Genomic DNA, 47295 nt, shown 5'->3' on the forward strand with positions numbered 1-47295 from the left:
GTCCAGGGGCCACGATCGGCAGTTCTGCTTGGGTCCGAGTCCCCCGCCTTTGCGGGGGAACATGACGATGCGCGTTCCGGTTTGGCGTTCCCTCGTTCGCCCGGCTGATCTACGAGACGGGGATGCGCTGGAAAATCTTATGATCCGCCTCGCCGTGTTCGATTGCGACGGGACGCTCGTCGACAGTCAGGCGAATATCTGCGTCGCGTGCGAGCGGGCGTTCGAGACGGCCGGGCTCGTCCCGCCGCCGCGCGCCGCGATTCGCCGGATCGTCGGGCTCAGCCTGGTCGAGGCGATGCAGATCCTGGTGCCGCAGGGCGACGAGGCGCTGCACCGCACGCTCGCGACGGACTACAAGGCCGCGTTCCATGCGATGCGAACGAGCGGCGAACTGATCGAGGAGCCGCTGTTCGAGGGGATCGCCGACGTGCTGGCGACGCTCGCCGACGATGGCTGGATGCTGGGCGTCGCGACGGGCAAGTCGGACCGCGGGCTTGCGCATGTCCTCGCCGCGCACGGCATCGCCGACCGGTTCGTGACGTTGCAGACCGCAGACCGGCATCCGTCAAAGCCCGATCCGGCGATGCTGTTCGCGGCGATCAAGGAGGCGGGGGCGAGCCCGGCGACAACCGCGATGATCGGCGATACGAGCTATGACATGGCGATGGCACGCGCCGCGGGCGCACGCGCGGTCGGCGTCACCTGGGGCTATCACGCGGTCGACGAACTGGCGGAGGCCGGCGCGGACGTCGTTGCCGAGACGGTGCCGGCGCTGCGCCATCTGGTGAGCGCGTCGTGACGGAGGCCGATCGCCTGGCGCAGCGGCGCTGGTTCGTGCTGGTCGGCGTGCGGCTCGCGGGCGTGGCGGGCGCGGTGCTCGGGCTGGTGCTGATCGCACGCGCCTATAGCTGGGGGCCGAAGATCCTCGGCACCGCGATCGTGCTGTCGGCGATGGCGATGATCGCGATCGTGCCGCGCAGCCTGGCGCAGCGCTGGCGCACGCCCACCGAATGACCGGACAGGACGCATGAAGAGATTCTGGACAGACGTCGCGATCGATGCGGATCGCGTGGTGACGCTCGACGGCAAGCCGGTCCGCACCCCCGGGCGACGGCCGCTCGCGCTGCCGACCGATGCGCTGGCGCAGGCGGTGGCGGAGGAATGGCGCAGCGTCGGCGAGACGATCGATCCGCGGACGATGCCGCTGACCGGGCTCGCCAATGCCGCGACCGATCCGATCGCGAACGATCCGGCGCAGTTCGCCGCGCGGCTGGCGGCCTATGGCGAGAGCGACCTGCTCTGCTATCGCGCGGACGGGCCGCCGCCGCTGGTCGAGCGGCAGGCGGCGCGCTGGGACCCGCTGCTCGACTGGGCGCGCGCGCGGTACGACGTGACGTTCGCGGTGACGGCGGGGGTGATGCACGTCGCGCAGGCCCCCGCGACGATCGCGCGGCTGCACGAGGCGGTCGCGGCGCATGACGATTTCCACCTTGCCGGGCTGTCGCCGGTCGTCACGCTGACGGGGTCGCTGGTGATCGGGCTGGCGCTGGTCGAGGGGGAGATCGACGGCGATGCGGCCTGGGCGGCGGCGGGGATCGACGAGGACTGGTCGATCGAGATGTGGGGCGAGGACTGGCAGGCGGCGCAGCTGCGCGAGCTCAAGCGCCAGGAATTCGCGCGTGGTGTCGCGTTTCTGGAGATGCTGTAGGCTTTCGTCATCCTGGACCCGATCCAGGATGACGGGGGGTCAGCGCGTCAGGCGGCGGATGAAGCCGATCAGGCCGGTCTGGCGCGAGCGCTTGAGGCGTTCGGCGGCGAGGATCGTCTTCACGCCGCGGATGCAGCTGTCGACGTCGTCATTGACCAGGACGTAATCATAGCCGTCCCAGTGGCTGACCTCGTTCGCGGCGCGCGACATGCGCGCGTCGATCACTTCGGTCGAGTCGGTGCCGCGGCTGGTGAGGCGGCGGTGGAGTTCCTCCATCGACGGCGGGAAGATGAAGACGCGGACGACGTCGCCGCCCGCGATCTGGAACAGCTGCTGCGCGCCCTGCCAGTCGATGTCGAACAGCACATCCTTGCCGGCGGCCAGCATTTCCTCGACCTGCGCGCGCGGGGTGCCGTAGCGATGGTTGAAAACATGCGCCCATTCGAGGAATTCGTCCTTCGCGACCATGTCGCGAAAGCCCTCGAGGTCGGTGAAATGATAGTCCTTGCCGTCGACTTCGCCCGGGCGCATCGCGCGGGTCGTCACCGAGACCGACATCTCCAGCTCATGCTCGTCGGCGAGCAATCGGCGCGCGATCGTCGACTTGCCGGCGCCCGATGGCGAGGACAGGACGAACAGGACGCCGCGGCGACGGAAACCATGCGGGTCGGACGGAAGTGTGTGGGGCATGCGCGCCCTTGCCGCGGACTGCGCATGGGCGTCAACCCATGCACAGCCCGCGCGTGTCATTCTGGCGGCGGATCAGTAGCCCGACTTGCGCGCCCGGTTGCGGTCATAGGCCTTCTTGGCCGCATAGCCGCCGCCGAGGATCATGCCGAGCGGGCCCATGCGACGCAGCACGCTCATCGCGACCACGCCCTTGACCGCACCCGAGGTGCCGCCGCTGCCACCGCTGCGCCGACCCATTTCGCGGCCAACCAATGCACTGATGATACGTCCGATCATGACTTAACCTCTCCGAAAACCTGGTCCTTGAGTTCCGCTGCACCGCGCAGCACCGCCCAGCCGATCGCGTAGGTCACGGCCAGCGGCACGACGATCTTGAGCACGTTGGCGGTGACCGCACCGATGATCGCGCCGTCTGCATTGCCGTCATCGCCGCTGAGCGAGTCGATGCCTGCGCCGATCAGCGCGCCTATGGTCGTTGCGCCCACGTAATTTCTCCTTCGCGTGTGGCGGGTTAGCGCGCGAACCGCGTTTGGGTTCCCGCGGGTGCGCCCCGCCTTCCCCCGTTCGCCCTGAGCGACGTCGAAGGGTGTGCCGCAAGCGACGGTGCTTCGACTTCGCTCAGCACGAACGGGGTCGGGGGAGGCGTTAGCGGCCGAGCATCGACTCGGGCCGCACGACCCGGTCGAAGGTCTCCGCATCGACCAGCCCGAGTGCGAGGCCGGCCTCTTTCAGCGTCAGCCCCTCGGCATGCGCGTGCTTGGCGATCTTCGCGGCCGCGTCATAGCCGATCTCGGGGGCGAGCGCGGTGACCAGCATCAGCGAGCGGTCGAGCAGGTCGGCGATGCGATCGCGATTGGGTTCGATGCCGTCGACGCAGCGCTCCGCAAAGCCCTCCATCGCGGTCGCGAGCAGGTCGATCGAGCGCAGCACGTTCGCGCCGATCAGCGGCTTGAAGACATTCAGCTCGAGATGGCCCTGCATTCCGCCGATGGTGGCCGCGACATGGTTGCCCATCACCTGGCCTGCGACCATCGTCAGCATCTCGCACTGGGTGGGGTTGACCTTGCCGGGCATGATCGAGCTGCCGGGCTCGTTCGCGGGCAGGTCGATCTCGCCGAAGCCGCAGCGCGGGCCGCTGCCCAGCAGGCGGATGTCGTTGGCGATCTTGGTCAGCGCGACCGCGAGCGTGTTGAGCGTGCCCGAGAGGTGGACGAGCGGGTCGTTCGAGGCGAGCGCCTCGAAGCTGTTCTCCGCGGGGATGAACGGATGGCCGGTCAGGTCGGAGACCGCCTTGCAGAAATCCGCGGCGAACCCCCTGGGCGCGTTGAGCCCGGTGCCGACCGCAGTGCCGCCCTGCGCGAGCCGGTTGGTGCCGTTGGTGACGCCCGGCTCGATCCGGCGGCCGCAGCGATAGACCTGATTGGCATACGCACCGAATTCCTGCCCCAGCGTGAGCGGCGTCGCGTCCTGCAAATGCGTGCGGCCGATCTTGACGATGTCGTCCCAAGCGTCCGCCTTCGCCTGCAGCGCGGTCTTCAGCCGGTCGAGCGCGGGGAAGAGCTTGCGCGTCACGGCGAGCGAGGCGGCGATGTGGAGCGCGGTCGGGAAGCTGTCGTTCGACGACTGGCTCATGTTAACATGGTCGTTGGGGTGGACCGGCGACTTGCCGCCGCGCGTGCCGGTGAGCATTTCGTTGGCGCGGCCGGCGATCACCTCGTTGACGTTCATGTTCGACTGGGTGCCGCTGCCGGTCTGCCAGATGACGAGCGGGAACTGGTCGTCGAGCGTGCCGTCGATCACCTCCTGCGCGGCGGCGTCGATCGCGTCGGCGATTGTGGCGTCGAGGCCGTGCGCGCGGTTCACGCGCGCGGCGGCCTGTTTGACGAGCGCCAATGCGTGGACGATCTCGATCGGCATGCGTTCGCGGGTACCGAACGGGAAATTCTCGACCGATCGCTCGGTCTGCGCGCCCCAATAGGCCTGGGCAGGAACTTCGATCGGGCCGATCGAGTCGGTTTCTGTGCGGGTGTTGGTCATGGCCTACCTACGCCGTCATGCCGGGCTTGTTCCGGTATGGCGGCGTAGAGCAGAAGGCCGACATGGGAGTAAATCCCATGTCGTCGACCGCGCGGTGCGCGTCGGCCGGCCGTTCGCGTCGCTTTGCGACCGGCGATCAGCTTTGCCTGATCGCCTCGCTCCAGCTCACTTCTTCCGCTTGAAATCCACGGCGACGACGTTCGAGCCGTCTTCGATCGGCACCGCGGTCGGGCCGTCATTCTCGGCCGGGTCATGCTCGCCGAGCGACTCGTCCGCGCCTTCCTGCGCCTGGAAGCGCAGTTCGAAGCTGACCGCGGGATCCTGGAATGCGGTGATCGCCGAATAGGGGATGACCAGCTTCGACGGGACCTGGTTGAACGACAGACCGATCGAGAAGCGCTCGTCGTCGACGACGAGGTCCCAGTAGCGGTTCTGCATGACGATCGTCATCTCGTCCGGGAAGCGTTCGATCAGCCGCTTGGGGATGTCGACGCCGGGCGCCTGCGTCTTGAAGGTGATGTAGAAATGATGCTCGCCGGGAAGCCCGCCGGCCTCCGACACGGAACCGAGCACGCGGCCAACGACGGCACGCAGGGCTTCTTGCACGATCTCGTCGTACGGAATCAGGCTATCGGGCAGTCCATCACTCATTCCCCTTGGGTAGCGGTATTCGGATGGCGGTCAAGATTGCATGCGTCGTGGCGCACGTTATGGGAGGTGGCATGCGCACCGCCACGATTTCCCGCTCCACCGCCGAGACGGCGATCGACGTCACCATCAACCTCGACGGGACCGGCGTTTACGACGTCGAGACCGGCGTCGGCTTCTTCGACCACATGCTCGAACAGCTCTCGCGCCATTCGCTGATCGACTTGCACGTCCGCACCAAGGGCGACCTGCATATCGACGAGCATCACACCGTCGAGGATACGGGCATCGCGATCGGCCAGGCGTTCGCGCAGGCGCTCGGCGACAAGCGCGGCATCGCGCGCTACGGCGATGCGCTGTCGCCGATGGACGAGACCCTCACGCGGGTCGCGCTCGACATTTCCGGGCGGCCCTGGCTCGTCTGGAAGGACCTGTTCTCGCAGACGCGGCTGGGCGGCATGGACACCGAGATGTTCGAGCATTTCTTCCACAGCTTCGCGCAGGCGGCGGGCATCACGCTGCACGTCGAGACGCTGTACGGCACCAACAACCACCATATCGCCGAGGCCGCGTTCAAGGGCGTCGCGCGCGCACTGCGCACCGCGATCGAGATCGACCCGCGCAAGGCCGACGCGATTCCGTCGACCAAGGGGATGCTGTGACGCTCGCGCTGATCGATTACGGCGCGGGGAACCTGCATTCGGTCGAGAACGCGCTGCGCACCGCGGGCTGTAGCGACCTGATCGTCACCGCCGATGCGGACGTCGTCGCGAAGGCCGAGCGGATCGTGCTGCCGGGCGTCGGCGCTTACGGGGCGTGCGCGGCGGCGTTGCGCGCGGTGCCGGGGATGGTCGAGGCGCTGAACCGGCGCGTGCGCGACGAGGGTGCGCCGTTTCTCGGCATCTGCGTCGGCATGCAGCTGATGGCCGAGGCGGGCGAGGAAATGGGGACGCATGCCGGGCTTGGCTGGGTGCCGGGGCGCGTGCGACGGCTCGAGCCGGGGACGATGGACGCGAAGGTGCCGCATATGGGCTGGAACGACGTCGTGCCGGCCACCGCGCATCTGCTGATCGCGCCGGGCGAGGCGTATTTCCTGCACAGCTTCGCGTTTGAAGGCGCCGACGTGCTTGCGACCACCGATCATGCCGGTCCCGTCACCGCGGCGATCGGCCGCGACACGATGATCGGCGTGCAATTTCATCCTGAGAAGAGCCAGCGCTACGGCCTGGCCTTGCTCGAACGTTTTCTGGAGTGGCGGCCGTGAGCCTTATCGTTTTCCCCGCGATCGACCTCAAGGCCGGTCAGGTCGTCCGCCTCGCCGAGGGCGATATGGACCGTGCGACCGTCTATGGGGACGATCCCGCGGCGCAGGCGATGCTGTTCGCGAGCGCAGGTGCCGAGCATCTGCACGTCGTCGATCTCGACGGCGCGTTTGCAGGGGCTTCGGTCAATGGCGACGCGGTGCGCGCGATTGTCTCGCAGTTTCCGGGGCATGTGCAGCTCGGCGGCGGGATCCGGACGCGTGCCAATGTCGAGGGCTGGTTCGATCTGGGCGTGTCGCGGGTCGTGATCGGCACCGCGGCGCTCGAGGATCCCGACTTCGTGCGCGGCGTGGCGAAGGATTTTCCGGGCGGCATCGTCGTCGCGGTCGATGCGAAGGACGGCATGGTCGCGACCAAGGGCTGGGCCGATGTCTCGACCACCAGCGCGGTCGATCTCGCGCGCCGGTTCGAGGATGCGGGCGTGGCGTCTCTGCTGTTCACCGATGTGGGGCGCGACGGGATGCTGAAGGGGTGCAACGTCGAGGCGACCGTCGACCTTGCGCGGTCGGTCGACATTCCGGTGATCGCGAGCGGCGGGGTGAAGGGGATCGCCGAGATCCACGTTCTCGCGCTGCATGTCCGGGACGGGGTCGAGGGCGTGATCACGGGGCGCGCCTTGTACGACGGGCGGCTCGATCTCGCGGCGGCGTTGAGCGTGGCGAAGGCGGCATGAGGGTTCACGCGGAGACGCGGAGACGCGGAGATAGTGGTTTCGCGCAGAGGCGCAGAGGACGCAGAGCCGACCGCGTCAGCGGTCCCTCCATCCTCGCAAACGTTAGAATCCTGCACGCTGCTGCAGGCACGCGCTTCTCTCTCTTCTCTGCGCCCTCTGCGCCTCTGCGCGAAATAGCCTTCTCAGCGGCTCCGCCGCGTCTCCGCGTCTCCGCGTCTCCGCGTGAACCACTTCTTCGAGACCCCGCATGACCGTCCGCGCGCGCGTGATCCCGTGTCTCGACGTCGCCGACGGCCGCGTCGTGAAGGGCGTGAACTTCGTCGAGCTGCGCGACGCGGGCGACCCGGTCGAGCAGGCGCGCGCCTATGACGCCGCCGGGGCGGACGAATTGTGCTTTCTCGATATCGGCGCGAGCCATGAGGGCCGGGGCACGATCCTCGACGTCGTGCGGCGGACGGCGGCGGTGTGCTTCATGCCGCTGACGGTCGGCGGCGGCGTGCGGACCGCGGACGATGCGCGCGCGCTGTTGCTGGCGGGCGCGGACAAGGTCGCGGTCAATTCCGCCGCGGTCGAGCGACCCGAACTCGTCGCCGATATCGCCGAACGCTTCGGCAGCCAGTGCTGCGTCGCGAGTGTCGATGCGCGGCGCTCGGGCGAAGGTTGGGAAGTGTTCACGCATGGCGGCCGGCGCGCGACCGGGATCGACGCGATCGCGCATGCGGTGAAGCTCGCCGACCTCGGCGCGGGGGAACTGCTCGTCACCTCGATGGACCGCGACGGCACGCGCAGCGGCTATGACCTCAACCTGATCCGCGCGATCGCCGACCGCGTCGCGGTGCCCGTGGTCGCGAGCGGCGGGGTCGGCGGGCTCGACGATCTGGTCGCCGGGATCCGCGACGGGCATGCGAGCGCGGTGCTCGCCGCATCGATCTTCCACTTCGGCCAGGCGTCGATCGGCGACGCGCACGCCGCGCTGGCGGCTGCGGGGATCCCGGTGCGGACCCCCTTGCGGTCGGCCTGACCGGCATGGCGACGCTGCCGCTGGTCGCGGTGCAGTCGGGGCATAGCGGCGTGGTGCATCCGCGTACCGGCCCCGAAGCGTCGGACATCGCGCTGTTCGCGGTCGCCGCGATCGGCGTCTGGCTGGTCCGCCGCGCGCTGCGCAAGCGGTTCCTGAAGCGGCCGCCGCGCGCAAAGGATTGACCCACCCGCACGCCTGCGTCAGCACGCGCGGCATGGCAGACCCCGTTTTCGACCGCCTGGAGGCGACCATCCGCGCGCGCCGCGATTCGCCCGCCGACACCTCCTATACCGCCAGCCTGTTCGCACGCGGCCGCCCCAAGATCGCGCAGAAGCTCGGCGAGGAAGCGGTCGAGACGGTGATTGCGGCATGTTCGGGCGACGAGGCGAGCATCGTCCCCGAGGCCGCCGACCTGATGTTCCATCTCGCGGTGCTGCTGGCGGACGCGGGGCTGAGCCTCGATGATGTCCGTGCGGAGCTGGAGCGCCGCGAAGGAGTCGGCGGGTTGGTCGAGAAGGCCGCGCGGACCGGCTGACCCGCCAGCTCCGTCATTCCTGCGAAGGCGGGAAGCCGGACTGGCTGGCCGACCCGCGGGATCGCTGAAGTCCAGATATGGATCCCCGCCTTCGCGGGGATGACGAAGGTTGGTAGGATGCCCCGAAAGGAGCCTGCCCCATGCCGATCGACGCCACCCAGCCCTATGATGATCAGAACATCTTCGCGAAGATCCTGCGCGGCGAGATCCCGTCCAAGCGGGTCTATGACGACGACTTCGCGATCGCGTTCCACGACATCAACCCGCAGGCGCCGACGCATCTGCTGGTGATCCCCAAGGGCGCCTATGTCTCGTGGGACGATTTCTCCGCGCGTGCGGGCGATGCGGAGATCGCCGGGTTCATCCGCGCGGTCGGGACAGTCGCGCGCGCCGCGGGGCTGGTCGAGCCGGGCTATCGCCTGCTCGCGAACATCGGCCAGCACGGGCATCAGGAGGTGCCGCATCTGCACGTTCATGTCTTTGGCGGGCGTCCGCTTGGCCCGATGCTGGCCGGATAGCGCGGCTTTCCGCCACTAAAGGATTGCGCGTAATAAAATTGCCATTAGGCTTCCCGGCTTGAGCAAGGGGGCCAGTGAACCGGCCCTCACAACCCCCGGGGGGAACCGAATTGATTTTTGGTCGCGTTAAGTCACTGGACGCCATTCTGGCGACGGCGGAGAAGAAATCGCTCCACCGATCGCTGGGCGCGTTCCAGCTAACCATGCTCGGCATCGGTTGCGTGATCGGCACGGGTATCTTCGTGCTGACCTCCGCCGCCGCGCAGAAGGCCGGGCCGGGCATGATCCTGAGCTTCGTCGTCGCCGGCGCGGTCTGCGTCGTCGCCGCGCTCTGCTATGCCGAGATCGCGGCGATGGCCCCGGTCGCGGGCTCCGCCTACACCTACACCTATTCGGTCATGGGCGAGCTGCTCGCCTGGACGGTCGGATGGGCGCTGATCCTCGAATATGCGGTGGCCGCGAGCGCCGTGTCGGTCGGCTGGTCCGGCTATTTCGCGGGCTCGATCTTGCACGAGACGTTCGGGATAACACTCCCGACCTGGCTGTCGCACGGGCCGTACATGCCCGGCGGGTTCATCAACCTGCCCGCGGTCGTCATCTCGCTGCTGATCACCTGGCTGCTGATGATCGGCACGACCGAGAGCGCGCGCGTCAATGCGGTGCTGGTGACGATCAAGGTCGTCGCGCTCACTGCGTTCGTCGCGCTGACGCTGCCCAAAACGCATGGCAGCAATTTCGAGCCGTTCCTCCCCACCGGCATCCTCGGCAGCAACGGGCTGGGCGTGGTCGGCGCGGCGGCGACGATCTTCTTCGCCTATGTCGGCTTCGACGCGGTCTCGACTGCGGCCGAGGAGACCAAGGATCCGCAGCGCAACGTGCCGATCGGGCTGATCGCCTCGCTCGGCATCTGCACCGTGTTCTACATGCTGGTCGCAGCGGGTGCGATCGGCACGATCGGCGGACAGCCGCTGTTCGGCGCCGATGGCGTGCCGTTCACCACCGGGTCGGCCGAACTCGCGCGCGCCTGCCTGATCCCTGCCAATGCCCAGGCGCTGGTCTGTTCGAACGAGGCGCTGGCGCATGTCCTGCGTCAGGTCGGCTATGCCAATGTCGGCAACTGGATGGGCTATGCCGCCGGTCTTGCGCTGCCGTCGGTGATCCTGATCCTGATGTTCGGCCAGACGCGCATCTTCTTCGTGATGAGCCGTGACGGCCTGCTGCCCGAAGTGCTGAGCCGCGTGCATCCCAAGTGGAAGACGCCGCATATCGTCACCGCGATCACCGGCGTGTTCGTCGCGTTCGCCGCCGCGTTCCTGCCGGTCGGGCAGCTCGCGGACATCGCCAATGCGGGGACGCTCTACGCGTTCATGATGGTCGCGATCGCGCTGCTGATCCTGCGCAAGCGCGAGCCGAACCGGCATCGTCCGTTCCGCACCCCGGCGGCCTGGATCGTCGCGCCGCTGACGATCGTCGGCTGCATCGGGCTGTACTTCTCGCTTCCCTATGAGGCGATGGCGGTGCTGCCGATCTGGGGCGCGGTCGGCCTCGTGATCTATTTCCTCTATGGCTACCGCAAGAGCTATCTCGGGCGCGGCATGGCCGATGGCGGCGAGCCGATCGACATGGCGCCCCCGGGCAGCCACTNATCCCCGCGAAGGCGGGGATCCCTATCCTCCAGCGTTTGCGAGTCTGTCGCGCGGCCGGCCAATATGGGTTCCCGCCTGCGCGGGAATGACGGTTCGGTTCGTCAGCCGATATGCTTGGCGGCGAGCGCCTTCATGTCGACCATCGGGCGGGCGCCGACATGGCTGATGATCTCGGCCGCGCAGACCGCACCGAGCTTGAGCGAGGCGTGGAGGTCGTGGCCCTGTGCCTGGCCGTGGAGGAAGCCCGCCGCGAACAGGTCGCCCGCGCCGGTCGTGTCGACGACCTTCGCGATCGGCTCGGCCTTCACTTCGGCGCGCGTGCCGTTCTGGATCGCGCAGGCGCCGTGTTCGCCGCGGGTGACGACCAAAGTCGGGACCTGCGCCGAGATCTTGGCGACTGCCGCGTCGAAATCCTCGGTCTCGGCAAGCGCCGCGAGTTCGCTCTCGTTGGCGAACAGGATGTCGATCAGCCCGTCGCTGAGCAGCTGGCGGAAATCGCCGCCGTGGCGCGAGATGCAGAACACGTCGCTGAGCGTGAAGGCGACCTTGCGCCCCGCACCACGTGCGCAATCGATCGCGGCGCGCATTGCGGCGCGCGGCTCTTCGGGATCCCAGAGATAGCCCTCGAGATACAGGATCGCGCTGTCGGCGATCATCGCGGTGTCGATCGCCGCGGCGGGGAGGAACTGCCCTGCGCCGAGGAAGGTGTTCATCGTCCGCTGGCCATCGGGCGTCACGAAGATCAGGCAGCGGCCGGTGGTCGGGTCGCCGGCGCGGACCGGGGTCGCGAACTCGATGCCGATGCTGCGCACGTCATGCGCGAAGACCTGGCCGAGCTGGTCGTCGGCGACCTGGCCGATGAAACCGCACTTGCCGCCGAGCGCGGCGACGCCGGCGACGGTGTTGGCGGCCGACCCGCCCGAGATTTCCATGCCCGGCCCCATCTTGGCGTAGAGCGCATCGGCTTCTTCCGACGAGAACATCAACTGCATCGAGCCCTTGGCGACACCGATCTCGGCGATGAAGGCGTCGTCGGCGCTGCTCAGAATGTCGACGATGGCATTGCCGATCGCGACGACGTCATAGGTAGGCGTGCTCAAGGGGAGGTCTCCGGACCGAACGGGAAAAGCTCGCCGTAATTGGCGCAGGCGGCAGGCGCAACCGCTGCGGCGCCGGGTGCCCCAACCGTGGACGTCAGCGCAGATAGGCGACGAGGCTGAGGCCGGCGACCTTGCCGAACACAGAATAGCTCGCCTCGAGCATCGTCTTGCGCTGCATCAGGTCCATCGAGATCTGGCCGTAATCCGCGTCCTCATTGTCCGAGACGATCTTCTCGAGCAGCGCGGCGCGATCGGCCGCGCGCGCGCCGAGCGTCTCGATCTGCGCCTGGCGGAGGCCGTTGGCGGCGTTGAGCCCGCGGACCTGCGGCAAGGCGGCGTCGAGCTGCGCGATCGCGGTCTTGAGCGCCGCGGCCTGGCCCGCGCTGGGGCTGGCGCCGATCGGCCCGGCCTCGGCCAGCGTCCGGAACGCGGCGAGCACGCCGTCGCCGAGCTCGCTCGCGGTGACGCCGTAGGTCAGCGTCGCGCCGCCGCCGATCGACGCCGAGGCGCGGACGTCGTCATTGCCGAATGCGGCCTGCGTCGTCGTGCCCGCGGTCTCGGCGAACGTCGCGGGCTTGAACGGGATCGCGTCGCCCTGCGCGCCGGCGAACAGCGGCTCGCTGCCATCGGTCGCGTTGAGCGCGGAGCGGAACTGGCTGAAGGCGCTTTCGATCGCGCTGCCGAGCGCGGGCGTCGCGCCGGTGCCGACCGCAGTCATCAGCTGTGTCCGGAGGTCGCCGGCGATCGTGTCGATCGCGGTGATATTGGCCTCGTACAGCGACAAGGTCGTGCCGAGCCGGGTCGTCGCCGCGCTCTGCGCCGCCTGCATCGACAGCGCACTGCGCGCCGACAACGTGCGGACCGCGGCGCTGCCGAGATCGGCGAGGTCCTTCGCCTTCTTGCCCGAATTGAGCTGCAGCTGCGTCTGCGCGAGCCGCTGCTGCGCCTTCTGGACCGCGTCGGTCAGCGTCCGCTGGAGCGGGATGGTGGCGATGCGGGTCATCGATGCTGGTCCTATCTGATCATGCCGAGGAGCGTGTCGTACATCTCGCTCGCGGTGGTCATGACGCGCGCGGCGGCGTAGCTGTTCTGGAGCACGACCATCTGGCCGAGCTCCTCGTCGATATTGACGCCCGAGACGCTGTCGCGGCGGTTGATCGCGTCGTCGCGGCGTGCGCCCATCTGGTCCGCGCGATCGGTGGCGCGCGACGCGGCGGATCCCGCATCGCCCAGCACGACCGCGGAGAAGCGCGCGATCGTCATCGTCCCCGCATCGCCGAGATCGACCGCGCTCGCCAGCGCATCGACCAGCGCGGTCGCGCCGCGCCGGTCGCTCGGCCCCAGCGCCTTCGTCCCCACCGCGACGGGCTGGAGCCGGGCGAGCGGGAGGCGGGTCGGGTCGGCGAGCACGTCACGGCGGACCCCGGCGCTGTCGAGCCCCGCCCCCGCCGCGCCCAGCCCGGTGATCGCCGCAAAGCCGCGTCCGGTGCCGCCGCGGTCGGTCGTGTCGGACAGGACCGAGAGCATCGCCCCCGATTCGGCGCGGGTGGCCGAGAACCGCAGGCGCCCGACATCGTCGAGCGCGAACTGGCCATAACCGCCGAGCGGACTGGCGTTGAGCTCGTCGATCAGGTCGCCATAGCTCGGCCCCGTCGCCCCCGTCAGTGCATAGCGCGCGACCAGCCGACCCGACGAATCGCGCAACGCGAAATCGACCGCCTCGCCGGCGGCGAAGTGATGCGGATCGGCGGTGGTGAACCCCGAGGGCACGAGCATGCTCGTGTCGCTGCGGACGATGTCGTTCAGCCCGAAATAGTGCGACAGGCCGATCCCCGCGCGCGCGCTCGGCCGCGCGGTGTCCTGCGCCACGGCGACGCCGGTGCCTGGGCCGGTCGCGGCGATGGTGAGCGTGCCGTTGGCGAACGACGCGGTCGCCGCACCGCCCAGGCCGGTATTGATCGCCGCGATCGCATCGTCGACGGTTGCCGCCGCGCCGAGCGCGTCGAAGTCGAGCGTGGTGCCGGCGACCATCGTGCCGTCCGACCGCGTCACCGCGATCAGCGCCGCGCCGGTGAACCCCAGCCGGTCGCCGCCGGTCAGCGCGGTCGCGCGACCGGTGAGCGTCGCCGGCGGCGGCACCGCCGACCCGGTGTTGGACGCGGCGTTGATCGTCCGGGCGAGCCCCGCGAACAGCGTCTCGACCCGCGCCGAAAAGGCGGGCAATTGCCGGTCGCGCAGGTCGAGCAGTCCACCGAGCCGTCCGCCCATCGCCGGCGTGTCGAGCGTCGTCCCGGTCGCCGCGCCGAGTGTGCCGTCCGCCTCGGCGAACCGGACGTCGATCGTCGGATAGACCGGCTGCGCGCTCCCGACCCCGCTGGCGGGATAGGAGAGCTGCCGCAGCCGCTGGTCGAGCAGCGGGACGCCCGAGGCGGTATCGATCGTCACCCGCCCGCTCGGCTGTTCGCGCGCGGTGATGCCGATCAGCCCGCTGAGCTCCTCGAGCGCGGTGGTGCGGCGGTCGGCGGGGCCCGACGCGCTGCGCCCCAGCCCCTGCAGCCGCGAGATCGAGTCGTTGAGCGTGTCGACGGTGCGCAGCAGCGCGTTGACCCGCTCGACCGTGTCACCGACCTCGCCCTCGATATCGCCGCGCAGCACGTCGACGTCGCGACCGAGCTGGCGCATCGATCCGATCGCGTCCTCGACCATGCCGACAAAGGGCGCGGTGACCGCGGACCCGCCATTGGCGCCGGCCATCGCGGTCGCGGTCGCGGCAACCGCGTCGAGCCGAGCGGGCAGCGCGGATTCGGACCCGGTCGCGCCGAGCAGCGACTGCAACCGGTCGAGATAGCCCGCCTCGACCTCCGCACGGCCCGCATCGCCGCTGCGGCCATAGACGGTCGCTTCGAGGAACTTGTCCGCGACGCGGCCGGGTTCGCCGACCACCACGCCGTTGACGCGGCCTGCGGTGACCCCCGTCTGCAACGCGACCGTCTCGCGCGCATAGCCCGGCGTGTTGACGTTCGCCAACATGAACACCACCGGGTTCAAGCGCCAGCGCGCGGCGTTCCAGGACCTGCTCTATCAGCAGGAGACGCGCCCGGGTTCGGCGGCAGGCGGCGACGGCCAGGCCAAGGTGCCGACCGGGATCCAGATCGGCGCGGGCGTGAAGACCGGTGGCGTCTACCGCATCACCGAACAGGGTGCGCCCAACCAGACCGGCAACCGCTATGACATCGCGATCCAGGGGCGCGGCTATTTCCAGGTGACGTTGCCCTCGGGGCAGATCGGCTTCACCCGCGACGGATCGTTCCAGCTATCCGAACAGGGCGAGCTGGTCACTGCGGACGGCTTCCGCGTCGAGCCCGCGATCGTCATCCCGCCCGAGGCGGTCGACGTCGCGATCTCGAAGACCGGCGAGGTCCAGGTCAAGCTCGCCAATGATCCCGCGCTGCAGACCGTCGGCCAGATCCAGCTCGCGACCTTCGTCAACGAGGCGGGGCTCGAGGCGCAGGGCGGCAACCTGTTTCTCGAAACCGCCTCGTCGGGGCAGCCGACCGTCGCCGCGCCGGGCCAGCCGGGCTTTGGCGACACGCTGCAGGGCTTTGTCGAGGCGTCGAACGTCAATCCGGTGTCCGAGATCACCGCGCTGATCACCGCGCAGCGCGCCTATGAAATGAACAGCCGCGTGGTGAAGACCGCGGACGAGATGCTCGCGACCTCGAGCCAGCTCCGATGAGCCGCCTGGCAATCGCCGTCGCGCTGCTGCTGGCATCGGGGGCCGCGTTCCCGGCGCAGGCGGCGGATCCCGTCGAAACGCCCGTCGCGGTGCTCACCCGCGCGATCGCGCGTGGCGACATCCTGAGCGCGACCGATTTCGAACTGCAGCCGCGGGCCGCGGTCGCCGCGCGCGGCGTGCTGGCGGCCGACGCGGCGAGCGGACGCGAGGCGGTGCGCGCGCTGCCCGCCGGCACGATGGTCCGCGCCGGTGACCTCGTGGCGCCCCGGCTGGTGCGCCGCGGCGAGGCGGTGACGCTGTCGCTCCAGGGTCGCGGGTTTGCGATCACCACCACGGCGCGGGCGCTGGCGGCGGGCGGCATTGGCGACGTCGTCCGCGTCGTCGCGCTGTCCACCAACCACAGCGTCGATGGCGTCGTCACCGGCGCGGGCAGCGTCCGCGTCGCTGCGCAATGAGGAGACATGCGATGACCAGACCCGCGACATTGTTCCTGATCCTCGCCGGCGCGACCGCCCTGTCGGGTTGCGGCACGATCGGCCAGCTCAAGACGATCGGCAAGGCGCCGAAACTCAGCGAGATGACCGCGGTCGATACCCCGCTGACCGAGGATTCGCTCGGCCAGCCGAGCCGTCGCCCGGCCGCGCCGCCACTGGCCCTGGCGCCTCCCGACGCATCGCTGTTCCGCGCGGGCGCGGGTGCGTTCCTCGGCGACCAGCGGGCCGCGCGCAGGGGCGACATCCTGACCGTGCGGATCAACGTCGCCGACCGCGCCGAGGTCGGCAACACGACCGCGCGCACGCGCGGCGGGTCGGAGAATGCGGGGCTGACCGCAGCACTCGGGCTCGGCGTCGCGACGCCCGACCCGCTGATCGCCGGCAATTCGAAGTCGCAGTTCAACGGATCGGGCAATATCAGCCGGTCCGAGACGATCAGCATGACGATGTCGGCGATCGTCACCGACGTGCTGCCCAACGGCAATCTGATGATCCGCGGCCGCCAGGAGATCCGCGTCAATTACGAGCTGCGCGAGCTGATCGTGACCGGCATGGTCCGCCCGCAGGACATCAGCCGCGACAACAGCATCCGCCACACGCAGATCGCCGAGGCGCGGATCAGCTATGGCGGCCGCGGCCAGCTGACGCAGGCGCAGCAGGCGCGCTGGGGCCAGCAGATCTACGACGCGCTCTTTCCGTTCTGACGCGCGCGCCCACGCTGCAAATAATCCGCGCAGCGCGACCAACTATCCGGATTTCTTCCCAGAATAAGGAGCGGGTCGGATCTGACCGCTCCGTCGGCGAGCCGCCGTACGGCTCAAGGACGCAGAAGCGACCGACTATTCCAGAAGGAAGAATATCATGGGAATGTCCGTTAACACCAATGTTGGCGCGATGGCGGCCCTCCAGGCCCTCAACGAGACCAGCAAGGGTCTGTCCGTCGTCCAGAGCCGCATCAACAGCGGCCTGAACGTCGCATCGACCAAGGACGATTCGGCAGCCTTCACGATCGCCCAGGGCCTTCGCGGCGATCTGGGTGGCCTCAAGGCGGTCAACTCCTCGCTCAGCCGGGCGAAGAGCGTGGCCGACGTTGCGGTCGCAGGCGCAGAGCAGATCTCGGACGTCGTCAACCAGATGAAGACGCTCGCCAAGCAGGCGTCGGACGATGGCATCAGCGACGAGAGCCGCGCTGCGTACAACAAGGACTTCACCGCCCTTCGCGACCAGATCAGCACGATCGTCGATTCGTCCGAGTTCAACGGTACGAACCTGCTCAAGACCGGCGGCGGCACCGTGAGTGCGTTGCAGTCGCTGACCAACAAGGCAACCGGCACCGACACCTACGATCCCGATACGCTCTCCATCGCCAACCAGGAAATCGACCTGCCAGCGACGGAAACCGCGTCCGCGGGCGTGGGTACCGGCGTGCTCGGCCAGGATTCGGAAATCGACACGGCTGCGAAGGCCAAGGCGATGGTCGATACCCTGGACACGCTGGGCAGCTCGCTCAACACCAAGCTGAGCGATCTCGGCTCGGGGTCGCGCAAGATCGACGCACAGATGACGTTCACCAGCAAGCTGTCGGACGCGATCGAAAGCGGCGTCGGCAAGCTGGTCGACGCGGATCTGGCCAAGGAATCGGCGAAGCTGCAGGCACTGCAGGTCAAGCAGCAGCTTGGCGTTCAGGCGCTGTCGATCGCCAACCAGGCACCGCAGACGATCACCTCGCTGTTCCGGTAAGCCGGTACGAGACACGATCCCGCCAAGTCCCCCAAGCACATCGGCGGGGGGTCGTGGAAACCGGGGTGGCCGATCGGCCATCCCGGTTTTTTCATGCCTGTTTTCAGGCGGCGGCGCGCCTGGATACGGGTAATCCCTTAATAGCCGTGCGGCCCGGTTCGACTAGGGTCGAGCGAACCGGCGGGCGGGCCAGCCACGAACGGCCGGAGAGGATGAGGTCATGGACTACCGCGTTTCGCTGTCGCTCTCGGTCACCGACCCGCATGCGCTGTGGTCCGCCGCGGCGGCCTGTGCGCTGACCGCGCCGGGCATGACGCTCGACGACGTCGTCGAGACGATCGGCAGCGAGCATGATCCCGACATCGCCGACTGCATCGCGCTGCTGCTGCTGTCGCCGCGGATCACCGGCGCGCGAATCGAAGACTTCGCCTGCCGTCGCGCCGGCCGGCCCGAGCGCGTGGCAGACGTCACCCCGTTGCCGACCCGCCCCCGCGCGACGCGGCACGGGCTGAACGCCAACGCCTGAGACACGCCGGGCCGGGGTTCGGCGCAGCGCGCGGACTTGAGCGCGATCAGGCGCGGCGCGCCGCCACCTCGACCAGCAACACGGCCGCGATCGTCGGATCGACCCGGCGCAGTGCCGTGGAGACGTCCTGCGCCAGTCGTCGTGCATCGACCGGCGTCGACGCGGAGGCATGCAGGCGCGCGAATTCGATCGACGCGACCAGCGCCGCCTCGCGCAGTTCGGGCCGACGCGTCTCGATCGCCCCCGCGCCTGCGACATCCGCGGCCTGGAGCACGAGCTTGACCTTCAGCCGTCCGTCCGCGCGATCGCCCTCGACGATCGGTACGTCGAGCGGATCGAGCATCACGAACAGCGGCGACGGCCGTACGGGTTCGCCTTCCGCCCCGCCTCCTTCCGCCCCGCCCCCTTCGGACGCCGCGGCGCCCGGCGCCATGACCGGCACGGTCAGCAGCGCCGCGATCAGCAGCGCGATCTGCTTGGGTGAAGGGCGGGTGCGCATCGCTCGGGCTCCGGTTTATGGTTTCGTCGGGACGTCGCCCCGAATGCCGGCCGATGCCGACGATCCGCAGGTCCTTGCCTCTATAATAGGAGGATAGCGGAAGGATGGAGCGCAAGTGAGCCACGATCAGAAACCCGCGCGCGTCAGGATCGTCGCGAACGGCGCCGAGACGGACGCCCGTCGGCGCGGCGATGCGACGGCGATCGCGCCGATGCCGACCACCGGACCAGTCGATGGTCATCATGCCGCTGCAGGCAACAGGGTCGCGACGATCGTGTTCGCGCTGCTGTTCCTTGGCGCCGCCGCCGCTGCCGCGGTCGCGGTGACCTTGGCCTTCGCATGATCCGCCTCGCCATCGCGCTGGCGATCGGCGCGGGGCTGGCCGGACCGCATCCCGCGCGCGCTGCCGAACCGTCGCATCCGAGCGCGCCGCACCCGGGCACGCCCCACCCAAGCACGACGCCCGCGCAACCGTCGCCACCCGCCCCCGCCCGCCCGGCGCCTGTACCCTTTGCCGCCGAGCTCGACGCGCAGCCGCTGCCGCCGGCGCGCGCCGCCTGGACCGCGATGAGCGAGCAGGCGGCCTGGGCGGCGCTCGCGACCGCCACGCCCGCGACACGGCAGGCGACACGCTGGCGCTATGCGGTCGCCCTGATCGCGCGCGACCGCGCCGGCGAGGCGCTCGGCGTGCTCGACGTGATGGCGGCCGACGATACCGGACTTGCAAAGGTCGCCGCGTGGCGGCGCGCGCGCGGCGTCGCGCTCGGGCGCCTCGGGCGGACCGATCCGGCGATCGCGGCGCTCGACGACCCTGCGCTCGCGACCGATCCCGAGACCTGTCTGTGGCGGATGCGGATCCTGGCGGAGGCGGGTCGTGCGGCGCCGGCGCTGGGCGTGCTCGGCTGTGCGATGCCCGCGCTGAACGCGCGTGGCGCCAAGGCGCGCCGCCCCTTCATCCTCGCCGCGGCGCGCGCAGCGATCGACGCAGGCAGGCCCGGCCCGGCGCGCGACTGGCTCGATCGCATCCCGGCGACCGACGCGGCGGCCGCGCTGTTGCACGGCGAGGCCGACCGCGCGCTCGGCGCCGCCGCGACGAGCCGTCGCTGGTTCGATCTGGCCGCACGCACCGGTGATCCCGAACAGCGCGCCGCAGCCACGCTCGGCACGATCGAGACCGAACTGGCCGCGCGTACGCTCGCCCCGCCGGCTGCGGCGCGGCGTCTCGCGGCGCTGCTGTTCCGCTGGCGGGGGGGCATGGTCGAACGCCGCGGGCTGACGCTGGCGATGAAGCTCGCCACCCGCCGCGGCGACGAACCCGCATTGCTGGCGGCCGCCGCCGCGCTGCCGCGCTACGGCAATGTCGGCGCCGACGCCGCGCCGCTGTCGGCGACCGTCCAGGCGCATCTCGTCGCGCTGGTGGCGCCGCAATCGACCATGCCGCTCGGCACCGCCGCCGGCCTGCTCTGGGATTATCGCGACCTGATGCCGACGGGGGCGGACGGCGACCGCGTGGTGTGGATGCTCGCCGACCGACTGCAACAGGCCGGGCTCTATCGCCGCGCCGCCGAACTGCTCGAACGCCGGCTCGGCGCCACGCAGCGCGACGTCGAACAGGGCCCCCTGTCGATCCGCGTCGCGACGCTGCGGATCCTGGCGGGCGCGCCCGACGCCGCGGTCCGCGTGCTGCGCGAAACCGCGATGATTCCCTATCCCGACGCGATCCAGGACGAGCGCCGCCGGCTCCAGGCGGTCGCGCTCGAACTGCTCGGCCGTCACGCCGAAGCGGTGGCGACGCTCGCCGACATCCGCGACGCGACGCCGATCCGCGCCAAATTCGACTGGCACGCGCGCGACTGGTCGGGGCTCGTCGCCAGCGGCACCGCGCTGCTGCCCGCCCCCGGACCGCGCGGCGGCCTGTCCGCGGAGGGTCAGGCAATCGTCCTGCGCCAGGCGATCGCCCATGCGATGCTCGGACAGGAGGCTGCGCTGGCGCGGCTCAACCGGCGCTATGCCCGCGCCTTCGCCGCGCTCCCCACCGCGCCGGTGTTCGCGATGCTGACCGCGCCGGTCGGAGGCTTCGACCCGGCGCGGCTCGACTCCGCGATGACCGCGCTGTCCGCGGCAGGCCCCGCGGGCGCGATCGGCGACCTGCTGACCGCGGGACAGGCGGCGCGGACGTCGACGCGGCTGGACTAGGCCGCCGCGCCCCTGCCCACGGATCATGCGCGCCGCCTGCGAGTTGACCCTGTTCACCAGGAGAGCCGCATGCCCAGCACGATCGCGCAGATCATCACCGAGATCGCCGCCGAGATCACCGACGACGCCGCGCGGATCGAGGCATCGGCGGACCGCAAGGAGGAGGCCGCGCCCGGGCCGATCGGCATCGCGGTCGCGCTGACGTCGGGCACGCTGCTGACCGCGGGCGCGGCGACGACGGCGTTCCCGATCCAGAGCATCTCGAAGCTGTTCGCGCTCGACCTCGCGCTTGCGGCGATCGGCGACGACGTCTTTGCGCGCGTCGGCAAAGAGCCGTCGGGCGACCCGTTCAACTCGATCGTCGATCTCGAGCGGACCAAGGGCGTGCCGCGCAACCCGTTCATCAACGCAGGCGCGCTGGCGGTCGTCGATATCCTGGTCGAACACCGGCCCGAGGACGGCGACGACCCGGCGGTCGCCCGGCTGATCGGCCGCGAGACCGGGGCCGATAGCGTCACGTTCGACGAGGACGTGATGGCGTCCGAGCAGGAGGGTGGCGACCTGAACCGCGCGATGATGAGCTTCATGCGGCATCACGGCAATCTCCATGCCGATCCCGACGCGGTGATGGCCGCCTATGTCCGCAACTGCGCGATCGCGCTCGATTGCCGTGGCCTTGCCAAGGCGGGCGCCTATCTCGCGGCGACGCGGCGGTCGCCTGATGACCCGGAGGCCGACGCGGTCGCCAGGCGTCACCGCACGGTGCTCGGCCTGATGATCACCTGCGGTCATTATGACGGGTCGGGGGATTTTGCGGTGCGGGTCGGCCTGCCCGCCAAGAGCGGCGTCGGCGGCGGCATTCTCGCGATCGTGCCGGACCGGGCGGCGATCGCGGTCTGGTCGCCCAATCTCGACCAGCATGGCAACAGCATCCTCGGCATCCGCGCGCTCGAGATGATCGCGCACCGGACCGGCTGGTCGGTGTTCGGACCGCCGCTGGTCTGACGCTCAGGCGGCGAGCCGGGTAACCGTCACCCCCGAGGATTGCGGGTCGGTATCGCCGGGTGCGCCGATGATCGTGTCCCCCGGCAGCTCGGCGAAGTCCGCCGTTGCATCGGTGAACGGGACGACCGGCCGCCCGAGCAGATAGCCCTGCGCCACGTCGCAGCCGATATCGTGCAGCACGTTGAGCTGTTCGCGCGTCTCGACCCCCTCGGCATGCGTCAGCACGCCCAGTTCCTTGCCGATCGCGACGGTCGCGCGCAGCACCGCCATGCAGCGCGGATCATTCGCCGCCTCGGCGACGAAGCTGCGGTCGATCTTGATCCGGTCGAAACGGAAGTCGCGGAGATGCGCGAGCGACGATTGACCGGTGCCGAAATCGTCGAGCGACACCTTGATGCCGAGCTTGCGGATCCGGTCGAGCATCGCCGCGGTCCGGCCCGCATCGTCGATCAGCGCGGTCTCGGTGATCTCGATCTCGACCCGCTCGGGGGCGACGCCGTGGATCAGGATCGCCTGCGTCAGGCTGTGGAGCAGCCCTTCCGACTTCAGCTGCGCGGCGGAGATGTTGATCGCGACGTTGAGATGCGGCGACCAGCCCGCGAGGTGGCGGCACGCCTCCATCATCACCCAGCGGCCGATATCCTCGACCAGCCCGCATTGCTCGGCGATCGGGATGAAGACGCCCGGCGGGATCCAGCCGCGCACCGGGTGGTTCCAGCGGATCAGCGCCTCATAGCCCGTCGTGCCCCCGGTCAGCAGATCGACGACCGGCTGGAAGGCGAGTGCGAAGCCGCCCGTCTGGACCGCTTCGTGCAGGTCGTCGACGATCCCCTGACGTTCGGCGAGCCGTTCGGCGAGCCCGGGCAGATAGGCCTGCGCGCGCCGCCGCCCGAGCCGCTTGGCCTCGTACAGCGCCATGTCCGCGCGCTTCATCAGGTCGTCGGCGGAACAGGCGCCCGAAAAGTGGGAAATGCCGATGCTGCAGCTCGGCAGCAGCCGGCAGCCGTTGATGACGACCGCGCCGCTCAATTGCGCGACGATCGAATCGGCGAGCGCCGCCGCCGCCTCACCCGTCTCGCTGGCGAGGATGGCGAGCTCGTCGCCGCCCATCCGCGCGATGAAGCTGTCCTGGGGCAGCAGCCGCGTCAGCTCGGCCGCGACATGGACCAGCAGCTGGTCGCCGACCGCGTGACCAAAGGCATCGTTGATCCGCTTGAAATCGTCGAGGTCGATCATCAGCAGCGAGAAGGGCGTGCCGATCCGGATCCGCGCCTCCTTCTGCTCCCGCAGCGACCGGCGGTTCCCCAGCCCGGTCAGCGGGTCGTGATAGGCCAGGTGCGTCAGGTTGCGCAGCGCCTGCCGCTCCGCGCTGACGTCGTTGAAGGTCAGCACCACGCCCTTGGACTGCATCGGACGGCACTGCATCCGATAGACGCAGCCATCGTCCATCGCCCATTCGCGGTCGAACGTCGCGTCGGTCCGGATCCATTGCTGCATCGCCGCGCGGATCTCGGCGCGCCGCTCGGGCCGCCAGCCGCGATGCCGCGCGACGGTGTCGATACAGACGGTGATCGGCATGCCCGGCGCGATCGCCCCGTCCGGGATCGCGTACATCTCGAGGAACCGGTGGTTGAAATGCTGCAGCCGGGCATTGCCGTCGATGAACACCAGCCCGTCCGACATGCTCTCCAGCACCGCTCTCAGCGTCTGCCCCTCTTCCTCGCGCGTCGTCCTGAACCGCTCGAAGGTCAGCAGGCTGGCGAGGCAGGTGACCGACACGCCGAACGCCATGCAGGCGGCGACGAGGCCCGGCGACAACAGGCTGCCGCGGACGTCGCCGATGCTGCCGATCACGATATCGCCCGACAGCGCGACGAAATGCGTCGTGCAGATCGCGAGCGCGAACAGCATGCAGGCGGCGGTGCGCGAGCGCGCCCAGCCGCGGTGGAGCTGCCACGTCGCCATCAGCACCGTCCCGAGCACCAGCCCGGTGATGTTCGTCGGCCAGGAGAATACGTGGACGCAATCGGTCATGCCCGTCAGCCCGACCGCATGCATGCACCAGATGCCCGCGCCCGCGATCGTCGCCGCGGCGATCCGCGCGACGCGGCGGCGCAGGCGGGTGACCGCGACCAGCGGCACGCCGACCAGCGCGATGCCGACCAGCGCGGACAGGATCGTGATCGGCACGTCGTAGCGGAGCAGGAGGTCGGGACGATAGGCGAGGATCGCGATGAAATGCGTCGCCCAGACGCCGAGCCCCGCGGCGAGCGCAAGCGCGGCGTGCCGCCAGCCGAGCGGTTCGCCGGGCTGCGCCGCGGTCCGGTCGAGATCGATCGCGAGCATCGCCACCGACCAGCTCGCGGTCAGGCAGATTCCGACCGCGACGGCGACCAGCGACCCCGAATGCTCGAAATGAAGATTGAAAAGGGGGACCACGATTTTTGCTCTCAGGAAGTCACTCCCAATCGCATGAATTTATTAAAGAAAGTTATAACCGAAACGGCTTGATAGGTCCCCTTGCCCGGCCGGCACGATCAATTGCCCGCCGAGGCGACCACGGCCCGGGTCACGTCGCCCATCAACCGCATCCGCACCGGGATCGGCTCGCGCGTGCTGGCGATCATCACCGCGACCGCATAGCGATGGCCGTTCGGCGCGACGAGCAGCCCGATATCGTTATAGCCGGTCGACAGGCTGCCCAGATCCTGCCCGGTGCCGGTCTTGTGCGCGAGCGACCAGCCCGGCCGCAGCCCCGACTTCAGCCGCAGCGGCCCGGTCTTGCTCGACCGCATCAGCGTCAGCAGCGATGCGGTCGAACGCGCGCTCAACAGCTTGCCCTGCGCGAGCAGCGACAGGCCGAGCGTCACGCCATTGGCCGACGCACCGTCGTAGGGCGCCGCGAGATAGCGGTTGAGCGCCTTCGCCCGCGCCTCGTAGGTCATCGCCGCGCGCGCCTGGAGAAAGCCCCAGCCCCCCGCCCATTCGGGCCGCCATTCGAGCCCCGCGGTCTTCGCCTGCAGCACCCGTTCGCCCGGGCCGAAGGTCACGCCCTCGACACCCTTGGCGTCGAGCATCCGGTTGATCGCCGCGGGCCCGCCGACGCGCCACAACAGCACGTCGTTGCAGGTATTGTCGCTGCGCGTCATCGCGCCGCGCAACAGCTCGTCGATCGTCGTCGTATAACCGTCCGCGCCGATCAGCGTGCGGATCGGCTGATGGAACAGCGTCAGGTCGGCACGCGTCAGCGTGACGCGGTCGGACAGCGAAATCTGCCCGCGGTCGACGGCGTCCATCACCGCGATCGCCACCCACAGCTTGCTGACGCTTTGTTGCGGACGCCGCGTGTCACCGTCCCAGGCCACCACCCAGCCCTCGTCGATGTCGCGCACGGTGATCCCGACCTGTCCCTTGAAGCTCGCGCCGAGCGCCTGGACCGCGTTGAGCAGGTCCGCCGCGGGCTGGGGCCTGGTCGACGGCCGCGTCGGCGACGATGGCCGGGGCGCCGGCGCCACGGTCGTGACGGTCAGCGGCGGCGGTGCGGGACGCATCGGCTGGCGCCCCGCGGGAACGCACGCGCCCAGGCTGGTGACCGCGGCAAGGATCCCGGCGAGGCGATGAGACACTGAAATTGGCACGATAAGTTCCCCTTGTCCGCTGCTTAGCGCGCTGAGCGCTGCGCGGAACCCGAAAGCTGCCGCATCCGCCGCGTTTCGGGTTCCGCCGGTCGCACGCCGCCGATCCGCCGCGACCCGGCTTTGGCCCCGGTGGCGGTGGCCGGCCCACCACGTCCGCCGCCCCTTGCCTGGCTGGAACCGGGACAATCGATTGCGTCAATTCTGCAACATTATGACGTCCATATGAAAGTCGTGCGTATTTTCGGTTGCAAAGACGGGACCGCTATGGCCGTTTGTTGCCAGGACAGGTCAGAGACGAAGCCGGACAGGCGGCCGTCCTTGCGTGTGACAGGGCAATTTCCGCAGGCGCGCCAAGGGGAATCGGCGGTCTGGAACGGCGATGATGGGGGAGGATCCTGAGAGCCACTTTTCAAAGGGGGCTTAGGATGATCAGATACACGACCTCGACCGTCGCACTGGCGGTCGCACTTCTTGCCGGGTCCGCCGCCTTCGCAGCGACGCCCGGCAGCGGCCAGAATGGCGCCGCGCCCACACCCGCACCGGCCAGCGCCGTGCAGGAAAGCGTACCCGACGCCGCCAGCGCGACCCCCGAACCGTCGAACGACATCGTCGTGCTGGGCACGCGCCGAACCGATCGCACGCTCGCCACGTCGCCGTCGCCGGTCGACGTGATCAGTTCGGCCGAACTGACGTCGCAGCCCGCCGCCAACATGATCGACGCGCTCAAGAATATCGTGCCGTCCTTCTACGCCGGCCAGAATTCGATCTCGGACGCCTCGACCTTCGTCCGCTCGCCGTCGCTGCGCGGCCTGTCGGGCGATCAGGTGCTCGTGATGATCAACGGCAAACGCTATAACCGCTCCGCGCTGGTCCAGGTCTATGGCGGCAGCGACACCGGGCTCGGCCGCGGCGCGCAGGGGCCCGACATCTCGGCGATCCCGTCGCTCGCGATCGGCAATCTGCAGGTGCTGCGCGAGGGCGCGACCGCGCAATATGGCTCCGACGCGATCGCCGGCGTGCTCAATTACGGCCTGCGCGAGGATCAGGGGATCGAACTGGTCGGTCGCGCCGGCCAATATTATGCGGGCGACGGCGAAAGCTATCAGATCGCGGGCAATGCGGGCGTGAAGGGCGACTGGGGCTTTATCAACGTCACCGGCGAATATGTCGACGAAGGGCAGACCAGCCGCGGCCGCACCCGCCCCTCGGCCGCCAATTTCGCGCAGAATTTCCCGGCGCTCGCGAACCAGCTCCCCAATTATCCGCTGCCCGTGCAGATCTGGGGCAATTCGCCCTCGCACGGCTTCAAGTCGGTCTACAACTCGGCGATCAACGTCACCGACAACAGCAAGATCTACGTCTTTGCCAATTATGCGCAGAGCAAGGGCAATCAGAGCTTCAACTACCGCGCCTCGGTGTCGAGCACCGCGGTCGACACGAACGGCGTGGTCCGCAATCAGGGCGCGAACGGCGCGTTCAACAACACCTTCTTCCTCACCCCCTGCCCCGCCGGCAACGCGACCTGCCCGAGCGGCGGCTTCGTGCGCGACGGCAACACCTTCCGCTTCGGCACGCTCTACCCCGCCGGCTTCACGCCACGCTTCGTCGGCAAGACGCAGGAAGTGTACGGGGTGCTCGGCTACAAGGGCACGTCCGGCGCCTTCAGCTATGACCTGTCCGGCACGCTGGCGCGCAACAAGCTGTCGCTGTCGATGTATGACTCGGCCAATTTCTCCTACGGCCCGGCGACGCAGACCAGCTTCGACTTTGGCGACCTGATCCAGAAGGAAACCAACTTCAACGCCGACTTCACCTATGCCGCCGACCTCGGTCTCGCCGCACCGCTGACCATCTCCGCGGGCGGGGAGTTCCGCAAGGAAACCTACGAACAGACCGCGGGCGACACGCAATCCTATGCCGCGGGGCCCTATGCGATCGCGCAACAGCTTTTCACCCAGACCGCGCCGGGCGTGTACGTCGCCTCCGGAACGACCGCGGCGCAGGGCGTCGGCGCGAGCGGCTATGCCGGCACCAGCCCCGCCACCGCAGGCAAGTTCAGCCAGAAGGCCTATGCCGCCTATGTCGGTCTCGAAACGGACCTGACCGATGCGCTGACCGTCGGCGCGGCGGGCCGGTACGAACATTACAACACGTTCGGCGACGCCTGGGTCGGCAAGGTGAACGCGCTGTACAAGTTTGCCGACGCCTTCTCGGTCCGCGGCAGCTTCGGTACCGGCTTCCACGCACCGTCGCCGGGCCAGTCGAACGTCTCGATCGTCACGACCTCGTTCAACAACGGCGTCGCGTTCCAGGCGGGCACCTACCCGACCAACACCGCGGTCGCGCAATATTATGGCGCGAGCAACCTGACCCCGGAAAAGTCGACCAATTACGGCCTCGGCTTCATCCTCGAACCGGTCCGCGGGATGACGGTCACGGTCGATGGCTACCGGATCAACCTGCGCAACCGGATCGGCCTGACCTCGCCCTTCATCGTTACCGCGGCGGACCTTGCCGCGCAGCCGGCGTTGCTGCCGGTCGGTGTCGGCGGCCAGGTCCAGTATTTCACCAACGGCTTCAAGACGCGCACCCAGGGCATCGACGTCGTCGGCACCTACCGCACGCGGTTCAGCGAGGCGGAGCTGAACTTCTCGCTGGCGTATAACTACAACGACACCAAGGTTACCGAGTTCGATGCCCGGGTGGTCGGCACCGCGCAGCTGATCGACGCGGAAAATCTGGCGCCAAAGCACCGCGTCGTCTTCAATGCCGGCTGGACGCTCGACAATCTGAGCCTCAACGTGCGCGAGAATTACTACAGCTCGTTCACCAGCGCGCAGGATTACGGCCAGACCAACGGCGTGCCGAACCAGGTGTTCAGCGGCAAGTTCGTCACCGATCTCGAGCTCAGCTACACGTTCGCCGAGCATTTCACGGTTGCGGTCGGCGCGCAGAACTTCACCGACGAGCATCCCGACCGGCTCAAGCCGACCTCGACGGTGCAGATCTATCCGCTGACCGGCGGCACGTCCGACGGCCAGGTCTATCCGCGCAACGGCGGGCCGTTCGGCTTCAACGGCGGCTTCTACTATACGCGTCTCCGCGTGAAATACTGAGACCGGGCGGGGGGCGCCGCGGTGCCCCCCGTCATCTCACCACCGGATCAGTGCGCGGCGGCGGGGTCCACCGGCCGGGCGGGCCGTGGCGCCAGCCAGATGATCGCGGCGGACACGAAAAAGATCAGCGCGGCAAAGGCGAACAGGTGGTTCGTCGCCAGCGCGAAGCTTTCCTGCTCGACCACCCGCTCGATCAGCCCGCGCCCCTGTTCCGCGCTCAGCCCGTGCTGCTGCGCGTTGGCGATCACCTGATCGCCATTGTTGAGGATGTTGGTCAGCTCGGCGCGGTTCGTCTGCGCGTTGTTCTGCCACATGGTGCTGCCGATCGAGGTGCCGATCGCCGCCGCCAGCGTCCGCAGGAAGCTCATCACGCCCGCCGCCGACGCGGTCTCCTCGGGATTGACCGCGCCCAGCGCGATGATCGTCAGCGGGATGAAGAAGAACGGCATGCCCAGCCCCTGGACGAGTTGCGGCGCCGCCAGGATCCAGAAATCCGCGCCGCTGAACCAGAAGGTCCGCAGCACCGACGTCAACCCGAGCCAGAAGATCCCGAAACACACCAGCGCGCGCGGATCGACCTTGTTGCTCAGCTTGGCGACGATCGGCGAGAAGATCACCGCGAGCACGCCGTTGAACGCGGTGACATAGCCCGCATCGCTCGCGGTATAGCCCATCGTCGACTGCAGCCATTGCGGGATGATCACGACCGAGGCGAAGAACGTCCCGAAGCTGAAGGCGAGCGCGGTCACCGCGACGGTGAACCCGCGGTGCCGGAACACGCGCAGGTCGACGATCGGGTTGCCCGCGGTCAGCTCCCAGATCAGGAAGGTGACGAAGCCGATCGCCGCGACGATCGCGCAGCCGACGATGAAGCTCGACCCTAGCCAGTCATGCTCACGCCCGAGATCGAGCATGATCTGCAGCGCCGCGATCCACACGACCATCAGGAACAGGCCGAACCGGTCGATCGGCACGATCTCGGTCTTGGTCTCCGATTTGCGCAGCAGCGTGAAGACGCCGACGATGCAGAAGATCGCGATCGGCAGGTTGATGTAGAAGATCCACGGCCAGGACCAGTTGTCGCTGATCGTCCCGCCCAGGATCGGCCCGAGGATCGGCGCGGTGACCGTCGTCATCGCCCAGGCGCCCATCGCCGCCGCGCGTTTCTGCGGGGGGAAGATGGTCAGCAGCAGCGTCTGGGTCAGCGGCATCAGCGGGCCGCCGCAAAAGCCCTGCCCGATCCGGAACGCGACCATCGCGCCGAGCGACGAGGCGAGGCCGCACAGCGCCGAGAAGACCGCAAAGCCGATCATCGCCGCCATGAAGACGCGGATCGTGCCGAACCGCCGGACCAGCCACCCGGTCAGCGGCACACAGATCGCCTCGGCGACCGAATAGGAGGTGACGACCCAGGTCCCCTGGGTCGGCGACACGCCGAGCCCGCCCGAGATATGCGGCACCGACACATTGGCGATGGTCGTGTCGAGCACCACCATGAAGTTGGTCAGCGCCAGCACGAAGCCCGCAAGGATGAGGCGCGGGCCGGTCAGCACCGGCGCGGACGTGTCGGCGGCCATCGATCCGTTCCTAGCGATCGCCCGAGATGTCGATCTCGGCGTCCATCGACAGCCCGACGCGCAACGGATGATCGCGCAGTTCCTTGGGGTCGAGCGCGATGCGCACCGGCAGACGCTGGACCACCTTGATCCAGTTGCCGGTCGCGTTCTGCGCGGGGATCAGCGCGGACGACGCGCCGGTCCCGCCGGCAAGCCCGACGACGCGGCCGTGATAGACGACGTCGTCGCCGTGCAGGTCGGAGATCAGCGTCGCATGCTGGCCGACGCGGACATGCTGCAGCTGGCCTTCCTTGTAGTTCGCATCGACATAGAGCTGATCGACGGGCACGATCACCATCGCCGCGGTGCCGGGTGCGAGCCGCTGGCCGATCTGGACGTTGCGCTGCGAGATCACGCCGTCGATCGGCGCACGCACGACCGCACGCGACAGGTCGAGCCGGGCCTGGCGCAGCTTGGCGCGCGCGGCGAGGACCTCGGGGGCGTTGTCGCGCGTGGTGCCGCGGGTCAGCGCGGTGTTGGCGGCGCGATCCTCGAGCGCGGAGGCGCGCGTCGCGGTCGCCTGCGCGATCCCCGCCTGCGCGATCGCGACATTGGCGCGCGCGGTGCGCAGCGCGTTCGTCGCCGCGGTCACCTCGTCGCCCGATACCGCGCCCGCCGCGACCAGCGCCTGGCGACGCTGATAATCGATCTGCGCGCGGTCGAGATTGCCCTGGGCGAGCAACAGCTGCGCGCGGGCGGCACCGATATCGGCACCGCGCGCATTGGCCTGCGCCTGGAGCGCATCGCCCGTCGCCGCGGTCTGGCCATAGCGGCGCTCGGCGCCTGCCAGATCGGCCTCGGCCTGCGCGACCGCGATCTGCAGATCGGCATCGTCGAGCCGCATCAGCACCTGCCCGCGCTTGACGGTCTGTGTGTTGCTCACAGTGACCGCGATCACCTGCCCGCTGACCAGCGGCATGACCTGCGCGGTTTCCGCCGCGACATAGGCATTGTCGGTCGTCACGCGCTTCGAGAGGACCAGCGCATCGTAGACGAAATACAGGATGGCGATCACGACCAGCACGGCCGCGAAGATCAGCAGCAGCCGCTTGCGCTTGCCCGGGTTGGCGGTGTCGACCTTGGGGCTGTCCTTGGGATCGGCCTTGGGCTCCTCGGCAGGAGTCTGGTCGCTGTCGTGGGATGGGGTGTCCATCATCGTGTCCCGCTGGTCTGGATAAGGGGTTGGAAGCCGCCGCCGAGCGCGCGCACCAACTGCACGTCGAGCGCGAACCGGCGCGAATCGATCGCGGCGACCGAACGCCGCGCGGTCAGCACCGCTTCCTCGGCGCTCAGCACGTTGAGAAAGGTCGACAGGCCGCCGCGATAGCGCAGCTGCGCGACCTGATACGCGCCTTCGGCATCGACCAGCGACGCGCGCGCATCGCGCATCTGTGCGGCGACCTGGCGCCGGCTGGTCACGACATCCGCGACCTCGCGCAGCGCGTTGATCACGATGCGGTCATAGCTGCCGACCGCTTCGTCATACTGGCCGCGCGCCTGCCGGTACTGGCCCTGCAGCGCGCCGCCGCGAAAGATCGGCAGGCTGATCGCCGGGCCGACATTGCCGATGCTCGATCCGCCCTTGAACAGGTTGTCGAGGCCGAGCGATTGCAGCCCGATCAGCCCCGACAGGCTGAGATTGGGGTAGAAATCGGCGCGGGCGACCTTGATCCGGCTCGCCGCCGCTTCGGCGCGCGCGCGCGCGGCGGCGACGTCGGGACGCCGGCCGATCAGGCCGATCGCCGCGTCGGCGGGGAGTTCGGTGGTGAGCACGGGCACCGCCGGCCGGGTGATCGTCAGTGCGCGATCGGGCCCCGCGCCAATCAGCGCGGCGATCGCGTTCTTGGCGAGCGCGATCTGTTCGGCGTTGCTGGCCAGGTCGACCCGCGACGCCGGCACCGCAGAGCGCGCCTGTTTGAGCTCGGCCTGCGTGTCGAGCCCGATCGCGACCCGCTCGTTCACCAGCCGCTCGCTCGCGCTGCGCACCGCATTCGCCCGCTGCAGCACGTCCTGTTCGGCATAGAGCCGCGCGAGATCGGCATAGCGCGCGGCGATATCGGTTGCGAGCGTCAGCGCCGCCTGCTCGCCGTCGAGCCGCGCCGCCTCGGCCCCCGACGTCGCCGCGACCAGTGCCGCACGGTTGCGCCCGAACAGGTCGAGATCGAGACCTGCGTCGAGTGCCAGCCGGCCCGTATCGTTCCAGCCCTTCGGAATGAATTCCGCGGGGATGCCGTTATTGTAGCTCTGCTTGTTGAGCCCGACCGTGCCCTCGGCATCGAGCCGCGGCTGGTTGGCGGCACCCGCCTGCTGCACCGCGCCGCGCGCCGTCCGCACGCGGGCCGCCGCGATCGCGATGTCGGGCGATCCCGCCAGCGCCTCGGTGATCAGCGTGTCGAGCTGCGCATCGCCGTAACCCCGCCACCACTGCGCCGCCGGCCACGTCGCATTCGACGCCGGGCCGTTCGACGCGAGGCTGTTGCGCGATGCATAGGTGTCCGCGGATGCCAGGACGGGCGGAGGCCCCAGATCGGGCACCGCGCAGCCGGCAAGCCCGGCTGCGATTGCAGTGCAGCCGGCGAATCGAATCAGTCGCATTGAATCATCGTACTCCTGCGTACGCTCGGCAGATGGTCCCGGGTCGTGGACTTGTCAATAAATAATCGTACCGTATAGTACGGCTATGTCCGAGCCGAAAACCCGCCGCGATCTGAACCGCGAAGCCCGTCGCGAGACGATCGTGGCGACCGCGCGCGAGGCGTTTCTCGACCATGGCTATGCCGCCACCTCGATGTCGACGATCGCCGTGCAGCTCGGCGGGTCGAAGGGGACGCTCTGGGCCTATTTCCCCTCCAAGGAGGATCTGTTCAGCGCGGTGCTCGACGACGTCACGTCGAACTTCCGCCAGAGCCTCGAAGATGCGCTGCGCCCGGGGCGCGACTGTGCGACGACGCTGCTCGATTTCCTCGAACGCTTCCAGGGCAAGCTGCTGCATCCCGACAGCATCCGGCTCCACCGGCTGATCGTCGGCGAAGGCGGGCGGTTTCCCGAGATCGGTCGCATCTTCTATGCCCGCGGCCCGCAGATCGTGATCGAGCAGCTTTCACTCTATCTGCGCGGGCGGATGGACGCCGGCGACCTGCGCGCCGATGATCCGGTGCAGGCAGCGATGCACCTGCTGCTGCTCGCCCAGACGCAACAGAATCTGCGGCTCTGGGGAGTGGTCGGCATGCCCGGTCCCGAGGAAGCGCGCCAGCAGGCGGCGCGCGCGCTCGATCTGTTCACGCGCGCTTATGGGGCTAAGGTCGCACCGTAACGGCGTTACACGCGGGCACCGGGAGCCGGAGCGTCCTCCCCCGCTGCAACCGTGTCGCCGCCCCCGCCGCCTCCGCCCTGTCCACCACCGCCCCCGCCCGAACCCCGGCCTGCAGCGGCCCCCTCGCGCTCGCCCTTGCCGCGTCCGCCGCCGGCGGCCGGCCGCGTCGGGCCCTGCGCGGGCAGGACGAGGTCGGTCGGGACGGGCGCGAGATCGAGCGCGGCGCGCACGAAATCGCGCAGTGACACGACCAGCGCGTGCGTCGGGACCGGGCGGCCTGCCGCAAGTTCGCCCGCGGCCTGCGCCGCCAGCCGGACCTGCTCGTCGGTGCCGAGCAGGATGATGTCCGACAGCGCCGCCTCGACCGCGTCGCGGATCCGCCGGCCGCGGTCCGATCCGGTGTCGATCGCGACATCTGCGGCATCGGCAGGGACCGCCTCGCCCCGGCGACGCAGGTCGCGGCGATGCGCGGGGTCGACCGTCAGCGTGCCCGTGAACGAGCCGCCCAAGGTCTTGTAGGCCGCGATCAGCGTACGCAGCCGTTCGTTGATCTGCCGGTTGATCCGCTCGCGCCGCTGCTGGATTGTCATCATCGTGACGAGGCGGATGCCGACGCCGATCGCCGTCACCAGCGCGAGCCCGAACAGCGTCAGCAACGTGGTCTGCCAGGAACTGAAGTCGATCGTGCGCATGGTCGCTCCGCTATTCCGGGTCTGCGTGAGTCCCGATGCGGCACCAACGCGCATCGCGGGTCGATGCCCCCGGGATATCGTCAGGGCCGCTGGGCGTAGTCCGGTCGACCCGGAAGCCATATCGTGCGATGGCAAGTCTCGTGACGTCGCCGGGAAACGATCTGCCATGCCCCTGATGCTCCTGATGGTGCTGCCGTTCGCGGCGGCGCTGATGCTGGCGCTCGGCGCGCGTGGCGGCCGTCGCATGCATGTCGGGATCGCCGCCGGTGCGAGCGCGGCGGGGCTCGCGCTGCTGTTTCTCGCCGCGCCCGCGGTCCTTGCGGGAACCCCGCTGGCCGCGCGGATCGCGTGGATCCCGGCGCTCGGGCTTGATCTCAGCCTGTGGCTCGATCCGCTCGGGCTGCTGTTCGCCGGACTGATCCTCGGCATCGGCCTGCTCGTCGTGATCTATGCGCAGGGCTATCTCGCCAAGGCTGAGCCGACCGGGCGGTTCCTGTCGTTCCTGATGCTGTTCCAGGGCGCGATGATCGGCATCGCGCTGTCGAACAACATCCTGCTGATGCTGATATTCTGGGAACTGACCAGCCTGTCGTCGTTCCTGCTGATCGGCTTCTGGCGCGACCGGGCCGACGCGCGGCAGGGCGCGCGGATGGCGCTCGCGGTGACGGGCGGCGGCGGGCTCGCGCTGATCGCGGGGATGCTGCTGCTCGGCCAGGCGGCGGGATCCTATGAGCTCGCGACGATCCTGACGCGCGGCGCCGTCGTCCAGGCGTCGCCGCTCTATCCCGCGATCCTGACGCTCGTCCTGCTCGGCGCGTTCACCAAGTCGGCGCAGTTCCCGTTCCATTTCTGGCTGCCGCACGCGATGGCCGCGCCGACGCCGGTCAGCGCCTATCTTCATTCCGCAACGATGGTGAAGGCGGGCGTCTTCCTGCTCGCGCGGCTGTGGCCGGTGCTCGCGGGCAGCGACTTGTGGTTCTATCTGGTCGCCTCGACCGGGCTCGTGACGATGCTGTTCGGCGCGGGCGTCGCGCTGTTCCGCAACGATCTGAAGGCGATCCTCGCCTATTCGACGATCAGCCAGCTCGGGCTGATGGTGATGCTGCTCGGCTTCGGCACGCCCGCCGCCGCCGCGGCAGCGGTGTTCCACATCCTCAACCACGCCGCGTTCAAGGCGGCGCTGTTCATGAACGCGGGCATCGTCGATCACGAGACGGGGACGCGGGACATCCGTCGCCTCGGCGGGCTCGCCGCGCTGATGCCGCTGACCGCGACGCTCGGCACGCTGGCGGTCGCGGCGATGGCGGGGCTGCCACCGCTCGGCGGGTTCATCTCCAAGGAAATGATGCTCGAACAGAGCCTGCATGCCGCGCAGGACGGCCAGTCCTGGCTCGTGCCGCTGCTCGCGACGATCGCGGCGACGCTGTCGGTCGCCTATTCGCTGCGTTACGCCACCGCACAGTTTTTCGGGCGTCGCGCGACGGGGGATGTCGCCGCGCCGCACGATCCCGGCATGGCGATGATCGGACCGTCGATCGTGCTCGTGCTCGTCGCGCTCGGTTTCGGGCTGTTGCCGATGACGATCGCCGGGCCGCTGGTGCGCGCCGCGACGGGGGCGGTGATCGGTGGCAGCCCGCCCGCGCTGGATCTGGCGCTGTGGCACGGGATCAACCCCGCCCTGGGGATGAGTGCGCTCGCGGTCGTGATCGGTGCGCTGCTGCTGTGGCGCCGCGCGCCGGTCGCGCGCTGGCTGGACGGCCGGCCGGCGCTCGATGCCAAGCGGCTGTTCGACGGCGCGATGGCGGCGATCGTCGCGCGCAGCCGCGACGCCTCGCTCGCGATCCACGCGCCGTCGCTGCAACGCTATCTGTTCATGCTGTTCGCGGTGGCGGTGCTGTTCGGGATCGACGCCGCGCTGACGCCCGGCGGGCTGCCCGCGGGAACGCGCGCGACGCTGCCCGCGTCGCCGGTCGCGGTCGTCGCCTGGTTCGCGCTGGTCGTCGCGACCGGCATCGTCGTGGCGATGCAACGCCAGCGCTTCCTCGCGCTGGTCTTCATCAGCGTCATCGGCCTCGTCATCGCGCTCGCCTTCGTCCATCTTTCCGCCCCCGATCTCGCGCTGACCCAGATCGCGGTCGAGGTCGTGACGATCCTGCTGATGCTGCTCGCGCTGCACCTGCTGCCCAAGGTTCCGCCGCAACTCTCCAGCCTGCCGCGCCGCAGCCGCGATGCGCTGCTGGCGGCGGTCGCCGGGATCGGCACCGGCTGGGCGGCCTGGGCGGTGATGACGCGCGACCTGCGCGACACGGTCTCGTCGTTCCACTGGGCGAACAGCTATCCGGGCGGCGGCGGGACCAATGTCGTCAACGTGACCCTGGTCGATTTCCGCGCATTCGACACCTTGGGCGAGATCATCGTGCTCGGGATCGCGGGGCTGGCCATCTATGCGCTGCTCGAGCCCGCGGCGCGCGGCACGGCGGGGCGGCGGTTACGCGAATGGCGGCACGACATGCCCCATTCGCCCGAGCGCCATCCGATGATGTTCGTGATGGCGACGCGGCTGCTGCTGCCGCTCGCGCTGCTGGTCGGCCTCTACATCTTCCTACGCGGGCATAACCAGCCCGGCGGCGGGTTCATCGCCGCGCTGGTCGTCTCGATCGCGATCCTGCTGCAATATCTCGCCTCGGGGTTCGACTGGACCGACGACCGCCGCCGGATCGGCGAACATCCGCTGATCGCGGTCGGCGTGCTGATCGCGACCGCGACGGGGCTCGGCTCGCTCGTCTTCGGCGCGCGCTTCCTGACGAGCAGCTTCGGCTATTTCCATATTCCGCTGGTCGGCGAGGTCGAACTCGCGACCGCGATGTTCTTCGATACGGGCGTCGCTTGCGTCGTCGTCGGCGCGGTGATGATGGCGCTCGCCCAGCTCAGCCACGTCGCGCAGCGCGCGGCGCGCAACCGCGATCAGGCCGACGAGGAGACATCGACATGAGTCTCGAATTCCTGATCGCCAGCGGAATCGCGGTGCTGACCGCAGGCGGCGTTTATCTCGCGCTACGCGGCCGCACCTTTCAGGTCGTGCTCGGGCTGACCTTGCTGTCCTACGCCGTGAACCTGTTCCTGTTCGCGATCGGCCGGCTCGTCGTCGACCGCCCGCCGCTGTTCGCCAAGGGCGTGACCGACCATGCCGATCCGCTGCCCCAGGCGCTGGTGCTGACCGCGATCGTCATCACCTTCGGGATGACCGCGCTGGTCGTCATCCTGTCGCTGCGCAGTTTCCTCGAAAGCGGATCGGACCAGGTCGACGGCATCGCCGACGCCGTCCCCGGCCCGGAAGAGGATCGCGCATGACGCTGCTCGACCATCTCGTGATCGCGCCGGTCGTGATCCCCGCGATCATCGCGCCGCTGACGCTGATGGTGATGCGGCGGCGGCGCCATGTCGGCGTCGCGCTGTCGCTTGCCGGCTGCGTCGCGATGCTCGTCGTCGCGCTCGCGCTGTTCGGCATCGCGCAGGACGACGCGATCCGCGCCTATCCGCTCGGCGGCTGGCCCGCCCCGTTCGGGATCGTGCTGGTGCTCGACCGGCTGTCCGCCATGATGCTGGTGCTCGCGGCGGTGCTCGCGCTGGTGGTGATGCTCCACGCGGTCGTCACCGCAGTCGACCGCAAGGGCTGGCATTTCCACCCCCTGTTCCAGTTCCAGCTGCTCGGACTGAACGGCGCGTTCCTGACCGGGGACCTGTTCAACCTGTTCGTGTTCTTCGAGGTGCTGCTGATCGCCTCCTACGGGCTGATGCTCCACGGTCAGGGGGCGGCGCGGCTGAAGGCGGGGGTCGCCTATGTCGTCGTCAACATCGTCGGCTCGGCGCTGTTCCTGATCGCGCTGGGGCTGCTCTACGGACTGACCGGCACGCTCAACATGGCCGATCTCGGCCAGCGCATCGCCGCACTGGGCGCGGCGGACCAGGGGCTGATCCGGCTCGCCGGGCTGTTGCTCCTCGCGGTGTTCGCGCTGAAGGCAGCAGTCGTGCCGCTGCATCTGTGGCTGCCGCGCACCTATGCCGCGACCGCGCCGGTCGTCGCCGCGCTGTTCGCGATCATGACCAAAGTCGGCGTCTATGCGATGATCCGGGTCGTGCCGCTGATCTTCGGCGATGCCGCGGGCGCCGCCGCCTGGGTGCCGGCGCCCTGGCTGCTGCCCGCCGCCGTGCTGACCGCGATCATCGGCTTCGTCGGCGTGCTGGCGGCGCGCGCGATGCGCGAACAGGCGGCGTTCGCGATCCTCGGCTCGACCGGGACGCTGCTGCTCGCGGTATCGTGCTGGGCACAGGCGACGACCGCCGCCGCGCTCTACTATCTCGTCCACGCGACGCTGGCGGGCGCGGCGCTGTTCCTCGTCGCCGACGTGACGCTGCGCCGCCGCGGCCAATATGGCGATGCGATCGTCCCCAGCCCGCGCTTTGCGGGGCAGCAGGCGACCGGGCTGCTGTTCCTCACCGCGACGATCGCCGCAGTCGGCCTGCCGCCGCTGTCGGGGTTCGTCGCCAAGCTGTTCATCCTCCAGACCAACGTCACGGCCGCGCCGTCGCCGCTGATCTGGGCGACGGTGCTGGGCACCACGCTGATCGGCGTGGTCGGCTTTGCCCGCAGCGGCAGCACGCTGTTCTGGAAGGCGGCCGACGATGCCGACCCGATCGCCGGCGCGGACCGGTCGCGCGCCGAACTGATCGCGCCGGCGACGCTGCTCGTGCTGCTCGCGCTGCTGACGCTCGGCGCCGGCTGGGCCACCGCGCAGGCCGAGGCGACCGCCGCGCAGATCTATGCCCCCGATCGCTATGCCGCGGCGGTCCTGACGGAGGCGGCGCGATGATCAAGCGCCTCCTCCCCCACCCCGCGCTGACCGCGATGCTGGTCGTCGTCTGGCTGCTGATGGCGAACAGCATCACGGTCGGCGGGATCCTGCTCGGTCTGGTCTTCGGGATCGTCCTGCCCAAGTTCACCGAGCCCTTCTGGCCCGATCGCCCGCGCGTCCGCTTCGGGCGCGCGCTCATCGGCTATGTCGGCCTCGTGCTCTACGACATCGTCGTCGCCAATTTCGAGGTCGCGCGGCTGATCCTGTTCCGGCGCAACCGCGATCTCCGCTCGCGCTGGCTGGTCGTGCCGGTCGCGCTGTCGTCGCCCGAGGCGATCACCGTGCTCGCCGCGACGATCAGCCTGACGCCGGGGACGGTCTCGTCCGACGTGTCCGCCGACGGGCGCTTCCTACTGGTCCACGCGCTCGACGTCGCGGACGCGGACGCCGAGATCGCGCGGATCAAGACCCGCTACGAGGCGCCGCTGCTAAGGATCTTCGCATGATCGCCACCGCCTTGCAGATCGCCGCCATCGCCATCGCGCTCGCGCTGCTGCTCAACGGCTGGCGGCTGTACCGCGGGCCCGCGCTCGCCGACCGGATCCTCGCGCTCGACACCATGGTGATCAACGTCATCGCGGTGATCGTCGTGATCGGCATGATGGGCGGCAACGACACCTATTTCGAGGCCGCGCTGCTGCTGGCGATGGTCGGGTTCGTCAGCACCATCGCCTATTGCAAGTTCCTCCTGCGCGGGGACATCGTCGAATGAGCGGCCTCGTCGAGTTCATCATCGCCGGGCTGATCCTGCTCGGCGCGGCATTCGTGCTGATCGGCAGCTGGGGGCTGGTCCGCCTCCCCTCGACGATGGAGCGGCTGCACGGCCCGACCAAGGCGACGACGCTCGGGCTCGGCGGGCTGTTGCTGGCGTCGGTCGTATTCTTCCAGGTCCGGCTCGGCGTCTGGACCGCGCACGAGCTGCTGATCTCGCTGTTCCTGTTCATCACCGCACCGATTTCGGCGAACATGATCGCCAAGGTCCATCTCCACCGTGCGCGTACCGGCGACCGCCCCGATCACGACGGCATTGCGGGGCCGCCGCCCCGGCCCGACCCGGATAGCGAAGGCGAATGGGCGACGTTCGAGGCGCCGCATACCGACACGCAGGCCTCGATCGAAAACCCCTGAGCGTCCGCACGGGGGTCGCGCAACTCCGTCAGGCCGGCTGTGGCCCGGGCTGTTTCGGATCCACCACGAACTTGGCGAAGGTGGAGATCGACCCGCCCGGCCGATCGACCTGATCCATCACCTTCACCTCGGCAAGCCAGCGGTCCGGCGTCACGGTGAACAGCTGATAGCCGCGCTGGTTGTTGAGCAGGCTGACGTTCGGATTATGGTCGAGCGCGCGCGTCTCGCCCGCATAGCGCGCACCGCCGGTACCGCCCGACGAGATCGAGGTCGCGAGAAACTCGGTCGCGATCGCGGGGCCGCCCAGGTCGTTCGCGTCGCGCGGGACCGAGCCGACGACATTCTGGTGCAGGTCGCCGCTACCGATCACGACATTGGTCAGCCCGCGCCGCGCGATGCCGTCGACGAGCCGCTGCCGCGCGAGCGGATAGCCGTTCCAATTGTCCTTGCCGACCACCGGCGTCGTCGCGCCGTCCTTGCGCGCGTCATAGGGCATGAACAGCACCTGCTGCGCGATGAAGTTCCACCGGGCGTCATTGGCGAGCCCGTCGTCGAGCCAGCGCTCCTGCGCGGCCCCCAGCATCGTGCGGCCCGGCTGGTCGGCGGGCACGCAGGCGTCGAGTTCGCCCCGCGCGATCCCGGGCCGCTCGCAGAGCTGGTCGCTGCGGGCCGAGCGCGTGTCGAGCACGTGCATCCGCGCCAGCGTGCCGTAATCGAACCGTCGATAGGCGCGCCCGGTCCCGGGCCGTTGCGCGCGGCGGACGGGGACATGCTCGTACCAGGCCTGCAACGCCGCGGCCTTGCGCGCGGCGAACACCGGCGGCGGGTTGCCGTCCTTGTCGAATTCGCCCGCCCAATTGTCGTCGATCTCGTGATCGTCGAACGACATGATGAACGCGACCGCCGCGTGCGCCGCCTGCAGGTCGGGATCCGCCTTGTACTGCGCATAGCGGCGGCGATATTGATCGAGCGTATGGGTCTCGGCGCCGAGGTGCTTGCGCGGACTGGGCTCGGCCCGGGTCGCCATCTCGTAGATATAGTCGCCATAATGGAAGACCGCGTCGAGATCGGGCTCGCGCGCGACATGCGCATAGGCGGTGAAGAAGCCCGTCTCGAAATCCTGGCACCCCAGCATCGCCAGCCGCAGCCGGTCGAGCGACACGCCCTCCGCGGGCGCGGTGCGCGCGGTCCCCACCGGGCTCGATCCGGCACCCTGGACGAGGAAGCGATACCAATAGGGCCGATGCGATCGCAGCCCGTCGACCTCGACATGGACCGAATGCGCGAGCGTCGCGTCGGCGACCGCCGCGCCGGTCCGGACGATCTTGCGAAAACCGGGGTCCTCGGCGATGTCCCAGCGGAGCGGAACATCATGCGGCGGCATGCCGCCGTCCGGGGTCTGCGGCTCGGGCGCCAGCCGGGTCCAGATCACGAATCCGTCGGGCCAGGGGTCTCCGGAGGCGACACCCAGTGTGAACGGATCGCGCGTGAACGCCGCCTTCGCCAGCAGCCGCGGCGCCCCCGCCCCGCCCAGCATTGCGAGCGAGAGGCCGGCCTTGACCAGATTGCGGCGATCGAACTGAGCCATAAGGACACTCCCTGCGGCAGCGCGCCTGCAGCGCCCGACCGGCGTCGCAGCGCGACCTGCTATGCCGGAAAGACGGAGCAGCCGGGCAAAACCCGACAGACAAAAGAACGGGCGGTGGCGATCCTAGGGATTTCCGGGCCCGCCCGCCGGGCGGATGGCGATCGCGTCTTTCCCATAGGCGACATCGACCTGATAGGCCGCCTCCACCGCCTGCAATGCGCGGTCGGTGTCGGAGATATGGAAGCGGCCGCTGATCGGAAGCGCCTGCAGGCGGCGATCCTCCAACAGGATCGAACGCGCCGAGTAACGCTGAACCTTGCCGATCAGCACCGCGAGCGGGACGTCCGACGCCTCGAACCACCCCGACTTCCACTCGGGCGCGCTCGCCGCGATGCGCGGTTGCGCGGTGACCTGCCCGTCGACGACGCGTGCGCCGTCGCCCTTGTGCAGCACCAGATCCGCTTCCCCGGCGACGCCGACCTCGACCGCACCGCGGTAGACGACCACGGCGGTTCGCGTCGGCGACTGGCGATCGACGTTGAACGCGGTGCCCAGCACGCGCACGGATGTGGTGCCGCTCGCGACCCGGAACATCCGGCTGCGTTCGTGGTGAATGTCGAAATAGGCCTCGCCGCGGACGAGCTCGGCACCGCGGTGCCATGGCAGGATCCGCACGCGCAACTCGGTGTCGCCGCTCAGGTCGACGCGCGACCCGTCCGCGAGCACGACGGTGCGGCTCTCGCCGGGGCCGGTGCGATAGCGCGTCGTCGCCAGCATCGGCCCGAGCATGAGAATCGCAACCAGCATCGCGCAGGCAGCAGCGGCCAGCCGCGGCATCGATCGCCGCCCCCGGCGCGCGCGATCGTCCCGCGGGGCTGGCGGGATCGCGGCCGCGGGGACGCGTGCCGCGGTCCCGAGCGCCTCGACCAGCGCCTCCGATTGCCAGAGCGCCTGCATCTCGGCGAAGACCGCGCGGTGCCGCGGTGACGCTGCCATCCACGCATCGAAGTCCGGCCCCGCCGCGGCATCGAACGCCGGCTGGTTGAGCCGGTCGATCCACGCGGCGGCATCCTCGGCGATCTGGCTCTCGCGGCTCATCGCCCGCGTCCGCATGCGATCGCCTCTCCCGGCATCGCCTTGTGAAGGTCTGCCAGGCCGCGGGTGATGTGTTTCTCGACTGCCTTCGGGCTCAACCCCAGATCCCTCGCTATCGCCGCGCAGCTTTGCCCCTGCAAACGCCGGCGGACAAGCACGTCGCGGCGCAGCGGCGGCATGGCGTCAAGCGCCTCCCGCAGGATCGCGACCGCCTCGCGGCCGACCAGCACGCGGTCCGGCAGGGGCGCCTGGCTGACAGGCTCCTCCGCGCGTTCGGCGACATAGCGGCGGTCCCTGCGATGATGGTCGACCAGCAGGTTCGCGGCGATCCGGAAGCCCAGCGCATAGATGCTGACCAGCTTCTGCACGCGTCCCTGGTGCACCAGCCGCGACAGGGTCTCCTGCACGACGTCCTCGACGACATCGACCCGGCTGGTGCGCGCACGGACATAGCGGCTCAGCGTCGCCGCGATCGCGCGCCAGTCCTCGACCGCGGGCTCGCCCGCGCGGGTGTCGATCTGGGGAAGCGTCGCTGGCATGGCTCGTCCGGGTTGTTGATCCCGGCGACCTAGGCCGCGTTTGTGACAATTTCGGAGAGGGTGCGACAAGGAGTTCGCGCGGACGCCGCCCGATCCCCCAAATTGCGCAGCGCCACCGTCAGTATAAACACCGACCTGCATCAGACTTCGCTGTCATATAACTGAAACCAAATACTTTGTCGGGTTTCCGGGCGCCTGCCCGTCTTGCCCTCGAACCATCTCGGGGGGAAATCATGTTTCATAGAATTCGTCTGGCGCGGCGTCTGCTCGCGTCCGTCGCACTGTCCGGCTTTGTCTGCGCGCCTGCGATCGCGCAGACCGCACCACCGGCACCACGCCAGTTCAGCTTCGACGTTCCCGCACAGGGTCTCGCCGACGCGCTCCTCGCCTTCTCGCGACTGACCGGGCTGCAGCTCGCGACGTCGCCGTCACTGCTGCAGGGCGCACGCAGCCAGCGCCTGCGCGGCCGGATGACCGCGGAACAGGCGCTCGCGCGGATCACCGTGGGCAGCGCGGTCGACGGCAGGATCGTCGGCGGCACGGTCACCGTCGCGCGACAAATGGGGCCTGTGACGACGGCATATGCTCCTGCCGCGTCCCCCGGCGGGACCGAAGCTCAGGCGATCGCGCAGGCCGCGCAGCCTGACCCGCTCGCCGATGACGGTGCCGACATCGTCGTCCGGGGCTACCGCCAGAGCGTCGCCAAGGCGCAGCAGATCAAGAAGGCCGCAACCGGGTCGCAGGAGGTGATCCTGGCGCAGGACATCGCCGCGTTTCCCGACCAGAACCTCGCCGAGGCGCTCCAGCGCATCCCCGGCGTCGCGATCACCCGCGACAGCGGCGAGGGCCGCCAGATCTCGCTACGCGGCCTTGGCGCGGATTTCACCCGCACGCAGCTGAACGGCATGGAGGTGCTCACCAATACCTCGTCGGGGCTGGACAGCCGCTCGTCGGTCAGCCGATCGCGCGCGTTCGACTACAGCATCTTCGCGTCCGAGCTGTTCAACAAGGTCGTCGTCGAGAAATCCTATGCGGCGCAGCAGGACGAGGGCGGCATCGGCGGCACGGTCGGGCTGCACACCGCCAAGCCGTTCGACTATGACGGACTCACCGTCGTCGCCTCCGCCCGCGGCCAGGCGAACCAATATACCAAGACGGTCACACCGCGCCTCGTCGGGCTGATATCCGACCGCTGGGGGGATTTCGGCGTCCTCGCCTCGGTCGCGTACAGCACCGCCGAGACCGTCGAATTCGGCTATCGCAACTGGAACTGGTCGCAGATCAATTTCGGCGCGGCCAATGTCGGGCCCGCCGTCTCCGCGGCGGACCGCGCGCTCCTGGTCGGCGCGACGGGTGCCGCGCGCGTCTGGAACAGCCGTGCGCAGACTTACGCCACCTTCTTTAACAAGCGCGAACGGCTCGGCGTCACCACCGCGCTCCAATATCATCCCGACGACCGCACCGATGTCTCGCTCGACCTGCTCTATGGCCGGCTGAACAACGACCGGCGCTCGGGCGTGATCGGCGCCGCGGGGACCAACGGCGTCGCCGCGAACAACGTCACGGGCACGCAGCTGCTGACCGGCGTCACCTTCGACGATTTCAACGACATCGTCGGCGCGTCGTTCGACCGTGTCGACATGCGCACCGAATCCAAGGTGACGCATGACCAGACGACCTTCTGGCAGGCCGCGCTCAACGCGCATACCGATCTCGCCAGCAACCTGACGCTCAACGTCCTAGGCGGCTGGTCGCGATCGACCTTCGCGTCGCGCTATGCACAGGTCTATCTCGAGGCGGTCGGCAAGAGCTATTCCTTTTCGGGGCTGAACACCGCCTCGCCGCGGACCGACTATGGCTTCGACACCACCGACGCGTCGCAATGGGATTTGCAGGGCCTCGAGACCCGCGCCGACCGGATCGAGAGCGAATTCTACAACAGCAAGGCAGAGCTTGCCTGGACGGTCGCCACGGGGTCGACGATCAAGGCGGGTGCGGGGTTCAAGCGCTTCACCAATGGCGGCTGGCAGCGCAAGGTCGCGCCCAGCTACGAGAACAAGCCGGGCGTGCCCGACGTCCCGACCAGCGTCCTGACCGACAGCACGCTCGCCCCCTATGTGATCGGCGATGTCGCCGGCACCTATGCGCTGCTCGGCCAGAGCATGACCGTCGACGCGAACAGCACCGTCGCGGGCACCGCCTATGACCTGACCGAACGCACCTATGGCGCCTATCTGCAATATGACCTCGCCACCCGGCTCGGCGCGATCGGCCTGCGGGCCAATATCGGCGTGCGCTATTACCATACCGATCTGGGATCCGCAGGGACCGCGCTGGTCGGCAGCGCGCTCGTCCCGGTCAGCGTGACCAACCGCTATGACGGTTTCCTGCCCGCAGCGAACCTCGCCTTCGACCTCAGCCGGTCGATCGTCTTCCGGCTGAGCGGCAATCGCAATCTGAGCCGCCCTGCGCTCAGCGACATGCGCGCGGCCGGGACGCTCAACCTCGCCTCGTTCGGCGGCACGATCGCCGCCGGCAATCCCAATCTGAAGCCGTTCATCGCCGATTCGATCGAGACCTCGCTCGAATATTATGACGGCACGCGCGGATCGCTCGCGATCGGTGCCTTCTACAAGCACATGGACTCGTACATCACGTCGGAAACGCGGCTCGTATCCTATGCCTCGACCGGCTATCCCGCGGCACTGCTGCCCGTCGGCGTCGACCCTGCGGTGCTGGTGAACTACACGCGCCCGATCAACGGCCCCGGCGCGTCGATCAAGGGGATCGAGGTCGCCGCGAAGCGAGACTTCGACTTCCTGCCTGCGCCGTTCGACAAGCTCGGCATACTCGGCAACGTCACGGTCGCCAGCGGGTCGACCGACGTCTTCTATGCGGGCGTGCCGGTCCGCCTGCCGCTGCCGACATTGTCGAAATTCTCGTCGAACGCGACGCTCTATTACGACACCGATCGCTGGGGCGCGCGTGGCTCGATCGCGACGCGCTCGCGCTATCGTTGGGGCGATGGCGGCAACGGCAATATCGGCGAGTATATCAAGGGCACCACGAACCTCGACGCGTCGGCCTATGTCAATCTGACGCCGCGGTTCAAGCTGACGCTCGACGTGATCAACATCACCGACGAGCCGATCGTCCAATATGCCGACGGCACCGCCAAGCGGGTGATGACCAACACCGTCAGCGGCCGCACCGTCGCGTTCGGCGGGACGATGCGCTTCTGAACGAGCACAGGGGCAGGTCGGTCACCGGCCTGCCCCTTCACCGTCTGGATCCGTCCACGGCCCCGAGGGCCTGTACTCGACCGATACCAGGAATAGCGTGCGCCCCGTGCAGCAACAGCCGCCTTGATGCCGAGCGGGCGCATCCGGGCCCATCTTACAGACACGCTAGGTTACGCGTCCTCGTCATGGGGTCAGGCGCGCAGTAAAAGAGGGCTAGAAACGACGACAGCCCCGAAGCTTTCGCTTCGGGGCTGTCGTAGGATTTGGTTGCGGGGACAGGATTTGAACCTGTGACCTTCAGGTTATGAGCCTGACGAGCTA

Annotated in this window: 46 protein-coding genes; 28 read left to right on the forward strand and 18 right to left on the reverse strand. The window is 69.1% G+C overall.

The annotated features are described in order from the left end of the window. Positions 1-139: 139 nt before the first annotated feature. Genes IFS44_RS19500 through IFS44_RS19510 form a run of 3 tightly spaced genes read left to right on the forward strand, consistent with a single transcriptional unit; the run spans position 140 to position 1708 of the window. The gene (locus IFS44_RS19500) at positions 140-799 is read left to right on the forward strand and encodes an HAD-IA family hydrolase (protein WP_192099728.1); all 660 of its coding nucleotides are present in this window, start codon (positions 140-142) and stop codon (positions 797-799) included. Beyond that, entirely contained in the window at positions 796-1014 is a 219-nt protein-coding gene (locus IFS44_RS19505; RefSeq protein WP_037532554.1) for a hypothetical protein, read from the forward strand. The genes IFS44_RS19500 and IFS44_RS19505 overlap by 4 nt, the downstream gene beginning before the upstream one ends. Before the next feature lie 13 nt (positions 1015-1027). Next, complete coding sequence (locus tag IFS44_RS19510) at positions 1028-1708, forward strand: ATP12 family chaperone protein (protein WP_192099729.1); 681 nt, start codon at positions 1028-1030, stop codon at positions 1706-1708. A gap of 39 nt (positions 1709-1747) precedes the next feature. On the opposite strand, the gene gmk is transcribed toward IFS44_RS19510, so the two are convergent. The 5 genes from gmk to IFS44_RS19535 all read right to left on the reverse strand — a co-directional run bounded on the left by gmk (position 1748) and on the right by IFS44_RS19535 (position 5086). Continuing rightward, positions 1748-2398 carry a guanylate kinase gene (gmk, locus tag IFS44_RS19515; RefSeq protein WP_031394372.1) on the reverse strand — a complete coding sequence of 217 codons (651 nt, stop codon included), beginning with the start codon at positions 2396-2398 and terminating at the stop codon, positions 1748-1750. A 72-nt stretch (positions 2399-2470) separates the two neighbouring features. Continuing rightward, a complete protein-coding gene (locus IFS44_RS19520) occupies positions 2471-2674 on the reverse strand; it encodes a hypothetical protein (protein ID WP_031440271.1) in 204 nt (67 codons plus the stop codon). Beyond that, complete coding sequence (locus IFS44_RS19525; RefSeq protein ID WP_037530644.1) at positions 2671-2883, reverse strand: hypothetical protein; 213 nt, start codon at positions 2881-2883, stop codon at positions 2671-2673. The genes IFS44_RS19520 and IFS44_RS19525 overlap by 4 nt, the downstream gene beginning before the upstream one ends. Before the next feature lie 160 nt (positions 2884-3043). Next, positions 3044-4435, reverse strand: a complete 1392-nt coding sequence (gene fumC / locus IFS44_RS19530; protein ID WP_192099730.1) for a class II fumarate hydratase — start codon at positions 4433-4435, stop codon at positions 3044-3046. 165 nt (positions 4436-4600) lie between these two features. Next, positions 4601-5086 carry an SspB family protein gene (locus IFS44_RS19535; RefSeq protein WP_031394376.1) on the reverse strand — a complete coding sequence of 162 codons (486 nt, stop codon included), beginning with the start codon at positions 5084-5086 and terminating at the stop codon, positions 4601-4603. A gap of 71 nt (positions 5087-5157) precedes the next feature. On the opposite strand from IFS44_RS19535, the gene hisB reads away from it, so the two are divergent. The 8 genes from hisB to IFS44_RS19575 form a co-directional block, all read left to right on the forward strand. Further along, positions 5158-5745, forward strand: coding sequence for an imidazoleglycerol-phosphate dehydratase HisB (hisB, locus tag IFS44_RS19540; protein ID WP_192099731.1), 588 nt, complete (start codon positions 5158-5160; stop codon positions 5743-5745). After that, positions 5742-6347, forward strand: coding sequence for an imidazole glycerol phosphate synthase subunit HisH (gene hisH, locus IFS44_RS19545; protein WP_192099732.1), 606 nt, complete (start codon positions 5742-5744; stop codon positions 6345-6347). Before hisB ends, hisH begins: the two co-directional genes overlap by 4 nt. After that, positions 6344-7078, forward strand: coding sequence for a 1-(5-phosphoribosyl)-5-[(5-phosphoribosylamino)methylideneamino]imidazole-4-carboxamide isomerase (gene hisA, locus IFS44_RS19550; protein ID WP_031394379.1), 735 nt, complete (start codon positions 6344-6346; stop codon positions 7076-7078). Before hisH ends, hisA begins: the two co-directional genes overlap by 4 nt. Positions 7079-7325: 247 nt before the next feature. Further along, positions 7326-8099 (forward strand): imidazole glycerol phosphate synthase subunit HisF, encoded by a 774-nt coding sequence (hisF, locus tag IFS44_RS19555; RefSeq protein WP_192099733.1) that lies wholly within the window; start codon positions 7326-7328, stop codon positions 8097-8099. A 5-nt stretch (positions 8100-8104) separates the two neighbouring features. Continuing rightward, the gene (locus IFS44_RS19560) at positions 8105-8281 is read left to right on the forward strand and encodes a hypothetical protein (protein WP_166747134.1); all 177 of its coding nucleotides are present in this window, start codon (positions 8105-8107) and stop codon (positions 8279-8281) included. 32 nt (positions 8282-8313) lie between these two features. Next, a complete protein-coding gene (locus IFS44_RS19565; protein WP_031394257.1) occupies positions 8314-8634 on the forward strand; it encodes a phosphoribosyl-ATP diphosphatase in 321 nt (106 codons plus the stop codon). Between the two features lie 140 nt (positions 8635-8774). Continuing rightward, positions 8775-9152, forward strand: a complete 378-nt coding sequence (locus tag IFS44_RS19570; protein WP_192099734.1) for a histidine triad nucleotide-binding protein — start codon at positions 8775-8777, stop codon at positions 9150-9152. Positions 9153-9262: 110 nt separating this feature from the next. After that, positions 9263-10796, forward strand: a 1534-nt coding sequence (locus IFS44_RS19575) for an amino acid permease (protein ID WP_056408830.1), incomplete at its 3' end; no start/stop codon positions are given. Positions 10797-10899: 103 nt separating this feature from the next. On the opposite strand, the gene IFS44_RS19580 is transcribed toward IFS44_RS19575, so the two are convergent. From IFS44_RS19580 to IFS44_RS19590, 3 genes are all read right to left on the reverse strand, one after another. After that, positions 10900-11898: an adenosine kinase gene (locus IFS44_RS19580; RefSeq protein WP_056678918.1), complete on the reverse strand. Its 999-nt coding sequence runs from the start codon at positions 11896-11898 to the stop codon at positions 10900-10902. A 94-nt stretch (positions 11899-11992) separates the two neighbouring features. Beyond that, a complete protein-coding gene (locus IFS44_RS19585; protein ID WP_192099735.1) occupies positions 11993-12901 on the reverse strand; it encodes a flagellin in 909 nt (302 codons plus the stop codon). An 11-nt stretch (positions 12902-12912) separates the two neighbouring features. After that, on the reverse strand, positions 12913-14928 hold the full coding sequence (locus IFS44_RS19590; RefSeq protein ID WP_192099736.1) for a FlgK family flagellar hook-associated protein: 2016 nt from the start codon (positions 14926-14928) through the stop codon (positions 12913-12915). On the opposite strand from IFS44_RS19590, the gene flgG reads away from it, so the two are divergent. From flgG to IFS44_RS19615, 5 genes are all read left to right on the forward strand, one after another. After that, entirely contained in the window at positions 14927-15634 is a 708-nt protein-coding gene (gene flgG, locus IFS44_RS19595) for a flagellar basal-body rod protein FlgG (RefSeq protein WP_166747205.1), read from the forward strand. The two genes, IFS44_RS19590 and flgG, sit on opposite strands and share 2 nt — an antisense overlap. Next, positions 15631-16089, forward strand: coding sequence for a flagellar basal body P-ring formation chaperone FlgA (flgA, locus tag IFS44_RS19600; RefSeq protein ID WP_192099737.1), 459 nt, complete (start codon positions 15631-15633; stop codon positions 16087-16089). The genes flgG and flgA overlap by 4 nt, the downstream gene beginning before the upstream one ends. 11 nt (positions 16090-16100) lie before the next feature. Further along, a complete protein-coding gene (flgH, locus tag IFS44_RS19605) occupies positions 16101-16832 on the forward strand; it encodes a flagellar basal body L-ring protein FlgH (RefSeq protein WP_192099738.1) in 732 nt (243 codons plus the stop codon). A 157-nt stretch (positions 16833-16989) separates the two neighbouring features. Then, positions 16990-17868 (forward strand): flagellin, encoded by an 879-nt coding sequence (locus IFS44_RS19610; RefSeq protein ID WP_031395278.1) that lies wholly within the window; start codon positions 16990-16992, stop codon positions 17866-17868. Positions 17869-18088: 220 nt separating this feature from the next. Further along, positions 18089-18394, forward strand: a complete 306-nt coding sequence (locus IFS44_RS19615; protein WP_107045108.1) for a hypothetical protein — start codon at positions 18089-18091, stop codon at positions 18392-18394. Positions 18395-18440: 46 nt separating this feature from the next. Here the strand turns inward: IFS44_RS19615 and IFS44_RS19620 are convergent, their stop codons facing one another. Then, entirely contained in the window at positions 18441-18893 is a 453-nt protein-coding gene (locus IFS44_RS19620) for a hypothetical protein (RefSeq protein WP_192099739.1), read from the reverse strand. Between the two features lie 115 nt (positions 18894-19008). On the opposite strand from IFS44_RS19620, the gene IFS44_RS19625 reads away from it, so the two are divergent. The 3 genes from IFS44_RS19625 (at position 19009) to glsA (ending at position 22094) form a co-directional block, all read left to right on the forward strand. Continuing rightward, a complete protein-coding gene (locus IFS44_RS19625; RefSeq protein WP_056408817.1) occupies positions 19009-19236 on the forward strand; it encodes a hypothetical protein in 228 nt (75 codons plus the stop codon). Then, positions 19233-21089, forward strand: coding sequence for a hypothetical protein (locus IFS44_RS19630; protein WP_192099740.1), 1857 nt, complete (start codon positions 19233-19235; stop codon positions 21087-21089). The genes IFS44_RS19625 and IFS44_RS19630 overlap by 4 nt, the downstream gene beginning before the upstream one ends. 69 nt (positions 21090-21158) lie before the next feature. After that, positions 21159-22094 (forward strand): glutaminase A, encoded by a 936-nt coding sequence (glsA, locus tag IFS44_RS19635; RefSeq protein WP_192099741.1) that lies wholly within the window; start codon positions 21159-21161, stop codon positions 22092-22094. Positions 22095-22097: 3 nt separating this feature from the next. On the opposite strand, the gene IFS44_RS19640 is transcribed toward glsA, so the two are convergent. Both IFS44_RS19640 and IFS44_RS19645 read right to left on the reverse strand, forming a co-directional pair. Beyond that, a complete protein-coding gene (locus IFS44_RS19640) occupies positions 22098-24533 on the reverse strand; it encodes an EAL domain-containing protein (RefSeq protein WP_192099742.1) in 2436 nt (811 codons plus the stop codon). A gap of 98 nt (positions 24534-24631) precedes the next feature. Then, complete coding sequence (locus IFS44_RS19645) at positions 24632-25732, reverse strand: serine hydrolase (protein ID WP_342366504.1); 1101 nt, start codon at positions 25730-25732, stop codon at positions 24632-24634. Positions 25733-26157: 425 nt separating this feature from the next. Between IFS44_RS19645 and IFS44_RS19650 the strand changes: the two genes are divergently transcribed. Next, positions 26158-28848, forward strand: coding sequence for a TonB-dependent receptor plug domain-containing protein (locus tag IFS44_RS19650; protein WP_192099743.1), 2691 nt, complete (start codon positions 26158-26160; stop codon positions 28846-28848). 47 nt (positions 28849-28895) lie between these two features. On the opposite strand, the gene IFS44_RS19655 is transcribed toward IFS44_RS19650, so the two are convergent. The 3 genes from IFS44_RS19655 to IFS44_RS19665 are packed head-to-tail and all read right to left on the reverse strand — an operon-like array spanning position 28896 to position 33059. Next, positions 28896-30425: a DHA2 family efflux MFS transporter permease subunit gene (locus IFS44_RS19655; protein WP_107931505.1), complete on the reverse strand. Its 1530-nt coding sequence runs from the start codon at positions 30423-30425 to the stop codon at positions 28896-28898. Between the two features lie 10 nt (positions 30426-30435). Next, positions 30436-31620 (reverse strand): HlyD family efflux transporter periplasmic adaptor subunit, encoded by a 1185-nt coding sequence (locus IFS44_RS19660; RefSeq protein ID WP_192099744.1) that lies wholly within the window; start codon positions 31618-31620, stop codon positions 30436-30438. Continuing rightward, a complete protein-coding gene (locus IFS44_RS19665; RefSeq protein ID WP_192099745.1) occupies positions 31617-33059 on the reverse strand; it encodes an efflux transporter outer membrane subunit in 1443 nt (480 codons plus the stop codon). Before IFS44_RS19665 ends, IFS44_RS19660 begins: the two co-directional genes overlap by 4 nt. Positions 33060-33144: 85 nt before the next feature. Between IFS44_RS19665 and IFS44_RS19670 the strand changes: the two genes are divergently transcribed. Beyond that, on the forward strand, positions 33145-33777 hold the full coding sequence (locus IFS44_RS19670) for a TetR/AcrR family transcriptional regulator (RefSeq protein WP_192099746.1): 633 nt from the start codon (positions 33145-33147) through the stop codon (positions 33775-33777). Between the two features lie 5 nt (positions 33778-33782). Here the strand turns inward: IFS44_RS19670 and IFS44_RS19675 are convergent, their stop codons facing one another. Then, the gene (locus tag IFS44_RS19675; protein ID WP_192099747.1) at positions 33783-34469 is read right to left on the reverse strand and encodes a hypothetical protein; all 687 of its coding nucleotides are present in this window, start codon (positions 34467-34469) and stop codon (positions 33783-33785) included. 166 nt (positions 34470-34635) lie between these two features. Here IFS44_RS19675 and IFS44_RS19680 point away from each other — a divergent pair, with 166 nt between their 5' ends. Genes IFS44_RS19680 through IFS44_RS19705 form a run of 6 tightly spaced genes read left to right on the forward strand, consistent with a single transcriptional unit; the run spans position 34636 to position 40510 of the window. Beyond that, complete coding sequence (locus tag IFS44_RS19680; protein WP_192099748.1) at positions 34636-37461, forward strand: monovalent cation/H+ antiporter subunit A; 2826 nt, start codon at positions 34636-34638, stop codon at positions 37459-37461. Continuing rightward, entirely contained in the window at positions 37458-37820 is a 363-nt protein-coding gene (locus IFS44_RS19685) for a Na+/H+ antiporter subunit C (protein WP_192003252.1), read from the forward strand. The genes IFS44_RS19680 and IFS44_RS19685 overlap by 4 nt, the downstream gene beginning before the upstream one ends. Continuing rightward, complete coding sequence (locus tag IFS44_RS19690) at positions 37817-39340, forward strand: monovalent cation/H+ antiporter subunit D (protein WP_192099749.1); 1524 nt, start codon at positions 37817-37819, stop codon at positions 39338-39340. The genes IFS44_RS19685 and IFS44_RS19690 overlap by 4 nt, the downstream gene beginning before the upstream one ends. Beyond that, a complete protein-coding gene (locus IFS44_RS19695) occupies positions 39337-39828 on the forward strand; it encodes a Na+/H+ antiporter subunit E (protein WP_192099750.1) in 492 nt (163 codons plus the stop codon). The genes IFS44_RS19690 and IFS44_RS19695 overlap by 4 nt, the downstream gene beginning before the upstream one ends. Further along, entirely contained in the window at positions 39825-40094 is a 270-nt protein-coding gene (locus tag IFS44_RS19700) for a K+/H+ antiporter subunit F (protein ID WP_031395560.1), read from the forward strand. Before IFS44_RS19695 ends, IFS44_RS19700 begins: the two co-directional genes overlap by 4 nt. Then, the gene (locus IFS44_RS19705; RefSeq protein WP_192099751.1) at positions 40091-40510 is read left to right on the forward strand and encodes a Na+/H+ antiporter subunit G; all 420 of its coding nucleotides are present in this window, start codon (positions 40091-40093) and stop codon (positions 40508-40510) included. Before IFS44_RS19700 ends, IFS44_RS19705 begins: the two co-directional genes overlap by 4 nt. Positions 40511-40538: 28 nt before the next feature. On the opposite strand, the gene IFS44_RS19710 is transcribed toward IFS44_RS19705, so the two are convergent. The 3 genes from IFS44_RS19710 to IFS44_RS19720 form a co-directional block, all read right to left on the reverse strand. Further along, positions 40539-42098, reverse strand: a complete 1560-nt coding sequence (locus IFS44_RS19710) for an alkaline phosphatase D family protein (protein ID WP_192099752.1) — start codon at positions 42096-42098, stop codon at positions 40539-40541. Between the two features lie 123 nt (positions 42099-42221). Further along, positions 42222-43211: a FecR family protein gene (locus tag IFS44_RS19715; protein WP_192099753.1), complete on the reverse strand. Its 990-nt coding sequence runs from the start codon at positions 43209-43211 to the stop codon at positions 42222-42224. Continuing rightward, positions 43193-43732: an RNA polymerase sigma factor gene (locus tag IFS44_RS19720; protein WP_056408788.1), complete on the reverse strand. Its 540-nt coding sequence runs from the start codon at positions 43730-43732 to the stop codon at positions 43193-43195. The genes IFS44_RS19715 and IFS44_RS19720 overlap by 19 nt, the downstream gene beginning before the upstream one ends. 233 nt (positions 43733-43965) lie before the next feature. Between IFS44_RS19720 and IFS44_RS19725 the strand changes: the two genes are divergently transcribed. Beyond that, a complete protein-coding gene (locus IFS44_RS19725; protein ID WP_192099754.1) occupies positions 43966-46974 on the forward strand; it encodes a TonB-dependent receptor in 3009 nt (1002 codons plus the stop codon). Positions 46975-47295 lie beyond the last annotated feature (321 nt).

The organism is Sphingomonas sp. CFBP 13706, from assembly GCF_014842355.1.
Classification (GTDB): Bacteria; Pseudomonadota; Alphaproteobacteria; order Sphingomonadales; family Sphingomonadaceae; genus Sphingomonas; species Sphingomonas aerolata.

Coding starts and splice junctions, on each gene's coding strand:
- IFS44_RS19500 (WP_192099728.1), top strand. CDS start 140: ATGATCCGCCTCGCCGTGTTCGATTGCGACGGGACGCTCGTCGACAGT.
- IFS44_RS19510 (WP_192099729.1), top strand. CDS start 1,028: ATGAAGAGATTCTGGACAGACGTCGCGATCGATGCGGATCGCGTGGTG.
- gmk (WP_031394372.1), bottom strand. CDS start 2,398: ATGCCCCACACACTTCCGTCCGACCCGCATGGTTTCCGTCGCCGCGGC.
- IFS44_RS19520 (WP_031440271.1), bottom strand. CDS start 2,674: ATGATCGGACGTATCATCAGTGCATTGGTTGGCCGCGAAATGGGTCGG.
- fumC (WP_192099730.1), bottom strand. CDS start 4,435: ATGACCAACACCCGCACAGAAACCGACTCGATCGGCCCGATCGAAGTT.
- IFS44_RS19535 (WP_031394376.1), bottom strand. CDS start 5,086: ATGAGTGATGGACTGCCCGATAGCCTGATTCCGTACGACGAGATCGTG.
- hisB (WP_192099731.1), top strand. CDS start 5,158: ATGCGCACCGCCACGATTTCCCGCTCCACCGCCGAGACGGCGATCGAC.
- hisF (WP_192099733.1), top strand. CDS start 7,326: ATGACCGTCCGCGCGCGCGTGATCCCGTGTCTCGACGTCGCCGACGGC.
- IFS44_RS19560 (WP_166747134.1), top strand. CDS start 8,105: ATGGCGACGCTGCCGCTGGTCGCGGTGCAGTCGGGGCATAGCGGCGTG.
- IFS44_RS19565 (WP_031394257.1), top strand. CDS start 8,314: ATGGCAGACCCCGTTTTCGACCGCCTGGAGGCGACCATCCGCGCGCGC.
- IFS44_RS19570 (WP_192099734.1), top strand. CDS start 8,775: ATGCCGATCGACGCCACCCAGCCCTATGATGATCAGAACATCTTCGCG.
- IFS44_RS19585 (WP_192099735.1), bottom strand. CDS start 12,901: ATGACCCGCATCGCCACCATCCCGCTCCAGCGGACGCTGACCGACGCG.
- flgG (WP_166747205.1), top strand. CDS start 14,927: ATGAACACCACCGGGTTCAAGCGCCAGCGCGCGGCGTTCCAGGACCTG.
- IFS44_RS19590 (WP_192099736.1), bottom strand. CDS start 14,928: ATGTTGGCGAACGTCAACACGCCGGGCTATGCGCGCGAGACGGTCGCG.
- flgA (WP_192099737.1), top strand. CDS start 15,631: ATGAGCCGCCTGGCAATCGCCGTCGCGCTGCTGCTGGCATCGGGGGCC.
- flgH (WP_192099738.1), top strand. CDS start 16,101: ATGACCAGACCCGCGACATTGTTCCTGATCCTCGCCGGCGCGACCGCC.
- IFS44_RS19610 (WP_031395278.1), top strand. CDS start 16,990: ATGGGAATGTCCGTTAACACCAATGTTGGCGCGATGGCGGCCCTCCAG.
- IFS44_RS19615 (WP_107045108.1), top strand. CDS start 18,089: ATGGACTACCGCGTTTCGCTGTCGCTCTCGGTCACCGACCCGCATGCG.
- IFS44_RS19620 (WP_192099739.1), bottom strand. CDS start 18,893: ATGCGCACCCGCCCTTCACCCAAGCAGATCGCGCTGCTGATCGCGGCG.
- IFS44_RS19630 (WP_192099740.1), top strand. CDS start 19,233: ATGATCCGCCTCGCCATCGCGCTGGCGATCGGCGCGGGGCTGGCCGGA.
- glsA (WP_192099741.1), top strand. CDS start 21,159: ATGCCCAGCACGATCGCGCAGATCATCACCGAGATCGCCGCCGAGATC.
- IFS44_RS19650 (WP_192099743.1), top strand. CDS start 26,158: ATGATCAGATACACGACCTCGACCGTCGCACTGGCGGTCGCACTTCTT.
- IFS44_RS19655 (WP_107931505.1), bottom strand. CDS start 30,425: ATGGCCGCCGACACGTCCGCGCCGGTGCTGACCGGCCCGCGCCTCATC.
- IFS44_RS19660 (WP_192099744.1), bottom strand. CDS start 31,620: ATGATGGACACCCCATCCCACGACAGCGACCAGACTCCTGCCGAGGAG.
- IFS44_RS19665 (WP_192099745.1), bottom strand. CDS start 33,059: ATGCGACTGATTCGATTCGCCGGCTGCACTGCAATCGCAGCCGGGCTT.
- IFS44_RS19670 (WP_192099746.1), top strand. CDS start 33,145: ATGTCCGAGCCGAAAACCCGCCGCGATCTGAACCGCGAAGCCCGTCGC.
- IFS44_RS19675 (WP_192099747.1), bottom strand. CDS start 34,469: ATGCGCACGATCGACTTCAGTTCCTGGCAGACCACGTTGCTGACGCTG.
- IFS44_RS19680 (WP_192099748.1), top strand. CDS start 34,636: ATGCCCCTGATGCTCCTGATGGTGCTGCCGTTCGCGGCGGCGCTGATG.
- IFS44_RS19685 (WP_192003252.1), top strand. CDS start 37,458: ATGAGTCTCGAATTCCTGATCGCCAGCGGAATCGCGGTGCTGACCGCA.
- IFS44_RS19690 (WP_192099749.1), top strand. CDS start 37,817: ATGACGCTGCTCGACCATCTCGTGATCGCGCCGGTCGTGATCCCCGCG.
- IFS44_RS19695 (WP_192099750.1), top strand. CDS start 39,337: ATGATCAAGCGCCTCCTCCCCCACCCCGCGCTGACCGCGATGCTGGTC.
- IFS44_RS19700 (WP_031395560.1), top strand. CDS start 39,825: ATGATCGCCACCGCCTTGCAGATCGCCGCCATCGCCATCGCGCTCGCG.
- IFS44_RS19705 (WP_192099751.1), top strand. CDS start 40,091: ATGAGCGGCCTCGTCGAGTTCATCATCGCCGGGCTGATCCTGCTCGGC.
- IFS44_RS19710 (WP_192099752.1), bottom strand. CDS start 42,098: ATGGCTCAGTTCGATCGCCGCAATCTGGTCAAGGCCGGCCTCTCGCTC.
- IFS44_RS19715 (WP_192099753.1), bottom strand. CDS start 43,211: ATGCGGACGCGGGCGATGAGCCGCGAGAGCCAGATCGCCGAGGATGCC.
- IFS44_RS19720 (WP_056408788.1), bottom strand. CDS start 43,732: ATGCCAGCGACGCTTCCCCAGATCGACACCCGCGCGGGCGAGCCCGCG.
- IFS44_RS19725 (WP_192099754.1), top strand. CDS start 43,966: ATGTTTCATAGAATTCGTCTGGCGCGGCGTCTGCTCGCGTCCGTCGCA.